We start from the raw sequence: 56,931 nt of genomic DNA on the forward strand, positions 1-56,931 counted from the left end.
GTTAAAGATCATCCAGTCTCTCATCTGTCACTTTAAAGTGTCACACTTGATTTGGACGGGAATTATAGGAGGTTTTACCTTCTTTGTCAAGGGATGAAACATAAATGTAGCTTAAATGTTTGAATTCATGTTTTACTACACGTAAATCTTACTTTTTCGTTCTTTTTATTGGATTATATGTTCTTTTACAAACAATATACCTATCCTTTATTAATAAGATATCAATTTATTTGAAATCTTATACTTAATATCACTATGTATATAAAGGCTATAAAGTAAGGCTATAATAATAAAATTACGCAAATATGTGTTAATTTTTCATTTACATATAAAGTATATACTCTATAGTAAGTTGATTTAAAGATAAACTAAAGAGTTTCATAATAGAATATCAACAATTTAATATTATCAAAAAGGATATATAATGTACAACAGAGATTATTTATCAAATAATTCATCTCAAGATCAAGCACAGGATTCTTCAAAAGAAAGAATGATGAGCTTTTTAAAAGCTACCTATCAACTGTTTGCAGGATCACTTTTAGCAGCAACAGCAGGAGCTTATATAGGACTGGATATCGTTCATTTATTAGTTGCTCCAGTATCATGGATTTTATTTGCAGTAGTTATTGGCCTAGTTTGGTTTGTAATTCCCAGAGTTAAACATACTCCAGGTGTCAACTTAGCTGTATTATTTTTATTTACATTTTTAACAGGTCTAATGATTGCTCCCTTATTAGCTTCAATTTTTGCAATGCCTGCAGGCGCATCAATTGTAGGGCAAGCGTTTTTAATGACATCGGTTGCATTTGGTGGAATTTCAATGTTTGCAATGACTACTAAAAGAGACTTTTCGTCTATGGGACAAATGTTATTCATTGCTTTAATCATTATGATTGTTGCTGGAATCTCAAATATCTTTATTCAATCATCATTATTACAATTAGGAATTGCTAGTGCAGGTGCTTTATTATTTTCTGCATTCATATTATATGATACTCAGCAAATTTTAAAAGGAAACTATGATTCTCCAATTGAAGCTGCTTTAGCTTTATACTTAGATTTTTTAAATCTATTTGTTTCTTTATTGCAAATTCTTGGAATAATGAATTCAAGTGATGACTAAAAAACAGCTCCTCTTGGAGTTGTTTATTTAATGAGTGAACAAGAACTAAGACTAATAGATGCCAACCTAAATCGTTTACGTGAGGGCATTCGTGTTGTAGAAGATATATTCAGATACGCATACAATGACAAAAATACAGCAAAACGATTAAAAGAACTGCGCCATCAATCAAGAATCAATCTTTATAATGAACTACTAGACGCAAGAGATATCAAAAATGATGTTCTTAAAAAAACCACGTCTTCAGAACAAAAAAGAGAAAACCTTAAAAGTATTCTAATAGCCAACTTCAAGCGTGCTCAAGAAAGCGCAAGAGTACTAGAAGAGCTAACAAAACTATTAACTACTAATAAGAGTGAAGTTTTTAAAGCAATACGCTATGAATTATATGACTTAGAAAAAGAAATGAATCATATAACTTTTTAAAGCTTTATTTTTTAAATGCTTTAATATAAATCACTTCAAATTCCAAATAATTTAAATCATACTCTTTATATAAAGATTTGGCTTCTTTAAAAGTTAGTTTGGTCTCTCCACTAACTCCTGACTTTTTTATATAATTAAATAAATCTTTTTTTGAAGAAAATTCTAACTTATAAAGTATTGTTTCAAATTCACAAGAAAAATATTTTGAAAAAGCGTCTTTTATTTTCTCTTCGCTTAAAATGGGTGACTTTTTTTTACTTATGTTTTGAATATGTTTAAAGGTATTCGAGGTAAACAAGACGGCATGTAATTCATTAGTAATACATGCTAACTTTTGAATTATTCTGCCTAAATCCTTTGACCACTGTAGTGCGGAGGATGAAAGTACTAAGTCATAATGTTTATCATCTAAATAAGAAAAGAACTCATTCTCATCAAAATTAAGACACTTAACTATAGTCTTAGTATTTTTAGGATGTAAGTCACACATAGAAGAAGAAAAGTCTAAAGCAGTATAAGAATCAAAGTTCCAAGCAATATTTTTATACACTTGCCCAGAACCACAGCCCAGCTCTAAAATATTTTTTGCTTTATTTTTTACATCCCTAATCATTGCTTTTGCAGCAATTTGCTGAATAATATTATAGTTATTGTATTGTTTAGAGTATTTTGAAAACTCTTTATTAACGGATTTTTTAGACAAAAAGACCTACTTTTGTATTATTTAAATATATTTTTGTGATTTTAACCTTTTTTTAATAAGTTTTTGATAAAATACACTCCATTTTTACATAAGGATAATAGATGACATCTACTCTATTAATTGTACAATTCGTTTTAGCAGCATTCGTTGTAATCGCTGTATTATTACAAAAAAGTTCTAGTATAGGCCTAGGTGCGTATAGTGGAAGTAATAACTCACTATTTGGAGCAAAAGGTCCAGGTGGTTTTTTAACTAAAGTAACAATGGGTTTAGGCCTGTTATTTATTATTAACACCTTAGCACTTGGATACTTTTACAATCAACAGAAACTTGATTCAGTAGTTGATGGAGTTAAAGTTGAATCTTTAATTCCATCTAAAGCAGATGCACCAGCTGCACCTGTAATACCAACACTGCCTTCAAAATAATTTATTTTAAATATAAATAGCTTAGGCTATTTGTATTTAATACTTTTATTCATAACTTAAAATAATAACAGCCCATAACTCCCCTTTGCAAGCATAAACATGCTATAATCCAAAAAATTAGCTCAAAACTCAAATTTAAAATACAGGAAAAAATATGTTAAATGAAATCTATTCAGATACAAAAGAACACATGGAAAAATCTCTTGAAGCCTTAAAAAGAGATTATAAATCACTTAGAACAGGGAAAGTAACTGTTTCAGTATTAGATGGAGTTAAAATTGATTATTATGGAACAATGACTGATTTAAATCAAGTTGGTTCTGTATTAGCAATTGATGCAACTACAATAGCTGTTAATCCTTGGGAAAAAAATCTTTTAGGTGATATTGAAAAAGCTATTCAAAATGCAAACATTGGAGTAAACCCAAACAATGACGGTGAAATTATTAAATTGTTTTTTCCTCCAATGACTGTTGATCAAAGAAAAGTAAGTGCTAAAGGCGCTAAAATTATGACTGATAATGCAAAAATTGCAATCAGAAATATTAGAAAAGCATCTAATGATAAAGTAAAAGTTTTACATAAAGACAAAGAAATTACTGATGATGAACAAAAACGAGCACAAGATGAAATTCAAAAAATAACGGATGCGGCTGTATCTTCTGCTGATAGTACGCTAAGAACTAAAGAACAAGAAATTTTGACGGTATAATGATGAACGTAGCAAATATATACAAAGATTCACAAGCCTTATTAGAGGGTCATTTTAAATTAAGTTCGGGTAATCACTCGCAGTTTTATTTACAAAGTGCAAAAGTTTTAGAAAATCCTAAAACAGCAAAACTATTAGCTGAAGCATTGGCTGAACAAATTATAGCTTCTGGCATTAAAATTGATGCTGTATGTTCTCCTGCTTTAGGCGGAATCATTGCTGGTTTTGCATTAGCAACTGCTTTAGATGTAAGATTTATTTTTGCGGAACGTGTTGATGGGATTATGACTATTAGACGTGGTTTTGAAGTTCAAAAAAATGAAAACTATATCATTTGTGAAGATATTATCACAACAGGTGGTTCTGCACTAGAAGCTGCTAAAGAAGTAGAAAAATCAGGTGGAAATGTTGTTGCTTATGCTGCACTTGCTAATCGTGGTTTTTGTTCAAGAGAAAACAGTGATTTAGAAGCTACATCTTCTTGTAAACTTCCTTTAGATAAACCACTGTTTGCTTTAGAGGATTTTACTTTTGAAATGTACGAAGAAAAAGACTGTCCATTATGTAAAGATGGAAGTACTGCTTATAAACCAGGCTCAAGAGGTAATTAATGCGAAGAAGAGAGATTAATCGCGAAATAAAGCAAAAAGCAAATAAAAAACCCTTAGATATAAGTGTTTTATCTGCACGTCTTTCTTCTCGCTTTAAATCTTTTTTATTAGACAGCTTTTTATTAACCACTCCTATTGTTTACCTTGTAATGTATGTCATTATGGATGGAGGAGACAGTTTCTCTCAAAACAGAGCAATGGGATGGTTGACTATTTTAGCGCTTCATCTTCCGTTAATTGTAATCATGTGGATTGCAAAAAAACAAACCCCTGGACTCAAAGCATATGAACTAGAAGTTTTAGATGATAAAAGCCATTCAAGAATCTCACTATTACAAGCAATCATAAGATATCTTATTACTCTACTTAGTATTATTTCATTCTTTTTACTTTTTGTACCATTTTTTAGAAAAGACAAAAAAACAATACAGGATATTATTTCTAATACTATTATTTTAGAAAAAAAATAAATGCTTTTTTTTAATATATCTGCATTTTACTATTTTTATTTTTCCGCAACTGCTGTTTACGTCATTTTTATGCCTAAAGTTCTTTTAGATGTAGGATACAGCGCAAGTGAAATTGGTATTTTATATGCCCTAGCACCACTTATGAGATTTTTAACTCCCTTTTTATTTTTAAAACTAATTAAACTGGACGCAAAAGTATTTAAAATAGCCCTAGCATGCTCTACGATAGCTACATCATCGTTTTATTTTACTCTTGATAACTTTTATGCTTTTATGTTTACAAATGCTCTGCTTGGCGTATCTTTGAGTTTAATACTTCCTTATATTGAAATTATTGCATTAAAAGATCTTGGTAAAGAAAGATATGGTAAATCTCGTTTATTTGGCTCTATTGGTTTTATGGTAATTGCACTTGTACTTGCTAAGTTTTTATCATCCCCTTTTATTGCTTTACACTTTTTTCTTTTTGCCAATATTGCTACGGTTATATTATCACTAATATTGCTTAAACATGATGTATCACATGACGATGCAGGCTCCAAAAAACCTTTTTCATTTTTTAAATACTGGCCTTTTTGGGTAAGTCTGTTTTTTATGCAAATGAGTTTTGGCTCTTTTTATAACTTTTTTACGATTTATGAAACAGAACATGGAGTTTCTTTAGAAACAGTATCTTATCTTTGGAGTTTTGGAATTCTTTGTGAAATAGTAATGCTGTATTTTCAAGGTCCTCTCTTAAAAAGAAATCTTAAAAATATACTGTTATTTTGTTTATCTTTGACTGTTATAAGATGGATGATTTTATTTTTATTCCCAGAATCTTTATTTCTTACTTATGTAACACAAGGAATGCATGCTTTCTCTTTTGGATTATACCACTCATCCGTAATTATATTTTTGTATACACTCTATGATAATAAAAAACTTGCGCAACAATTTATGTATGGGGTCGCTTATGGTTTAGGTGGTTTTATAGGAGCTTTATTAGCAGGATATTTATACGGAGAGTACTTATTTTTGTCTTCCGCTTTTTTTGCTGCTTGTTCACTGTTCTTTATGTCAAAAGTGAACAAACAAGTTTAAGTTTATTCTATATTCATAATAAGTAAATCAATACTTGGCCCCATGAGATACCATTTTTTCCTCTTCCAAAAATTTTAACGTTAATACTTTTTTATTTTTGAATGGAGATTATTTGTTTTTATATTCTGCTATTTTTCTACTTTAGCTTTCATCTCAGGAGTCAAAAAAGTTATTTAGTTTTAAATCTTTGGCTTCTTTTTCTAAGGAATCAATAACATCTCTTAAGTCTCTAATGGTTTTATTTTGAGAATCAATACGATTATTTGCAACTCTTAAATCTTTTTTCTTATTTTTTACTTCATCTTTTATGTTTATTAAATTTTCTTCTAGTTTTTTATTTTCTTTTGTTAGTACAATAGAAAGATCTGAGGTATTTCGAACTTTCACATTAAAAGATTTAATAAATTTTTCATGATTGTTTTTTAATGTAGTAATTATTTTTTCATAATGGTTGACTTGAGCAACGAGGGTAGCTGATTTCTTTCTCTCAGTTTTTAAAACCACTTCTAAACCAGAGACATTTTCATAACGCTTTAATTTATTTTCTAAAATATTAATGTGATTTACTTTTTCTAGGTGAATCTTTTTATTCACTTGTATGTTCGCAAGAACTCTTTTTTTGAATTCTCTTTTTTCTAACTCATCATTTGTTGTCAAAAATCTAATTGCAATATACTCAATAATATCTTTGCCTAAATCATCATATATAGGTGAAATAGTCGCATTTACATAATAAGTTCTTCCATACTTACTTCTATTTTTTATCTTACCTTGCCATGTTTTACCACTTTGTAAATCTATCCATAACTTTTTAAACAGCTCACTTGGGGTATCTGGATGTCTTATAATATTATGAGACTTACCTATAAGTTCTTCTAATTGGTATTGAGCAATATCACAAAAAATATCATTTGCATAAGTGATATTTCCTCTTAAGTCTGCTTTAGAAACAATTGCTACTTTATTAATTGCATCTAAATATCTTTGACTTTCTTCTTTTTGATGAAAGTTTTTTTGTTTTAAAAAACTTTCTTCATAAACAAAAGATACTCTTTCAAAAAGATATTGAATATTAATAGGTTTTGTTAAACATTCTGTTGTTTTGTGTTGAATTGATTCTAATACATGTTTAAGTTCTGTATGGGCAGTTGAAAAAATAAAAGGAATATCTTTATGTATTAATCTAATTTCTTTTAAGAGTTCAGAGCCAGATAAGATTGAGCTATGAAGATCACTCACAATAACATCTATACTATCTTTATTGGCTTTATAGGTATTTAATCCATCTAAACCATTTGTTTCTGCATAAACTTTTTTAAATAATTTCGCACTTTCATGTACAAGGTTTTTCCTTGTTTCATAATCATCTTCTATATATAAAATTGTTATTTTGTTAAGTAATTCCGTATTTATGGCTGTCATATGCCTATATTACAGTAATTACTTTTAAAGTACAAAAATTATTAAATTATCCTCATAATCATTGTTTTTACATTCTTTTTTTCTTCTATTTCAATAACTTCTAAACCAGGAATATTTAAGTGCATGAATTCACTAAATGACTGTATATTGTTTTTTGAAAGGACATTTAAAAGTATACCCCTATAATGTTTTGCCCAATGAGATATAACTTTTCCATCTTTCAAAAATTTAAAACAAAGTACTTTTTTATTAGTACATTTATAAAACTTCTCATAATAACCTGCTCTTAAATCTATAATTTCATCATCCAAACAAGCATCCAAACTTTTGGAAAAATGCTCTAAATAATGTTTCTCAAGATTAAAACTAGGTAACTTTGCACCCTGTTTAAACTTATAATCAGGAATGATATCTTTGGCTTTGATAGGTCCAAACAAATTTGAGAAGATAATTACATTTTCATCTATATAGTTTTGTGCCTCTTTATTCAAACTCTCATAAGCAATCGCATCAAAAGCAACACCGGTATATCTTAGAATCGCTTTTTTACCTACCTTATGAAGTAGGCTTTCTTTATAGCGTACTACTTCGCTCATCTTTTTAAGTGAAAACCAAGAAGACAATTCTTCATGGCTTAAATTCTCTACATGAGTTTCATATAAATCCAGAACTTCTTTTCTTTTATCAAAATTAGCTTCTAAAAAAAAATTGTTAATGTTAAAACTAGCTTCTTCCCCTCCTGTACTTTTACTCTCTGCTGGGGCTAATAATATATTCATTGTTTTTCCTCATTTAAAAATATTCCATCTTTATATAACCACTGTCCATTTATTTTTTCAAAAGTACTTTTTTCTATAAAAGAAACATCTTGATTATCTTGTTTTAAACTTGCTTTGAATGTTACAAAATCATAACTGTCATTTGAAAGAGTTTCTATAATCTCAAGTTTTAAAAAGCTGGTTTCTTCACAAAATACTTTTATGTCTTTTTCCCATGTTTTTTTGTCATTAGTGTAATCTTTATTTTCAAAATGAGTTGTTTTACAAATATACGTTGGAAGATGTAAAACATAAGCACTAAAACGTGAACGCATGAGTTTTAAAGCAGTAGGAGCAGCACTTCCTTTATGGAAGGGTAAACAGCATTTTTTGTATTTTAAGTTACTGTTACAAGGACATGAAGCATTGATTGATATTTTCAAGGATTATCTTTATTTTTTAAGTATTGTACCTAAGTTGTGAAAAAACAATACTTAGAAAACTAAGTATTATTTTGATTCTTTTTTCATTTTATTTTTCTTTTTCTTTTTAGATTTAGATTTTTTCTTCACATCATTTTTTACATTTGATATGATTTTTTTTCCAAAACCTTTTATGTTTTTTAAATCCATTGCATTATTTAGTGAATTTGTTTTTCTGTACATAAGGATTTGTTCCGCTTTTTTATTGCCAATACCCTTTATGCTCATTAATTCATCTTTATTTGCTGTATTTAAATTTATTGTTGCCAATAAAAAACTTACACTTAAAACCAAACTTGCGAATAATTTAATCATAGAAAGATCCTTTTAAATAATATTAAAAATTATATACTAATATTTCTTAATTTAGTAAGTTTATAAATTATTTATAAACTTGATTTTATTAATAATAAGTGTATAATGTTTGAAATAAAATCAAAGGAACGTAGTGCAAGATATTCCCCTAGAATTAATCACTAGCTTTTTGTCAATTATTGGTTTAATAATGATTTTCAGACAGTATTTCGGATATAAAAAAGTCATTGAAGTTGTTAAAGATTTAGGCAAAATCAAAGAAAACAATAAGTTAAGTCAAGAAAACAAAGATTATATTACGAATAATCTCAAAGAATATCAGGGTAAACTTACTTATCAAATAGCCTTAAACAAGCTTTTATATCCTGTATTCATTATAATTGGAGCCGCTTTTACTATGCTTGTTCCTTTTGATCAAGCAATTATTCATTTTAATGTATTATTTGTAGGCTTTATTTATATTTCTATTCTAAAAATTCACTTAGGTAATATTGTTAAATTCTTAGAAGAGTTAAACGAATAGTTTACCAAGTGATTGGCTCTTTTCCTTCTTTTAATAACAAAGCATTCGTTTTTGAAAAAACCTTTGAGCCAAAAAAACCTCTGTAAGATGACAAAGGAGAAGGATGTACACCTTTAAGAATATGGTGTTTCCTTTCATCAATCAATTTCTCTTTTTTAATAGCATTTGCACCCCATAAAATAAATACTACATTTTTATTATACTGTGATATTTTTTTTATGATTGCATCTGTAAATTGTTCCCATCCCAGTTTATGATGGGATTTTGCTTTACTTTCTTCTACGGTTAAAATAGTATTTAATAAAAATACGCCTTCTTTTGCCCACGGTATTAAATTACCATCAAGACAAGCAGAATCTCTTTTTAAATCGTCTTTTATTTCTTTTAATATATTTTTCATTGAGGGAGGATTTTTAATCTCTTTGGGTGTTGAGAAAGCCAAACCTTGGGCTTGATTTACACCATGATAAGGATCTTGTCCTAGGATAACCACTTTTATATCATCAAGTTTTGTATAAGAAAATGCAGCATAAATGTCATTATATTTGGGGAAAACAACTGTGTTTTTATATTTATTGCGTATTTCTTTTTGAAGCTTAATAAAATATTCTTTTTTTTCTTCGTCTTTAATAATCTTATTCCAAGTCATTTTTATCCTTATAAACCTATTATCTCAAAATTTAGAAAAAGATGCGATTAAAAAAGCATAAATATATTATATTTTGCAAAAATCTGTAATAATACCTAATATTATATTTTTAGGAACGTTTATGCAAGATTTAAAATCAATCAATACAAGTACACTAGCAAATGCATTTTATTTTCTTGCTTGTGTCTTTTTAATTGTTTATTCATTAAGTAAATTATCAGGACTATTATCTTCAATTGCCATTGCTTTTTTAATTTGGTTTTTAATCAATGCTTTTGTTTCCAGTCTTGAAAAACTACGTATATTTCAATACAAATACGCTAAAAAACTGGTTTTACCTTTTGCTGTTATATTTATTTTCTTTTCACTTTTTAAAATCACTACTTTTATTGCTCTTAATATTGCAGACCTTGGTTCAAGTTTAAGTGGTATTGATGAGAGACTTTCTTTACTTATTGCAAACTTATCTTCTAATTTTAGTATAGATATAACACAAGAACTTAATAAAATAATGCAACAAATATCTATTGCTTCTTTAATTAATAAAGCCTTAGGACTTTTTTCTTCTATCTTTTCTAACAGTTTACAGATAATTTTATATGTAATGTTCCTACTATTAGATCAACAATACTTTGATGCAAAACTAAAAGCTTTGTTCCCAAATAAAGATAAAAAAGTAAAAGTAGAAAAAATACTTCATGCAATTGCTGGAAATATAAAAACATATATTTATATCACTACTATTATTAGTTTATGTACAGGAATATTAACCTATTTGATTTGCAGCTTTTTTTCCTTAGAAGGTGCTCCATTATGGGGATTTATTGCTTTTATTCTAAACTTTATTCCTACTATTGGTAGTATCATAGCAGTTTTAATTCCTTCGTTATTTGCTTTAGTTTCATTAAGTGATATCACTTTGGCATTTGCATTAATTCCTTGTTTGGCATTTATACAGTTTTTACTTGGGAATATAATTCAACCTAAACTAATGGGAGATAAACTCAATATTTCTCAGTTTGTTGTGATATTTTCACTGGTTGCTTGGGGCATGATGTGGGGAACCATTGGAATGTTTTTATCTATTCCTTTAATGGTGATATTATCGATTATTCTCTCCCAATTTGATTCAACCAAAAAACTTGCTATTTTAATATCGGCAAATGGAAAAATAAGTACCGATAAAAATAGTCTTTAATCCAGATATATAATAATCTCTACTTATATCTTTTAGGCCAAATACAAGCGAATTATGCTATTTTAATATATAACATAAGAATTTAAGCAGATAAATAATGTTTTAATTCTTATTTGTCAGATACAATAAAAGGCATTATGTGAATTATAAAAATCTATTAGATATGTTTCTTCAAACCTACAATAAAAACAGTGAGAAACTGGCTTTTGTCTACAGAGTGGGAAGTTCTGAATATTCTATTTCCTATAAACAAGTTTTACATGATGTAATTACTCTTTCTCTACTTTTTAAAAAAAATGGAATGAAAAAAGGTGATAAAATAATGTTTGTTTCTGATAACAGATACGAATGGATTATTACCGATTTGGCTGTTATTTCTATTGGAGCAATATTAGTACCAAGAGGAATTGATACCCCTTGTGATGAACTCTCTTTTATTCTAGAAGATGCATGCTGCTCATATTTGATTTTGGAGCATGAAAAAACCTATGCTGAATATAAAGAAATGCTAAAAAAGCACACGTTAAAATCTATTTTTGTAATAGAGAGTATTCACAATAAAGAATACTATTCCTACAAAGAAGAAACAGATAAAATTACAATCTCAAAAGAAAATGAAGAACATTTTTTTAAACAAGTTGATGTTTTAGATGCCCAAGATACTTTTACCATTATTTATACCTCAGGTACCACCGGGAAACCTAAGGGAGTTATGTTAAGTCATAAAAATATGATTTATAATATTGATACTATTCCACATGCTATTCGTTTAGTATCAGATGATGTTTGGTTATCGATCTTACCTTCATGGCATGTATTTGAGAGAGCTGCTGAATACGTCGCTATCTCAAAAGGATGTACGATTATTTATTCTTCTATTAAAACATTTTCTGCTGATTTAGAAAAATACAAACCAACAATGGTAGCAACTGTTCCTAGGTTATGGGAATCTATGTATACAAAAATCAATGCTAAATTGTCACAAGATCCTAAAAAAGCAGCTATTTTCTATAAACTGGTTGATATCTCAAAAACATATAAACACAATATGAGAATCTTAAAAGATGAGCTTCCTGTTTTTGAAAAAGAAAGTTTAACAAGCAGTGTTTTAAAAAAATCACTGGCACTTTCCAAAATTATTTTATTATACCCCTTAAATGTTTTTGCAAAGAAAAAACTTTCTTTGGTACAAAAAAAATTTGGAGGAAGATTAAAACTTGCAATTTCAGGCGGTGGAGCATTACCTTTATATATTGAAGAGTGGATTGATGCTTTGGACATTAGAATTGTTAATTCATACGGTATGACAGAAACTTCTCCTTTAATAGCAGGACGTGGATTAGATTGTAATACCTTTGCAACCTTAGGACCTGCGTTTAAAGGTACGTCTTTACGTATTGTAAATGAACAAGGCATAGAAGTTGATCCTGGGATTGTAGGTTCACTTGAAGTTAAAGGCCCTCAAGTAATGCAGGGTTATTTTAATAATGAAGAAGAAAATAAAAAGAACTTTACAAAAGATGATTACTTAAAAACAGGCGATTTAGGAAAATTTACTATTAAGGGTGAGCTTATTTTAACAGGAAGATTAAAAGAAATAATTGTTCTAGCAAATGGAGAAAATGTTGATCCTTCCAGAATTGAATCTGCAATTTCTATTATGCCTTTTATTAATGACTCTATGTTAATAGGGCAAGATAAAAAAGGTCTTGGTTTATTAATTGTTCCAGATGTTGAAAGTTTAAAAGATTTTATTTTTAAAAAATTTGACAAAGTAATTGAATCAGTAGAACATCTAAAAGAAGATAAGCATATTCTAAACTCTATTAAAAAAGAATTGAATGAACTCTTACATAAAAAACATGGATTTAAAGCTTTTGAAAAACTGCAAAACATTCACTTTTTAGAAAAAGAGTTTAAAATGGGAGAAGAACTCACCAATACGTTAAAGAAAAAAAGACATATTATTGAAGTAAAATACAAAGAACTTATTGATAAGATACTAAAATAATGAATATTGAATTCTTATTTTTACGAAAAGCAATAAAAGATAAGAACTATATTTCTTTTAGCCATAAAGATATGCAGTTTAAGAATGTAAAAGCTATCAAAATTACAGAAGAAACATTGTATACCGATCAAGGCGATTATTGTTTATTAAAAATAAAAAAAGTTAAAATTTTAAAAGAGAGATATTAATGTATAAACCAGTTACATGCGAGTTTTATGATCAATTAAACGTAATAATCCAACGTCAAATTCCCACAACAATCATTTATTTAGAAGAAGAGAACAATTCTCTAGAGCTTAAAATAAAAGACTATATATCGTCTATGACCTTGGAGAATAATGAAGAATTCTTAGTACTTAAGTCTAAACAAAAAATACGTCTTGATTTAGTAATGTACTTAAACGGTAAACGCTACAAAAAAGACGAATAATTTATAGTATTTTATACTTCAATTTGGAAGAATTTTTCTTCCACTTTCTCGTATTTAGCTACTGAACAAGAAATTTTTTGCGCATTTTCATAATCTTTAAATTCATTTATAAAAAGCTTTTGCAATTTTTCAACATTGGTTGTTTTAAATACAAAATAACCTAAGATGTCTTTTTTTCTAGATCTGGCTTGTTCTATACCAAAACTGTCAAATTTCCAATCAACACCTTTTGCAAATAAAAACACTTCTTCTAAGCGTGCTTGTAATTCATTTCTAACCTCGTCATTAAACTCTTTTAAATGAATAAAAAAAGCGACATTTGTATTAGAATCGTCTTGTATTAGTTTTTTTTCTTCTTTTGTGATGGCTTCATTGCTAATGTCTACTATTTTCATGCTAACCCTATTATTTTATTGATTGAATAATATCATAAATTATAAAAGAAAAACTATTTTATATTAAAAATATTTTTATAATTCTGCTCTAATGGTAATTTATTCTTATATTCAATTATCTCACCAATTTCAATTTGAATCTTTAAGTTCTTTGTTCTTTTATTAATCGCTTCTTTTAATATTTCATTTGCATTGGATTTTATATAAACAGGTAAAATATTAAGCCTATTTTTTAGTGCAATTAAGCGAGAGCCTTCTTTAAATTCACCTAAAGGATTTTTGCTTTTATTTCTAGTTCCTTCAGGGAATATATATATTGAACTTCCTTCTTTAACTACTTTTTTTGTTTCTTTGAAAAAAGGACTCATGGAAGCTGCTTCTCTGTCTAATAAAATAGTACAAGCATTTCTAGTAAAAGTTCCAAAGAAAAAAGAATTGTACAGCTCTTTTTTTGAAATCCAGTAACCATTAATATCTGTATCTTCTAGGGCAAGTTGTATAATTAAAGGATCAATAATACTTCTATGATTTGAAATCAGCAAAAACTGTCCCTCTTTTGGTAAGAGTTCTTTGTTAATTATTTCAACAGAAATATTTAATTTGCCCATTAATGTTTTTGCATATTCTAAACGTAAAGACATTTTTTCTTGTGTATCTTTAGTTCTTTTAAGTAAAAAACCGTATTTATTCGTTAGGTATGTTGCATAAAGTGCTATTGATATTTGTTTAAAGTTCATTGTTTTCCTAGTTTTTTCTCTTATGCTATTGTAGCCAAAATCAAAAAAATTGACCATAATTAATCAGATAAAGATTAGATTATCTTAGGGTCAAAAAAGTGCTAATTAAAAAACAAACTATTTGCAAAAAAAGAAGTCTTTTTTAAAAGCTAAAATAATTTAATTAATTTTTTCCCAATTTTTAAATAGTTCTCACTTTTTCCTGTTAAATTCATCATCATAATAGAACCTTGGGTTAAAGCAACACACTCTTGCGCAAAAGAAAGTGAGGTTTCATCATCATATTCAATTTCAAGTATAGCTACAAGGGCATTTTCCCAAGCGTTAAAATATGCAAGTATTTCATCTCTAAACATCTTATTTGAGGAACTTGTTTCTAATGCTAAGTTTCCCAAAAGACATCCGCCTTTGCTTTTTAAAAAATACTCATCCGTTTTTTTTATAAAAAGAGTAATTTTTTCTTTTGAGTTGAGTTTTTTATTATAAGCAACGCTAAATATATTTTTCTCAAAATATTGATGTATATATCTTAATGCTTCTAGGCCAATATCATCTTTAGATTTAAAATGATGATATAAGCTTCCTTTTATTAAACCACAGTTATCAGCTATGTTAGACATAGAGGTATTGTGATAACCTTTTATTTTAAATAGTTTTATTGAATTTTTTAGTATTTCTTCTTTAGATGTTTTTTTAAGTGCCATAATTCCAACCTATCGTTTGTCAAATTTTAGCAAAATGTATTTTTTTTGTCAATAATAATTAATTATTAATTATTATTAACGAGTGCCACTTTTATTCCAAACCCAATAAGTACTGTTCCTACTACTTTTTCTATTATATGTTTGGAAGCTTGAAACTTTTTTAACAAAACAGGATGAGTTAAAGTACAAGAAATGATTCCAAACCAAATAAAATGTGCCAGTGAAATAATCAAACCATAAATCAACTGTAAAAATATTGGAGTATCAAGTGTAACAATTTGTGTGAAAATACTTAAGAAAAATATGGTTGTTTTTGGATTTAGAACATTGGTTATAAATCCAATTTTAAATGCTTTCATATTACTGAGATTAGCTGTTTCATCATTTTTTTCTAAGTCCATCATAGCTTTAGATGTAAATGTTTTCCACCCAATATAGATTAAATAAGCAGCACCTAAATATTTTAAAATTGAAAATAAAACAACTGAACTTGAAATAATTACAGCCAAACCAGCAATTGAATAAGCAACATGAACCCAAATTGCCATGCTAACACCAAGGCTTGAATAAATTCCCGCTTTTCTTGAGTAAAAAATACTGTTTCTTGTTACCATCACAAAATCAGCACCAGGACTAATAGCCATAAAAATAGCAACAACAGTTATTGTTGCTATTTCTTGGAAATAAGGCATTTGGGAAAAAAAATCAATCATAATATTCCTTTTATTTAAGAAGAATAGTATATCACGTATATTTCATATTTTGACTATAATAAGAACTACAAAAAGGAATAAAATGAAAGCAATTATATTTGATTTAGATGGAACCTTATTAGACTCACTAGAAGAAATAGCCTTAAGTATGAATACAATATTAAAAGAATTTAATTATCCTGTTTATGAAATTAATGAATACAAAAGATTTGTAGGAGATGGGCCTTTATCTTTAGTAAAAAGGGTACTTCCTGCAAATACGAAAGAAGAAATAATCCAAACAATAACGCAGGCCCTAAGAGATAAATACGATAAACAAGTAAATCACAGCTCACGTCCTTATGAAGGTATTTATAATTTATTAGAATCTCTTAAAACTACTCCTATCAAATTGGCTATTTTGTCCAATAAACCTCATGACTTAACATGCAGATATATCAAAAGTTTATTTTCCCAATATGAGTTCTTAGAAGTTCATGGTCAAAAAATGGACGTTCCTAAAAAACCCCACCCCCAAGGCGCTCTACATATTGCAAAAAAACTCAATATTGATCCAGAAGAAATATATTTTATTGGAGATACTCCCACAGATATGAACACAGCAAAACATGCCAAGATGAAAAGTATAGGAGTTGCTTGGGGCTTTAGACCTAAAGAAGAACTATTAGAAGCAGGCGCAAATTATATAGTAGAAGATTGCGAAGACTTGTGGAGATTTATACAAGAAAGAGTCTAGTTTCTCTTCTTGTTACTAATTACTGCTATACTCCTTTAAAAAAAGTAAAATATGAATAAACAAGCTCTTGGAATTATTATTTATAATATTATTGTGGTGCTCTCAATTATGTATGCGACACAACCTCTACAGCCGATTTTAGCAGAAGAGTTTCATGTAAGTATGACTCAGTCATCTTTGTTTACTGCTATTATTTTATTATGTTTGGCGATTGCACCTATTTTTTATGGGTATATACTAGAAAGTATCTCTGCTAAAAAAATGCTCATTGTTGCTTCTATTATTTTATTCTTTACGAATCTTGTTTTGGCATTTTCGAGCAGCTATGAAATGTTTTTATTTATGAGATTATGTGAAGGTTTAGTAGTCCCTGCAATACTTACTTCTTCTATGAGTATTTTGGCCAATATTGATAAAAACAATGTGCAGTTTAATATGTCCGTATATGTAGCTTCAACCGTATTTGGCGGTTTAATAGGAAGAGTATTATCTGGTTTTATTGCAAGTGAATTTGGATGGAGAGCAGTATTTTTTAGTCTCAGTTTTGCTTTGTTTATTTCCTTGCTTTTTATTTGGAATCTTAAACTGGATATTTCATCCAAAATGAACAAACCCAAACTAAAAGATATTCTTTTAATTTTAAAAGACAAGCGTTTTGCACTTATTTATTTAACAATGTTTACTGTTTTCTTTGTTTTTGCAGGTTTATTAAATCTACTGCCTTTTAGAATGAAAGACTTGTTTCCCAATATGAATGAAAGCAGCATTGGATTATTGTATTTAGGTTATGGGTCAGGTGTTATTGTTGCTTTATTTTCAAGAAAAATTATTCTTTTCTTTAAATCTTCCATTAGAACTGTACTTGCAGGAGGAGTGTTTTTTACACTTATTAGCATCTTTTTTATCTCTTCTAATCATACTGTGATTTTTATTTTGATGTTTTTATTATGTATAGGAATGTTCACCATTCATACAGTAGCCTCAGGTATGGCAAATTCAATCTTGGAGAAACAAAAAGGCCTTACTTCAGGTATGTACTTAAGTTTTTATTATATTGGAGGCGCTTTAGGTTCTTCTCTTCCTACTCTTATTTATAAATATTATGGTTGGAATACGGTAATATTAATTTTCATACTTTGTTTATTATTTATTTTTACTGTACTTTATAGGAACAGAGCTATTTTTAATAAATAAAAAACAAAACCTTATTATTTCATTTAGGATTTATTATGCATATATCTTTTTTAAGCCTTTTTTTGATTCTTTTTTTCACTGCTTGTTCAAGCAAAATAAATATTAGAAGTATAGAACCCTCAGTTATACAATCTCATAAAATTAAAAATATTCATATTAAACGTTTTTCTAATGACAGTATTAATTTAGAAGAAGAAATAAAAGATCAAATGTTTAAGCTTTCTTTTGAAGGAAAAAAATATTTTAATCTTATCAATAATGAAAGACATGCTGATATTTTAAAAGAACAAGTGTTACAAGACTCAGGTATTATTCAATTAAAAAAAGAAAATCCAGTTTTTACTTTTCAAGAAGCACAATCCATTTTATGGGGGAAAATACTCAAAAAAGAAATAGATGAAAATACCTATTATAAAGAAAAAACAAATTATAACAAATGTGTACAATACCTCAAGAATAAAAAAGGGGAAAGATATTGCTCCCAATACTATGAATATGAAATTTCTTGTCTTGAAAAAAAATATCTTCTTCTTGTTCAAATAGAAATAGCAGAAGTTCTTAATGCCCAGACCTTATATTTAGGTAACTTTTCTGCAACACATTCAACAACAAAGTGTTCGAATAATCCCTATGGGCAAGATTCTAATAGAAAAGTATTTACAAAACTAAAAAAACAAGTTGTTAGTGATTTTATAAAAATAATTGCGCCTTCCTATTCTTATAAATATTTCACGCTCTTAGATTCTCCCTATATTAAATACAGCAGTAAAGAAGAAGATTTACTAGAAGAGGCACTAAGTCTTATTAAAAACAAACAAATAAAAGAAGCAAGTATTTTATTAAAAGAACTTGTTTTATCAACTAACTATAAGTCTTATATTGCTTTATACAATCTGGCTTTAAGTCATGAAGCACTCAATGAATTAGAGCGTTCCCTTGCTTATTATTTAAGAGCAAAAGAACTTATGTTTAATGAAGATAACAAAGAAGAACTTTCTTCTTCTCTAAAAAGAATTAAAGAAAGTATAAAAAATAAAACCTTAGCTACAAAACAACTAAAGTACTAAAATATTAAATCCTGTCTTCTTCTTCAAGAATGAATAAATCAGGATTTTGTGTATTTAACGTTTCTATTATATACGTATTATCTTTTTCTTTTAAAGAGACAAAAGTATCTTTGTTTTCTTTATGTTCTAATAAAAAAGAAGCTTCTTCGTCTAGCACTTTATTTGTAAAACCTAAACTCTCATATTGAGATTTTAAATCTTCTTTTAAATTCGAAAAATTTATTTTAGTATTAAAACTTAAAATAATAGGATTAAAGTCGTTTATTTTTAATGTCATTCTTGAAGAAAAATCTTCTATTTCTTCCTTGTTTTCTTCAAAAATATATTTATAGGTATTAGACAAAGCACTGATTATTAATACATTGGTAAATACTCCTAGTATTGCATTAACACAATAATAAAGAACATCATTAAACGACAGTATATTAGAAACAAGGAAATTCAATCCAAAAGCAAAAACAATAGGTACGATAACAATCGTAATAAAACACAAGACTTTATGTTCACTTGTTTTATCCCAAGATTCTTTAAAGCCCATACTTTTTTCAAGAGCAATAGAAGGAAAAATTAAAGAAACCCTGCTTAGAATAATACACACATATATTAAAACTGCAAAAGGAAGAAATATTAGCAGTAAAGAACTGTTTTGTTCTCCCAAAATATATCCTAAAATCCATGTAGGAATACCAAATAATATTAAACCTATAAAAGCAGAAATTATAACAATTACCATTAACGATAAAGAAGCCTTAAAGTAGTCATACTCTCGTTTTTCAAAAGAAAAAAGACCCCAGGTATTTATCTTTGAATCTTGCAATAATAAGATTCTATGTGTACTAATTGCAATAGTAATACTAACAATCAGAGATAAAATAAAAAAAGGAACAGCTATATATAAATTATGAAAATCCTTGATAAATAAAGCATTTAAAATAATTAATAATAAAGATGGCAATAACAAAGCTCTAAATAAAATGACTCTTTTATTTAAAATAGATGTAATGGTATTTAAAAATATTGTTTTATACATTTGTATTCTTTTTTTTATATTGTTTTTTCTTGTTCATTTTTTTCCTTATATTAATGATAAACTCATTTCATTCCATGTAACACCACCATGAGTTGATGATGATTTCCCTAAATCTTTAAAACCGTACTTTTCGTACATTGTTACCAATTCTTTTTTACAAATAAAGAATATTTCTTCTTTTTGTAAGTTTTTCATATCTTCAATAAACTTTTTCATTAAAAGTGAAACAAAACCTTGTTTTTGATAATCAGGATGTATCACAACAGACATAACAACAATATACTTTCCTTGGCTGTCATGCCCTAACATCTCTTTAAAACTTTCATCAGACAGTTTTACTTCATAGCAGGCCCCAGAATTTATAAAACCAATAATTTCCTTGTCATTCTCTAAAAGCAAAAAACCTTGAGGAAATTTACTTAATCGTTTTAACATATTATTTTTACTTGCGGCTTCTTCTTTTGAATAAGACAAAACCTCAATTTCATAACATCTTTGTAAATCGGGTTCAATAGCATTTCTTAGTTTCACTGTTGACATATTTTTCCCTCCCCGGAATTTTTATTTTATAGTTTATCAAGACTTTGATACAAAGCATTTAAACTTGCTTTTCCGAGCTCTTTTGAACGTTTTGCTGACCAACCTACTTTCTCATTAGGCGTTTGCATAGTATCTTTAAAGGGCATCTCTAGTGTCATTACCAAAGCATTAAAAGCTTCTGCCATATAATTGGTACCTACTGTTGCATTTTCTTTTGCATAAACGTCTTTTTCATAGCCTACTTTTGTTTGAAAATCAGGGCTTGCTTTGCACAGTGATTCTTGGAAAAAATCAAGAGTTTCTTGTCTTTTTTCATTCCATGAAGGTATTCCTTCTGAACCATCTATAAAATTATAAGCAAGTTCTTCATCTCCATGAACATCCATACAAAAATCCATTCCTATTTCTTTCATTTTTGCACGTACTAAAAATACCTCAGGGGATTTTTCCATACTTGCATCCAACCATTCTCTGTTTAAATTTGCTCCCGCTGCATTTGTTCGTAAATTTCCTCTTAAAGAACCATCTGGATTCATATTAGGTACTATATAAAAAACGGCATTTTTCAATAATCCTTTTGAAATTGGGTCTTCTTCATCTAAAAGTGCTTCTAACATTCCGTCCATCCACCATTGGGCCATTGTTTCACCTGGATGCTGTCGTGCAATTAACCAACAAATCTTTTTGTCTTTTCCTTCTGTTCCTATTTTTAGTAAATCCATATCTTGACCATCCAACGTGCGGCCTAAATGAATATATTCACAAAGTGGTGACATTTGAGATTTTGAAATAAGCTCATGATGCATTTCCATAGAATAAGGCGTAAAATAAGCATAATAAACTACGTCATATAAAGGTTTATGTTCTGTACTTAAGGTTTTTCCATCATAAGAACTCTTTACTCTAAACCAATTTTTTCTATCATAAGAAACAACAATATTATAATCACTCCAAGCACTAGAATAAGAAGTCTCACCTGCATTTATTATATTAAGAGTACATGCTTTATTTTTAGCACCACTAAGTTTAAAATAAAACCATTGAAAGAAGTCTGAGTTATTGTCTTTTTTAATCTCTAAATTAATTTCACCTGTATCTTTAATATTAATACACTTTATATTTCCTGCGTCAAAATTATCACTAATAATCATTACTGTCCTTTATTCACTTTTAGCTAAAAAACTTCATCCTAAAGATAAAAATAGCTTTCTTATTTTAAAGAATTATTTTAACACAATTATATTAATAACTGTAACCCAAGTGTAACTATGAAGCTATAAAATACTAAAAAAGGAATTCAATGAAAAATACTCTTCTTACTAGTCTCGTACTAAGTCTTAGCGTTTTTACTGGTTGTGCAAATAGTTATACTTCTCAAGGAACACATGAAAGAATTTCTATAAAAAAAATTGCCTCTTATGAATCAAAAATAAAAGGTGCAAGCGAAATTGTTGCTTATGATATAAAACAACAAAGAGTATTTGTTACCAATGGAAAAAAAAATAGGGTTGATGTTTTAAAATTAACGTTTAAGGACAATAAAAGCTCACTTAACAAAATAGCTTCACTTGATTTAAATCCTTATGGTACTGGTGTTAATTCACTCTCTTATAAAAATGGTCTCTTAGCCGTTGCAGTTGAAAAAACATCTTCTTTTGATTCAAGTAAACACTTACGTGGTTCTGTTGTTATTTTTAATGCACGTTTACAACACCAAAAAACAGTAAGAGCAGGTTATTTACCAGATATGGTGACATTTAATGAAGATGCATCTTTAATTATTGTTGCTAATGAAGCAGAACCTAATAAAGATTATTCTTATGATCCTAAAGGTTCAATTGGAATTATTGATATAAATAATAATTATGAATACACCGATTTAAACTTTTTTAATATTGACATTCCTAAAGATGTAGTGCTTAAAAAGAATACGCAAGCAGGACTTGATTTAGAACCTGAATATATTACCGTTAGCAAAAACAAAGCTTACGTTTCTTTACAAGAGAACAATGCTTTAGCTATTGTTAATTTAGATTCAAAAACAATAGAAAAAATTGTAGCGTTTGGCTTTAAAGATCATTCTTTAGAAGAAAATGCCCTTGATATAGAAGAAGAAGGTAAGATTTTAATTAAAGCCTATAAAAACTTATATGGCATGTATCAACCTGATTCAATTGCTTCTTATATTGTAAATAACAAAACCTATATAGTAAGCGCAAATGAAGGAGATGGAAGAGAATATGGGAAATATACAAATGAAACAAAAATTTCTAAACTCAATTTAACCGATGATTTAAAAAGTATTTATAAAAATGAGAATGATTTAAAAATCAATAATGAAATGGGAGAAGAAAACAATACGTATACTAAACTCTATACCTTTGGAGCCAGATCATTTTCAATTTGGGATGAAAAAGGAAGTTTAGTTTATGACAGTAAAAATGAATTAGCACGTTTAACACAAAAGTTTGAAAAAGATCTTTTTAATCAAAGTAAAGGAAAAATGGATAAACGAAGTGGAAACAAAGGAGTAGAACCTGAAGCTCTTGCACTTGGAAAGATAAATAACAGATATTATGCATTTATTGGCCTTGAGAGACAAAATGCAATTGTTGTTTATGATATTACTAATCCAAGAAATGCTAAATTTGTACAATATCTAAATACAAAAAATGCTGATTTAGCACCAGAAGGAATGACTTTTGTAGCTGCAAAAAACTCTCCTAGTAAAAATGCTCTTTTAATAGTAGGTTTTGAAAACAGTGGTTCAACATCTGTTTTTGAAATAAAATAAATGCCAGCCAAAGAAGTTAATTCTTTGGCAAAAGCATATTTTTACTCTGCTTTATTACTTAATAATGACTTACAAATGACTAATAAAACTTTTCATAAAAATATGTGTAAGAAGGTAACATGATAATATTCTTTTCTTCTCAATTAAATGGATTTTCAAAAAAAATAATTTAACAATAATCTTCTTAAAGTAAAATTAAATTGACTGACAGACTCCTATATATCCATCAACACAGGGAATATTAGGATTCTAGAGCAAAAAAAGGAAATAGGATAATAATTTAAAAAATTTATTAATAATTATTTTACATGAGCTCTTCGCACATTAAGATAAGATTAACATTTTTTATGGAAGTATTGAAGATAGATACTTTTAAGGAGAAGAAATGAATAGATTAATGAAAATTGGTGCAGCACTTATACTAAGTGCTTCTGTATCGTTTGCAGCGTCGCAAGCAGATTTTGATAACGTTCAAGCGCATATTGAAAAAGCCGTTCAGTTTTGTAAAGATAAAGGTGTAAGCACGTGTGTTGCTGAGTTCAACAAAAAAGAAAGTCAATGGGTTACGGGAGATTTATATATCTGGGCAAATGACTTTGAAGGTGTAATTACAGCACATCCAAAAAAACCACTTAAAGGTAAAAATTTATATAAATATAAAGATTTAGCTGGAACACAATTATTCAAAGCTTTTATTGATAAAGTTAAAGCAGATGGAAAAGGTTGGGTTGATTACGTATGGTCTCATCCAAAAACAAACAAACAAACTCCAAAAACATCTTATGTACAAGGAATTGGTGAAAATCAATTAATTGGCGCAGGAATTTACAAATAATCTCACATTTCATGCAAGTTTTGATTTTCAAAACTTGCATTTAAATTTATTTAACTTTAAAATACCAAGTATTTTTAATTTAAGTAAATGGCAAAGAAGGACAGATCATGTTAGGCATCAAAAATTTAAAAATTGGAATAAAAGTAGTTATTGCACCTGCAATTGCAACTATATTTATGGTAGTTATTGCAGTATTTGCAAACAATGCTCTTAGAAGCGACAAAGAAACACTAAAAGAAATCGTAGAAGTAAAATTTGAAACCTATAAAATGAGTTCAAATTTATTAACTGATATTGATATGTATCATAGTATCTTGTATAAATTGTTTTCTTATGCATCCGGAGGATATGCTCAAAGCCAGATTGATGAACAACTGAATATTTTAAGTAAATTACAAAAAACTATAAAAAAAGAAGCTCTTTATATATCTAAATCAAAAATTTTAGATAAAAAATCAAAAAAAGCCTTCGCGGCGGCATTAGATGATTTAAGTAATTATGATACTGCTGTTATAGGCGCATTAGATATGTTAAGTATTGATGTGGGTATGGCTACCCCCATGCTTTCAATTACTGATGAGTTTTTTTTAGCTATTAATATTAAATTAGATGCCATCAAAAAAGCAGCAATGGATGCAAATAAAACCAGTTTTATTAATGCCTTAGAAAAAATTGATAATACCTTGTTAAGTTTAAATACACTGATTATTGTAGCTCTTATTTTATCAATATTTTTTATTATTATAGTTACAAATTCTATTAAAAAACCTCTCTTAGAATTTCAAGAAGGTTTATTGGACTTCTTTAAATACATTAATAAAGAAACACAAGATGCTAAACTCATTGATATTTCCTCAAATGATGAAATAGGAATGATGGCAAAAGCAGTAAATGACAATATTTCTAAAATTAAAGTAGGAATTGAAGAAGACAATGCAATGGTTCAAAGTGCTATTGAAGGTGCAAACAGAGCTAAATTAGGATTTATGGATGCTAGAATAACAGGAGATACTTCCAATCCTTCACTTACTCAATTAAAAGATGTTATTAATGAAATGTTAGAATCAGTTGAAAGTAATATCAACAAAGCAATGGAGGTATTATCGTCTTATTCAAAATACGATTACTGTTCAAGTATTGATTTAAAGGACATGGATGGAGATATTAAAAATCTTTGTTCTGATATTAATTCCTTAGGTAATGCGGTAACAGCGATGTTAGTAGATAATAAAAAGATTGGTTTGGTACTTGCTTCTAGTGCAGAGAACTTATCTACAAATGTTGATACTTTAACCAACTCTGCAAATGAACAAGCAGCTAACTTAGAAGAAACAGCAGCAGCAGTTGAAGAGATTACAGGAAATATGCAAAGCAATGCAAATCATATTGCTCAAATGGATTCTTATGCAAATGAAGTTTCAGCTTCTGTTTCACAAGGGCAAGATTTAGCAAGCAGAACTGTTAAATCAATGGAAGAAATCAATGTACAAACAAATGCTATTGCAGATGCGATTACTGTAATTGATCAAATTGCTTTTCAAACCAATATTTTATCTTTAAATGCAGCAGTTGAAGCAGCAACAGCAGGAGAAGCTGGGAAAGGTTTCGCCGTTGTTGCACAAGAAGTAAGAAACTTAGCAGCAAGATCAGCAGAAGCAGCAAAAGAGATTAAAGACTTAGTTGAAAAAGCAACATCAAAAGCAAATGATGGAAAAAGTATTTCCGCTGATATGATTGAAGGTTATGAAAAATTAAATTCAAATATTCATAATACCCTGGAATTAATTACTACGGTGTCAACATCATCAAAAGAACAATTAACAGCAATGGAACAAATAAACGATGCTATTAATGCACTAGATCAAGCAACACAAAGAAATGCAGCAACTGCTAGTTCTACGAATAAAGTAGCACAAGAAGTAAGTCAAATTTCTGAAAAAGTAGTAGCAAATACCAATGAAAAAGAATTTATTGGTAAATAAATAAAAACCTTCGGGTTTTTATTTTAAGCTACCTCATAAACGCAATAAACTTTTTCTTTTTTATTAATAAAATCAACAAAAACAAACTCTTCTAAACCACACTCAAACGCTACTTCATTGATATAATCAGAATCATTACAATCATCAATAAAAATAAGCTCATAGTCTTTCGAAAAAGGTAAAACAACGCCTTCAAAACCGCATTGTTTTGCAAAAGCAAGTTCTGTGTAATTTAAATTGCTTAGTTCATTGATTTTATGTGAGTAATTCATATTCGACTCTTTTATATAAGATAAAAGAGAATATCAAATGTAAGTAACAAGAGGGTTACAAATAGAAGTATAAAATAAGTAGGGTTTAATCCAGTAAGGTAAGTACCACATTTGATAACTTATGTAAGCGTTGATTGTCTTTTTCTAAACGTGCTACTACTCTTATTCCAGAGAACAAAACATAAATCATATAACTCAAACTTTTAATGTCTTTGTTTTGAGATATCTCCCCTGATTTTTGTCCTTTTTTTAAGCACTCTAAAAACATAGCTTCAAAATTATCTTTATTCATTAAAAGGGCTGTATTTATACTGTCATCTTCACATGATAATTCAGTAGTTGTATTAACAACAAAACAACCATTATTATTATCATTAAAAGAATCATCAATAAAAACTTGAAAAAGTTTTTTTAAAGCTGTTTTGACACTTTTTTCGCTTTGAAGAAATTCACGTGTTATTTTAATATTTTGATTGCAGTATAAAGCAAGAGCTTGTTCAAAAAGATTCTTTTTACCACCAAAAGTATCGTACAAACTTCCTCTATTAATCCCAAGAGCATTTACTAAGTCTTGAATAGAAGTTGCATGATACCCTTTATTCCAAAATAAAAGCATGGCTTTTTCTAAAACATCATCTTTGTCAAACAATTTAACTCTTGGCATTATTTTCTCCATCATTATCTTTGCTTATTATAGCAAAGATACAATTATCCCCGAATATTTTTTTAAGATAAAAGAGGATTAATATTCATTCCACCATCAATATTAATTTCAGAACCTGTAATAAATGAAGCATTATCAGAAGCTAGAAAAGTAACTAAATGTGCGATATCTTCTACTTGTCCAAAACGTTTTAAGGGAATTCTATTCATCATTGCTCCAGCTAATGCATTTAAATCTGCTTCTGCTAAACCTGTTTTACCAAAAATAGGAGTTTGGGTAGGCCCTGGATTAATAGCATTTACTCTGATTTTTCTAGGTGCTAGTTCTGTTGCTGCTGTTCTTGTATAAGAATTCATTGCAGCTTTTGAAGCTCCATAAATAGCAGTATTAGGCATTCCAGTGTAAGCATTAATGGAAGACAGATTAATAACAGATGCGCCATCATTTAAAATTGGAATAAACTTCTCTACTGTAAAAACAGCTCCCTTAAAATTAATATCCATAAGATCATCATAAACCCCTTCAGAAATACTTCCAACAGCTTCAGGAGTGAAAATTCCCGCATTTACAAACAAGATATCAATCTTTCCAACTTCAGCTTCTACTTGGCTTACTAAAGCATCAATAGATTTCAAATCTCTTACATCTGAAACTATTCCCTTAACACCCAATTCTTTAGCTGCATCATTTACTCTTTGTTCATCACGCCCTGTAATTATTACCTTAGCACCATTTGCTAATAAATCTTTTGCCGCCGCATATCCAATTCCACTATTACCACCTGTTACTACTGCTACTTTTCCTAATACTTTATTCATTTTAATTCCTTTTTATTTGGAATGTTCGTTCCAATAAAGAATTCTATCATAAAAGAACGTACATTCCAAATAGATTTAAAGTAATTATTTAAAATATTCGCTTTATAATTAAAAATTAACTCTTCTTTTCCTATAAAATAGGAGGATAATCAAAATAAAAGAATTTGATAATTTATAATTCTTTGTTTTTTAATACCAAGATACAGGATAAGACTTCTTTTTATGAAGATTGATATAAAACAAAGCTACAAAAACTAAGATAAGAGAACCAAAGAAAGAAGGAAAAAACAAATAATCCCAAGAAGAGCCTAAGAGAAATACAATAATGGGGTTAGAACCAGCAGGAGGATGAACTGTTCTTGTTAGAAGCATTAAAAAAATAGCTGTACAAAGAGCTAAAGACATAACCCACCACATATCACCTAAAAAGTGTAAAAACAATAAAGCAGTTAAGGTAGAAATAAAATGTCCGCCTATTACATTCCTAGGTTGAGAGAAAGGACTTTTTTCATAAGCAAAAATTAAAACACAAGAGGCGCCAAAAGAACCCATAACAAGTAAACTCTCATAAGACTTAGTAAGATAAGACAAAAACAACATAGCTATTAATGCCCCAAGAGATGAAAACAAAACATCAAATAAATCAATTTTACTTTTAATGGAAGGTCCCTTCCCTCCTAACTTAGATAAATAATTCATAATACTCCTTTTTTAAAACGTACGTTTGGTTAAGTATATATTATTTTAGGCATTAAGTCAACTTGTTTATATGGATAAGTGAAATATAGGAAGTTTAATACTTTTGAAATAAAATTAGATATTGTGAAATTGTGTAAAATTCTTGTATAATAAAATAAATAAGTGAAAGGATAAAGTATGAATAATCAGGTTTTAGAAAAATTAAAACAATTAAAACCAAGAATTAAAAATGAAGGTTTTGAACTAATAGGTGTTTTTGGATCTTTCGCTAGAAATGAAGAAAAACCTACAAGTGATATAGACATACTTTATCAAATAAAAGATACTAAAGAGTATTTAAAAAAATACTCAGGATGGAATAGTATCACCCATATTATAGAAATCAAAGAACTCTTAAAAAAAGAATTAAACAGAAATATTGATTTTGTAGACAAGTCTTCTTTAGACTCTATTGCAAGAAAATATATTAAAAAAGATTTGATATATGTCTAAAGCTAGAATAGAGACTATTTTAAAATACATAGATGATATAGAATATATTGTTTCAAACTATGACGGTGTGGTAAATACCTTAGATGATCGAATTGGTAAACATTCCCTTTTAATGTGTCTTATGCAAATTGGAGAAAATTTAAACAAATTAGACTCTTCAAATAAAATTATACAAGAAGCAACACAAGGTGCTTATGCTGTTAGAAACTTTATCACACATGATTATGAGGGAATTAATTTAGCACTGATTGAAAATATCGTTAGAAACCTACTTAAACCTCTAAGCGTTGAACTTTTGAAAGAATTTAAATAAAAAGTAATCTTATATGACAGGATTATTTAAAATAAGCTCAGCCGTTAAATTCTCTAAAGATGAAACAGATTTATTTTTTTGTAAAACATCTTTCAATTCTATTGCAGAGTTTTTAAATTCCCCATAAAAAATATTTTCTTTCTTCTTTTTAAAATGTAGATTAATCGATTCAAGAATATCTTTATTCTTTTTATTAGTAGGAAATAAAGTCTTCATTATTTGCCTCTCACTTTAAAACATTCTACTGTCTTGTAAAATAAGACCATATTTTTCAATGTTCTCATTATACTTTTCAATAGCTTTTTTATTGGCTTCTTCCCAAGACTTTATTTTAATTCTTTTATCTTTTATAGAAATAAAAGTAGCTTTCTTTTTCATAGCTATCCTTAATAAGCTAAACAGAAGTAAGAAATATTACTTCTGCCCCTTTGGCTCTAAAGAGTACATTCTTTTTATCCGCTTCAATCATAAAGTCCTGTTTTTCATGAAGCAATAATGCTTCTTTTGAAGCCCACTTTTCAAGAATAACAAACTTATTCTCAGCACCTTTCACAGCTTTGAGTTCATACTGTAAACACCCAACTTCTTCCAATACCAAAGAAGAAATAGAAGAAAAAGCATCAATCTGTTCTTGCCTACGTCCAGCTTTGACTTCGATGTTTATGATTAGCGATATTATTTCATTCATATAAAACCCTTTAAAAAGTGTAATGTTATACATTATTATAGAAAAAAGAAACTTAAATGTAAAAGTAGTTTTAGACAGATAGTTATTCTTTTAATATTCCCAATGGATATTTATTAAGAAAACTCTAGGTATTTTGCTTATCTAGAATATTTATGTTAAAATTAAAAGAAGAAAAGAGGTTAAGATGCATACAATTACTCTAAATATAGAAGATAATGCTTTCAAAAAATTTATGAATACTATGAAGCAGTTTAGTAAAGATGAAATACATATTGAAGATTTAGATAATGCTATTACTCAATATCCTAATATTTCTTTTGAAGATGCAGAAAAAAAAGTCCTTAATGCAGTAAAAAACATATCAAGAAATGAAGGTCTTTCAGAAGAAGAAGTATTTAACAACATTCTAGGTAAATGAAATATAAAATTTTAATTGAACCAAGTGCAGTCAAAGACTTAAATTCAATTTATAATTTTATAGAAAAAAATGATTCAAAAACAAAAGCTAAAAACTTTCTTTCAAAACTACAAAAACAAATCAAAACACTAAATCAAATGCCACAAATATATAGAGATTCTTATTATTTAAAAGATGGGAAAACAAAAGACCTAATTTATAAGGGTTATACTATTTGTTATCATATAAACAGCAATAGGGTACATATTCTTTCAGTATTTAGACAAAAAAATTATTAAGAAATATTTTATCTCACTCTTTAACATACCGTCAAAGTGGAGATTCATACTCTGCGGTTTTAAGTTATAATAAGTTAAACAGAAGTAAGAAATATTACTTCTGTCCTCCTTTTCTTTAATTCAATTGCATCAGATAAAAGGATAAGAAAGATATTTAGAAAATAAGAAAAAAATTTTTCTTAAAGAATAATATATCTTTTTACAGAATTTTTTTGAATTCATCATTTTCAAATGGCTCAAAGTTTTTAGGCCATCTAGTTTTTAGTTTGCATAATAATTTCATTTGTACAGGCGCATCAAAATTAACTTTTTCTACAGAAATATTAACTTCTGTTGCTCCATTTAATTCAAGTAACTTATTGAAATCGCTAACGAAAAAAGAAGGGCAATATCCCAATAACTCAACAGGATCTTCATTTGTTCTTAATCCCAGAGCCAAAGAGTCAGATTCATTTTGAATATCTTTAAATATTAGTAATTTATCATTAACTTTTAATTCTAGTAGTCTTTTAACGTAATGTTTTGCAATATGACTAACTCCATGTGAAAAGAAAAGAACTTCATAGTTACCATATAGATCTTTTTCAGGATATGGAAAAAGTTGTAAGTTATCAGTAGCACGAATTCCTCTGCTTCGAGATAACTCTTTTAAGTCATGTGAATCATTTTTATCTATATTAAGCCAACTAATAAAGTCCTCATATTCTGGTCTAGTTTTTGAAAGTAACCTGTTTTTAAAAAGTGGAAATAATTCTTCAGACACGTAAGTTTTATTTAATTCATTCATTTGACTAAAAGCTATAAAATCATTATCCTTAGCTCCATTTGTATAGTTAAAATAAAATTTTTCATCTTTATGTTCTAATATACCAACCGAAACCCATGTTCTATTCACAGGATTTCTCCATGATAAAACTAGTTTATTTTCCATTTTTAGATTCCTCAATTAATTTTATTAATCTTTTTTTATTAACTCTAAGCATTTCCATTGCAAATTTGACCGATATTTCACTTATTAATTCATTTGGTACTTTAGAAAATATTTCTTCCATTTCACAAATATTAAAATTACTCAATTTTTTCAACCAATATAATGCAGCTTTTTTATTATGTAAAGAGCAAAAAATAAATGCATCATATGTACTAAGTTTTTTCCCAGTTTTCTTGAGGTAAAAAGGTGTTTTTGCTCTATTTACAAAATTATCAACTTTAAACCCATTATCTGAAGATATAAGTCTATTCTTTTTTCGTTCTTCGGGTTCTCTACATCCTAATCCAGATGCATGATCATAAGTAGGTGTCAAATATACTTTTTTATTATCTACAACTAATCCCCAGTTTTCATGGTGCCTATCTGGATTAGATATTAGACAATCTAACATTATATAACCAACAAAAACATCAAAGGCAGAGTTCATTTCTGAACTCTCGTAATTAATTGGTACATCTATAATATCAGTTTTCAATACTGCCAAAACTGTACTTAAATTATACTCTTTTAACCCATATTTCTTGTGGCTATCATAATCAATATCTTTTAACACACCCGCTAATAATTCATTTCCTAAAACTAATCTTCCTGATGAAGGAACAAAATTCTCTGTAATTGTTCCTTTCATTTCTTCATATTCTGAAAATTCATATTTTGCATGAGGAATATCAAGTTTTATACAAAGTTCGCTAACTACTACCTCTACCCAGTTTTCGCCGGTATTTTTCCTTCCTTCTTTAAATAACTTTTTAATTTTGTTATCATAAAACCAGAATTTTGCTTTTGTACCTAATTGCTCGAGAGAATCTTTTTCTCCAGTTAGAATTCTTTTAATTTTGAATTTTTTCATTAAATATTAGTCCATTGTTTAATGAACTTATATTAGCATAAAATCGCAAAATAATTATACACTTTCTACTTTAACCCTAATTTTCAAATAATGCTTAGAAATTAGACAATTTTGTTCAAGTTCAAGGCGGAGCGAAAATTAGCCTAGGAGCTTACGTCCGTAAGTGACTAGGTTAATTTTTGTGACAACGCAGAAATTGGGCAAAAGTGGCTGATTTATGAGCGTTATTTAGAGATACTAACTCCAGCGGCATAACCACTGGCCCACGCAAACTGTAAATTAAACCCACCCCTATTTCCTACAATATCTAACACTTCTCCTGCAAAATACAAACCTTTTACTTTTTTACTCTCATATGTTTTATTATCTACCTCAGCAGTGCGAACGCCTCCACCACTAACCTCAGCATGTTTAAAACCTTGAGTGTCGGTAATTTTTAATTTCCATGAGTTCAATTGATAAGCTAAAGACTTTATTTGTTTGTTATTAATATCTGCGGCTTTTGCTTCGTGGGATATTTTGCATATATCTAATAATACTGTTGGTATTTTATTGCTTAACATTCCTATTAATAAATCACTTACTTTTTGTTCTGGAAGGGCTTTAAATAAGTTTTGTATTTGATTGGCTAAATCGTTTCTGTTAATTTTTGAAAAAAAGTTAATTGATATTTTTACATCTTGGTATAAACTAAGAGCTTGAGCTGCTAATTGAGAGATATCCAATATTGCAAAACCTGATACTCCATACTTAGTAAATAACACATCTCCATATATCTCTTGTTCAAGCTGTCCATCTATATACAAAGATACCAAACATTCTTTTTTAACGCCTTGCATTCTATTGTGATAATCTACTTGGCTTTGTAAACCTACTAATGAAGGATAGGTAATATTACAAGAGTGATCAAAAGCATTTGCAAAGTCTATTCCACTTTCATTGGCTTGTAACTGAGGGGCTGCTCCTAGTCCATTACATACTAAGACTTTATCATAGTTCTTATATTCATTGTTTTCACATTTTAGGGTAAATGTATTATTGTTTTTTTGAATGCTTGTAATTAGTGTTGATGTATATACATTAATACCTAAGGATTCAACACTTAGTATTAATAAATTAACAACAGACTTTGCTTCATTGGATAAAGGATAGACTTTATTCGTTTCTTTGATATCTAATAATAAACCAATACTCTTACAAAAGTTCTCAAAAGCTTTAAAATCAAATACTTTAAGCGCATGCTCTACAAAAGAGGTATCTTCTCCTATATAGTTAGAAGCACTTACTTGTGTATTGGATATATTACAACGCCCATTCCCACTTGCTAAAATCTTTTTGCCTATGGCTTTGTTTGCATCAAATATATCTATATGCAAGTCTTTGTTTAATCTTTTAGAAGTAATAGCAGCAACAATACCAGCTGCGCCTCCCCCTACAATAGCTATTCTCAAATATACCCTTTAATCTTTATAAAATACAGCCAAACAAATTGTTGATTCGCTTGTACTTGTATACTTCACTCTGTGTTTTTCTTTTGTTTTTATATTATAGTAATCGCCTGTATTTAATAATACTTCTTTATTCTCAAACTCTAATACCATATTACCTTCTAAAATAATAATAAATTCATTTTCTTCTTGCTCATACCAAAAGCCTTCAACAGATACTTGTCCATTGGAAACAATTCGCTCAATTCTCACAGAATCATGTTTTAGGATGTTTAAAAATTCTTCATTTTTTACATCAATTTTAATATTTGCAAATATATTATTCATTTTATGCCCTTATACTCTCTTATTATAACATTTTACTTTTTAGAAAAAATGTTATATACTTTATTCTTCTATCTTTTTATCTATAAAAGACAATATCTATATCATACCTAATTACTATAGTATGTAAATTTAACAATTTAAATCCTCCTATTATTTTATAAAAAATAGTTTTGCGTAAAAAATAAATACCCCTTTATATGCCTCATTAAGGCGATAAAAGAAAGAAAATCTCATTATTATTTTAAATAATAGTTTTAAAGAATATTAAATATTAGAACTTAATTATTCAATCATGATTAAAATACTTGACTTACTTTTAAAAATACTCTATACTTCTTTCATAAAATTAAAAAAAGGAGATACAATATGCAAAAAGAAACTATTGCATTACATGCTGGATATGATAAAAAAGAAGGTTATGGTTCAATGTCTGTACCTATTGCACAAACTACGGCTTATGCATTTAGAGATGCGGAACATGCGGCAAATTTATTTGCGCTAAAAGAACTAGGACCTATTTATACACGATTAAATAATCCAACTACTGATGTACTAGAGCAAAGATATGCACAACTAGAAGGTGGTGCTGGTGCTTTATGTGTTTCATCTGGTCAAAGTGCAATTTTTTATGCCATTATTAATGTGGCTGTTGCTGGTGACAATATTGTTATCTCTGATAAATTATATGGTGGTGCGGTTACTTTATTAACACATACTATTAAACGTTTTGGAATAGAAGCTCGAATTTTTAGCAGTGATGATGCAAGTGATTTAGAAGCATTAATTGATGATAAAACAAAAGCTATCTTTTTTGAATCCTTATCAAATCCTCAAATTGCTGTTGCTGATATTGAAAAGATTGTAAGTATTGCACAAAAAAAAGGTGTTCTATCTATTTGTGATAATACCGTTGCAACGGCTGCTTTATTTAATCCTCTAGCATGGGGAGTAGATGTAGTTGTTCACTCAACGTCTAAATATACATCTGGCGCTGGAACAGTTATTGGTGGAATTATTATTGAAAGAGACAACTTAGCACAGTTTTTTAAAGACAATGCAAGCAGATATCCTGATTTCACACAACCTGATCCTTCTTATCATGGTTTGGTTTATGTAGATGTTCCTTTACCTAACTTCACGTTAAGAGCAAGATTAGCACTTGCACGAGATATAGGGGCCGTTCAATCTCCACATAATTCTTGGTTGTTAATTCAAAGTTTAGAAACACTTTTATTAAGAGTAGAGAAACACTCTTCAAATGCACTTGAAGTAGCACAATTTTTAGAAACACATGAAAAAGTTTTAAAAGTATCTTACCCAGGATTAAAATCAAATGCTTATCATGCGAAAGCAAACAAATACTTTAAAGATGGACAATCTTCTGGTTTGATTTCTTTTGAAGTTTCTTCTTTTGAAGAAGCAAAAAGAGTTATTGATGCAGCTAAATTGTTTTCAGTAGTAGTAAACATTGGAGACAGTAAATCGTTAATTGTTCACCCAGCTTCAACAACTCACTCACAAATGAGTGAAGAAGAATTATTAAAAGCAGGAATCAATCCTGTAACAGTAAGACTTTCTATTGGTTTAGAAAATACTATTGATTTAATTGCTGATTTAGATCAAGCATTAAGTTAGGATTATAAGATGCCATTAATTTCATCAAAAGGAGTGTATGGTTTAACCGCCATGCATGAATTGTCAAAAAATAAAAAAGATACACCTATGCAAATTAGAGAAATATCTGCAAATGCAAGTATTCCTCAAAATTATCTTGAGCAACTTTTAAGTAAGTTACGAAGAGCAGAATTAGTAAGCTCAGTAAGAGGATCAAAAGGTGGTTATCGTTTGGCAAAAAAAGCAAATGAGATTAAAGTATTGGATATTCTGTTAGTATTAGAAGATGATTTAAGAATAGCAGATAATAAATGCAGTAATCCCGCGCTTGATATTTTCTTTACAGAAGTAAAAGAAAAAACACAAAGCTTGTTTTCTCTGAGTTTAGATGAGTTAGATCAATATTTAGATAAATATAATGAAAATCTTCATTATTCAATATAAAAACACACAAAGGTAATAAAATGAAATATGCAAATAATGTTACAGGTTTAATTGGAAATACACCTCTTGTTAAGTTACAAAAAGCAAGTACAAATGGTACAACTGTTTTAGGAAAATGTGAATTTATGAATCCTACTCATTCTGTTAAAGATAGAATTGGTTTGAATATGATTCAAACAGCTCTTGATAATGGTGATATTCAAAAAGATACCACTATTATTGAACCAACATCTGGAAATACTGGAATCGCTTTAGCATCAGTTTGTGCTGCATTTGGTCTTAAATTAATTCTTACTATGCCTTCATCAATGAGTATTGAGAGAAGAAAATTATTAAAAGCCTTAGGTGCTGAACTTGTATTAACTGAACCTGCAAAAGGAATGAAAGGTGCGGTTGATGCTGCTAAAGAATTAGCAAACGAAACTCCTAACTCTTTTGTACCACAACAATTTGCAAATCCTGCAAATCCAGAAATTCATAGACTTACAACTGCAAAAGAAATTTTAGCAGATACAGATGGGAAAATTGATATTTTAATTTCTGCTATTGGTACAGGTGGTTCTATTACAGGAATTGCGGAAGTATTAAAAGCACACAATAAAGATATTAAAATTATTGCTATTGAACCAGAAGCTTCTCCTATATTATCAGGTGGAAAACCAGGTCCTCATAAAATTCAAGGAATTGGAGCAGGTTTCATTCCAGAAGTTTTAGATACAAAAATTTATGATGAAGTAATTCAAGTTTCAAATGAAGATTCAATTTTAACTTCAAGAGCCCTAGCAAAAGAAGAAGGTTTATTAGTAGGTATTTCTTCAGGAGCAAATGCTTTTGTTGCACAACAAGTAGCTGCAAGAAGTGAAAATGCTGGAAAAGTTATTGTAACTATTTTATGTGATACAGGTGAGCGTTACTTAACTACAGGTTTATATGATGTTGATGAGGAATAATCCTTATCAACATATAAGAAGGGTAATGAATGCAAGACAAAGCGTATAGATCTATAGTTAAAACTATCTCTTGGCGAACCGTAGGAACACTTGATACTGTCATCATCTCATATTTTATAACAGGGGATTTAAAAATGGCAGCATCTATTGGTTCTATTGAGCTTTTTACAAAAATGATTTTATATTATTACCATGAGAGGTTATGGAATAAAATTTCTTTTGGAAAAAAACCAACAAACAACGATTATCAGATTTAGGAATACTATGAATATTGCACAATTAAATAAAAAATTTAGCACTTCGACTCCACAAGAAGTATTAGAATATTTTTTAAAAGAGTATGAACAAGATGCCGCTTTGTCTTCAAGTTTTGGAGCAGAAGACCAAGTACTTACCCATATGATGTTAGATATAAATAAAGAAGCCAATATCTTTACTTTAGATACAGGGCGTTTACATCCAGAGACTTATGCAGTTATGGATGCAACAAACCTAAAATATGGAACAAAAGTACATGTGTTTTTTCCAAAACACGAAGAAGTTCAAGAACTGTATTCCTCTCAAGGAATTAATGGTTTTTATGAATCCATTGAGAAAAGAAAAAGCTGCTGTTTTACAAGAAAAATTGAACCCTTACAAAGAGCACTTAAACCTCTTAAGGTTTGGATTACAGGATTAAGAGCCTCTCAAAGTGTTACTAGAGAGAGTTTAAATATTATTGAGTTTGATGAAACAAATGATGTTATAAAAGTAAATCCTTTATTATTATGGGATGAAGAACAAGTATGGAATTATATTAAAGAAAATAAAGTTCCATATAATAAATTACACGATAAAGGTTTTCCTTCTATTGGTTGTGCTCCTTGTACAAGAGCTGTAGCAAAAGGCGCAGATGTACGAAGTGGAAGATGGTGGTGGGAAAACCCCGAACACAAAGAGTGTGGTTTACATGTTAAATAAAAATACTACAAGTTAAAAGTTAGGAAAATAAGAATGATAAATACCGAAAGATTAACACATTTAAAACAATTAGAAGCAGAATCTTTACATATTATGAGAGAAGTAGTAGCAGAATTTGATAACCCTGCAATGCTTTACTCAGTTGGAAAAGATTCAGCAGTAATGTTGCATTTAGCTCAAAAAGCATTTTATCCTGCAAAACTTCCTTTTCCTTTAGTGCATGTTGATACTACATGGAAATTCAAAGAAATGATTGAATTTAGAGATCAAATGCAGAAAAAACTTGGGTTTGAACTATTGGTTCATAAAAATCAAGATGGAATAGATCAAGGAATTGGCCCTTTTACTCATGGCTCTGCTGTACATACAGATATTATGAAAACAGCCGGTTTAAAACAAGCTTTAAACAAATGGAAATTTGATGCTGTTTTTGGAGGCGCTAGAAGAGACGAAGAAAAATCTCGTGCAAAAGAGAGAATTTATTCGTTCAGAGATGAAAAACACAGATGGGATCCTAAAAACCAAAGACCTGAATTATGGAATATTTATAATTCACGTGTTAAAAAAGGGGAGTCTATTCGAGTTTTTCCATTATCTAACTGGACAGAATTAGATATCTGGCAATATATTTACTTAGAAGGTATTCCTATTGTTCCTTTATATTTTGCAAAAAAACGTCCGGTTGTTATGCGTGATGGTGTGAAAATAATGGTTGATGATGACAGATTACCTCTAAAAGAGGGTGAAGTTCCAAAAATGGAATCGGTACGATTTAGAACACTTGGATGTTATCCTTTAACAGGGGCTGTTGAGTCAACTGCATCAACTTTGCCAGAGATTATTCAAGAAATGTTATTAACAAAAACGAGCGAGCGCCAAGGAAGAGTTATTGATAATGATTCTGCTGGTTCGATGGAGAAGAAAAAAATAGAGGGGTACTTTTAAGATGTCAATTCAAGAAGATAAAATAGCAAAAGATATAGAAAGTTATTTAAAAGAACACGAAAACAAACAATTATTGAGGTTCATAACTTGTGGAAGTGTTGATGATGGAAAATCTACTTTAATTGGAAGATTATTACACGATTCAAAAATGATTTTTGAAGATCAATTAGCAGCTATTAAAAAAGATTCTATTAAATCAGGGACTACTGATGGTGAATTTGATTTGGCTTTATTGGTTGATGGTTTACAAAGCGAGCGTGAGCAAGGTATTACTATTGATGTAGCTTATAGATATTTTGCAACCGATAAAAGAAAATTTATCATAGCAGATACCCCAGGTCATGAACAATATACTAGAAATATGGCAACAGGTGCTTCAACAGCAGATCTTGCAATTATTTTAATTGATGCAAGATATGGGGTTCAAACACAAACAAGACGTCATAGTTTTATTACTAAACTTTTAGGAATCAAACATTTAATTATTGCAATTAATAAAATGGATTTGGTTGATTTTAAAGAAGACAGATACAATGAAATTGTTGCAGATTATGAAGAGTTTGCCGATGAAATTGGATTAACTTCTGATATTACTATGATTCCATTATCTGCTTTAAACGGCGATAATGTTGTAAATGTAAGTGAAAAATCTCCTTGGTACAAGGGTGATACTTTAATGCATACGCTTGAACATTTAGAGATTTCAAGTGACAGAGATTTAACACACTTTAGAATGCCTGTTCAATATGTAAACAGACCGAATCTAAACTTTAGAGGTTTTTGTGGAACTATTGCTGCTGGTATTATTTCTGTTGGTGATGCAATTACTGTTTTACCTTCAGGAAAAAGCTCAACAGTTAAAGAAATTGTTACTTATGATGGCAACCTTCCTTATGCTTATGCACAACAAGCTATTACGATTACATTAAACGATGAAATAGATATTTCACGTGGTGATATTTTAGTAAAAAGTGATGAACAAGCAGATATGGGAACAGACTTTGATGTTAATCTTGTTTGGATGGATGATAAACCTTTAATTAAAGGAACCTCTTATTATATTAAAAGAGCTGCAACTGTAACAACAGGAACTATTGACTCTTTTTATCATAAAACCAATGTTAATACAATGGAGCAAGAACCATGCAATACATTAAATTTAAATGAAATAGCACATGCAAAACTATCTTTAAATCAAACCATTGCATATGATGCATACGATCATATTAAAGCAATGGGTTCTTTTGTTATTATTGATAGAATTACTAATAATACTGTAGGTGCTGGGATGATTGTTAAAAAATCAGAAGAAACTACAAAAACAAGTATTAATGAGCACTCAGAATTTGAGATTGAATTTAATGCCCTAGTTCGAAAACACTTTCCTCATTGGGAAGCTAAAGAAGTTTTATAATTTCAAAAAATAACTTTTTACTCTCATAACTAATGAGAGTAATAAGTCCTTAATAATAAATTCCACTCTTTTCCAATATCTATAAAAACTTTTTATTTTCTTGTATAATATAATTAAATTATCTTATCTTTATTGATTAAATATACGGTCATGCACAATAAAATATTTAGCTTATCTTTATATTAAGAAAAAGAAATTTTTACTAAATATTATTTATTTCAAGATAAAATTATAAAGTGAAAAATTATCCAAATACTTTGACAAATAAATAGAAGTTCATAAGTTCTAGAAGAGATTTATTGTACAATGTCAAAAATACATTTCTAGAAATAAGAAGATTAAATGGAAAAACTTTATCGACCCTTTATACATGAAAATACAAAAACACTTGATTTTGTAAGATACAATACTATTGGGAAACATAAAAAACTGTATTTCGATTACACCGCTTCTGGTTTAGGTTTTAGACAAATTGAAAACAGAATGCATGATGTACTTGAAACCTATGCAAATACTCATTCAAAAGAAGCATCCATGGCTTCAAGAACCAATGATTATTATTTAGAAGCCCTAGAATCTTTGCATCGATCTCTTGGCGTATCTAAGGATTTTTCTATTATTCCAACAGGAAATGGGGCAACAGCTGCTATTAAAAAATTTCAAGAATTACTTGGGATTTATATTCCTCCAGCAACAACAAAAAGATTTAAAATCACTGTTAATAAATCTAAACTTCCTTTGGTTCTTGTAGGACCTTATGAACATCATTCAAATGAAGTTACCTACAGAGAAGCCTTATGTGAAGTACAAAGAATACCCTTAAGTAAAGATGGTTTAATCAACTTGGTTTTATTAGAAGATATTTTAAAAGACAATAGAAACAGAGAAATAATTGGGGCTTTTTGTACCGCTTCTAATGTAACAGGTATTATTACTCCTTACGAAGAAATATCTAAAATTTTGAGAAGATACAAAGCCCTTGTAGTTTTTGATGCAGCTGCATCCTCTTCTTATATGAATATCCCTTGTGAACTTTATGATGTAATGTTCTTATCTCCTCATAAATTATTAGGGGGGCCTGGTTCTTGTGGTTTGTTAATTGCGCGAAATACAATTATTGATACAGAGATTCCTCCTACTTTTGCAGGGGGAGGAACAGTTACTTATGTTAATAAAAAAAATCAATGGTTTGATCAAGATATTGTCACAAGAGAAACAGCTGGAACACCTGGGATTCTTCAATTAATTAAAGCTTCTTTATCCTATCAACTAAGAAATGAAATTGGTTTTGATTTTATTTCTTTAAAAAAAGAAAAACTGTACTCGTATTTTATAACTGAACTTCAAAAAATCCCTATGTGTACTATTTATGGAAACTTAGAGACTAAAAATATTGGGATTGTATCTTTTAATATAGGTATTATTGATCCTTATGAACTCTGCGATGCTTTGTCCACTCACTCAGGAGTACAAACAAGAGCAGGATGTTCTTGCGCAGGGCCTTATGGTCATGATCTGCTTGGATTAAAAGATCAAATTGAATTAGGGGAGAGACCGGGATGGTTAAGAATATCTCTTCATTATTCGCAAAAAATAGAAGAAATTGATACCCTTCTAGCTTCACTTACAACGTGTATAAAGAATTTTAGAGAATAAATTCTTTTGTTAATCAATGATTAAAGAAGCTAGTTTATAATTACGTATGCATTTTTTAATATTTATAAGCGTTTTTTTAAGCGCACAAGCTTTATTTTCTTATTACATTCAAAAACGTTTGGTTAATAAACTAGACCTACATTCAAAATACAAAAAAATCTTTCGCTATTTTTTAATACTTAACTTTTTTTCTATAGTCTTTTATATGGGTGCAAGATATTATCCTATGATACCTAACTGGTTATACTTCATATTATCCCTAAGCATAGGTCTTACTTTTGTTCTGTTTTCTTTGACTTTTATTTATGATCTGCTTTCTTTTGCTCTTAAAAAAACACCTATGCAAACAAGCAGAAGAAACTTTTTCAAAAAATCTTTAGATGTTTCTACCATTGTTATAGGAACCACTTTGACTGCTAAATCTATGTACAATGCAAAACATTATATTGTAGAAGAAATAGATGTAAAAATTAAAGACCTAAAAAAAGAATATACAATAGTACAATTAAGTGATGTACATATTGGGGGTTTAATTGATCAAGCTTTTATTAAAACTTTGGTTAAAAAAGTCAATAGTTTAAATGCTGATATTGTTGTTATTACGGGAGATTTAGTAGATACATCCTTAAAATATGCTCAAAGTTCTTTGGATGAATTGCAATATTTAAAAAGTAAATACGGTGTATATTTCATCTCTGGAAACCATGAGTTTTATCACAATATTGATGCTATCTTATTTTCACTTGAAAATCTAGGAATAAAAGTACTAGACAATGAACATGTTTATATTGGAGAAAAAAATCAAGGTTTTAATCTGGCTGGAGTTCATGATGTTTATGGCTATAAATATGGAGCCTATCAACCCGATATCAAAAAAGCTCTCCAAGGGAAGAAAAACTCTCCCACTGTTCTTTTGGCACATCAACCCAGATTTATAGAAGAAGTTCCTTCAAGTGTAGATTTGGTACTCTCAGGCCATACACATGGAGGACAAATTATACCTTTTAATTTTTTGGTTTCATTGGTGCAACCTTATGTAAGAGGTCTTCATCAACATAATCTTAGTACTCAAATTTATGTAAACAAAGGTACAGGATTTTGGGGACCTCCTATGCGTTTAGGGGCAAGCTCAGAAATCACACATTTTCATCTTAAAAAAGCCTAAGTCCTTGATTTAACTCAAGGTAAAATATCCAAAAAACTGTAATACTTAATAAAAAGAATAAAGTATGGAAAACACTAAATTTGACAGTGAAATACAAACCTTAAGTAAATTTGTTCATATGTACTGCCAAGGCAATAAACATAAAAACCGCTTTTCTAGAGAAGTGGAATTAGATTATAAAAATAAAAGCTATTTTTATAACCTTAATTTATGTGAAGACTGTTATAAAACAATCTCTTACTCTTTTGTGAAACTTCAAAAATGCCCTCATGAGATTAAACCACGATGCAGACACTGTTCCAAACCTTGTTATAATACGCTTAAGTGGAATGAACTTAGCACTATTATGCGCTATTCTGGAATCAGACTGGGACTTACAAAATTAAAAAATAAAGTTAGGAATTTTTTTAGCTCTTAAGTTTTACTTTGTTCATAAGCAAGAATAATTCTTTTTCTATTCTCTCCCCATTTGTATCCACCAAGAGCTGCGCTTTTAGTAAGAACTCTGTGGCAAGGAATTAATAAAGCAATATGATTAGAAGCAATAGCTGAAGCAACCGCTCGTACGGCTTTTGTTTTTCCAATATTTAAAGCAATATCACTATAAGAAAGAATACATGAACTTGGAATACTAAGCAAGGCTTTCCAGACATTTATTTGAAAATTTGTTCCTTGAACATAAACATCCATTTTTTCTTTTTTTAAAAAAATCTTCTCTAAATAAACTTGTGCTTCTTCATTATTCAAAATAAGTTTTGCATTTTTCCATGTTTTTTCTAATCTTATTAACAATTCATTCTCATTATTATCACAAAATTCTAAAGCACAGATTCCTTTTTTTGTATACGCTAAAAGAGCTTTACCATAAGAACAATAAGCATATCCATAATATACATCTAAGTTTTCACCTGCTTGTTTATATTCATTAGGCGTAACGCCTACAAAATTAACAAAGAGTTCATGTAATCGACTAGAGCTTGATAAACCAAGCTCCAAACTTGTTTCGAATAAAGATTTAGATTCTAATAATTGCACTTTTGCATATTCCAAAGTAGTACTTTGCAAAAATTGCTTAGGAGTAATGCCTGCATATTCTTTAAAAAGTCTGGCAAAATGAAACTTACTCAAACCTATATTTGAAGCTACATCTTCTATTAAAGGTTGGTATTTATAATTTTTTTCATAATAATCAATAGCTTTTTTTATTTGCTCGTAATGTTCATAGTTTTTTATTTCACTCTTAGCCATAATCATCCTTATCAGTTGTCCCATACAAATTATATATTAACTTATCTGGATATATTTTAGTATAAATACCTAATTTGAGCAATCCGTTTCTTGCTAAATAAACTTAGTAGATAGGTTCATAAGAATTTTTTATAAACTTACTGCGTAAAATGAAGCTAAAACTGTTGTTATTTCTATTGTTATTACTATGATGTAATCTTTCATATTTTCTCCTTATTATAGGAGAAAATATTCTCCTATTTATTTTTTATTTTAATTTTTATTATTTGTTTTAAAGTAATATTCTTCATCATAAGTCTTTTTTAAAGACTCAAATAATATGAATAATATTCCTCATCTCTCTCATACTCTAAACTTTCATATAAAGCTTGTGCATTCTTATTGTTCTTATGTGTTTGTAAAAATATACCTTTTGAAGCATCTTCTTGTACCATCTCTTTTGCTTTTTGCATCAGTGCTTTGGCATATCCCCTTTTCCTATAATTTTCATCTACAAATAAATCATTGAGAATCCAGGACCTTTTTGCGGATACTGAAGAAAAACTGGGGTAAAGCTGTGTAAAAGCCAAGGCTTTATTCTCTTCATCAAAAATACAGAAGATTACAGACTCATTGTTTTGTACTCTTTGTTTTAAAAATTCTTCCGCTAAAGGTAAATCACTCTTTTGTCCATAAAAAACTCTGTAGGCATTAAAAACTTTTGCGACTTCTTTAACTTCGTTCAAACTTACTTTTTTAATATTAATTGACATTTTAAATCCTAGGTTTTAATTTTTTGGCATAAAAAAAAGGATGTGCTAAGAAGCACATCCTTTTTAAAATTATTAAATAATTTTAGTTAGAGAACTTCTTCGTTTTAGCTGTTCTTTTTCTCATATTAGCATCTAATTCTCTTTTTCTAACTCTAATAGAAATAGGAGTAACTTCAACTAATTCATCATCTTCAATCCACTCTAGTGCATTTTCTAGACCCATAACTTTTGGTGGAACTAACTTAATAGCTTCATCAGCACCTGATGATCTAACATTTGATTGTTGTTTGGCTTTAATAGGGTTAATATCTAAATCATTCCCTTTAGCATGTTGACCAACAACCATACCTGAGTAAACTTTATCTTGAGGTTTAATAAACATAACCCCTCTGTCTTGTAAGTTAAAGATTGAATACCCAACAGCTTCTCCAGCTTCCATAGAAACTAAAGCACCGTATTTTCTAGATTCAACAAAACCTGAATGAGGTCTGAAATCTAAGAAAGAGTGATTCATTACACCTTCACCTTTAGTATCAGTTAAGAACTCAGTTCTAATACCAATAAGTCCACGTGCAGGAATTTCGAATTCTAATCGTGTATAACCAGATCCCATTGGAACCATGTTTGTCATATTCGCTTTTCTTTTACCTAGTTTTTCAATAATTGTTCCTGTAAATTCATCAGGTGTATCAATTACTAAATGCTCAAATGGCTCCATTTTAACGCCATCTACAACTTTAATAATAACTTCTGGTCGTCCAATACAAAATTCGAAACCTTCTCTTCTCATATTTTCAGCTAAGATACAAATTTGTAACTCACCTCTACCATTTACTTTAAATTTACCCTCACCAATTTGCTCATAATTCATAGCAATATTAGTATTCATTTCAGAAGCTAATCTCTCATCAATTTTATTAGATGTAATAAATTTACCTTCAGTTCCAGCTAGTGGAGAATCATTTACTTGGAAAGTAATAGATAAAGTAGGCTCTTCAATATGCATAGGGTCTAAAGGCATTGGGTTTAAAGGATCACAAAGTGAATCTCCAACATCAATTGTTTCAAAACCAGCAACAGCGATAATATCACCCGTACCAGCTTTATCAATATCAAATCTCTCAATACCTTTAAATCCGATAAGTTTAGAAACTCTACCTTTAACTTTTTCACCATCAGCTTTAACTAAAAGAATAGTTTCACCCATAGAAATTGTTCCATTAAAGATTCTAGCAATTCCGATTTTTCCAATAAAGTTATCATAATCAAGTGTAAATACTTGTAATTGAAGACCATTATCATCAGATCCTGTTGGTTTTGGAACTTCTTTTAAAATCATGTCAAATAAAGGAGTTAAATCTTTATTTTCATCTTCTAAAGCAATTTTCGCATAACCATCTCTTGCAGCTGCATAAATAACTGGGAATTCTAACTGTTCTTCAGTAGCACCCATTTGGTCAAACAGGTCAAATACTTCATCAACAACTTTATCAGCATCAGAACCTGGTTTATCAATTTTATTTACAACTAAAATTGGTCTGTGTCCTAAAGATAAGGCTTTTTTAACAACAAACTTAGTTTGAGGCATAACACCTTCTTGAGCATCTACTAATAAAAGTACACAGTCAACCATTTTAAGAACACGTTCAACTTCTCCACCAAAGTCAGCATGGCCTGGAGTATCAATAATGTTAATTCTTACACCTTTGTAATCAACAGCAGTATTTTTAGAAAGAATAGTAATTCCTCTTTCTTTTTCAATATCATTACTATCCATTACTCGTTCACCTACGTCTTGGTGAGCCGTAAACGTCCCTGATTGTTTTAATAATTCATCTACTAATGTAGTTTTACCGTGATCAACGTGTGCAATTACAGCAATATTTCTAATATCTCTCATTTAAACTCTTTATGGTAATATTTTGCGCGAGTATACTAAATACAAGCTTAAATTAAGCATAATTTTATAATTATTCCTATTAATTTGTCATTAATCATGTAAATTATTATTAATTATCAAAATAAACCTTATTTGTTAATACAATATTTAGGAAAGTAAAATTAAAATATGTTTATAAAAACAAAGGAGGATAAAATGAATTACGATTTAATCTTAAAAGAAATACAAGAAGAAATACAGCCCTTATATAATAAAGGTAAAGTAGCATCTTATATTCCTGCTCTTAAAAATATAAATCCAAAACAGTTTGCTATGAGTATTCAGCTTTTTGATGGAACAAGTTTTCATATTGGAAATTACAATCAAAAATTTTCTATTCAAAGTATCTCAAAAGTATTTACTTTTACCCTTGCTTTGCATTTGTACGGAAAAGAGCTTTATAAAAATGTAGGACACGAGCCTTCAGGAGATCCTTTTAACTCTCTGGTTCAACTAGAATATGAAAATGGAATTCCAAGAAACCCTTTTATTAATGCAGGGGCATTGGTAACTACTGATTTATTAATTAATAAATACAAGGAAAAAACTTTTACCAAAGTCCTAGCTTTTATTCAAGAAATATCAAATAATAAAAATATTGTTTATGATAAAGAAGTAGCTGCTTCAGAAGAACAAACAGGGTATATGAATTTTGCACTTTTAAATATGATGAAAAGTTATAAAAATATTTCAAACGATATTAAGGAAGTAGCCCAAACCTATTTTAAACACTGCTCTATTTCAATGAGTACAAATGAACTCAGTCGCGCTATGCTTTTTTTAGCAAATCACGGAACAGACCCTCTTTCAAAAAAAGAATTTGTTACCCAATCCCAAGCCAAAAGAATTAATTCTTTGATGTTAACTTGTGGTCATTATGATGCTTCAGGGGATTTTGCTTTTAAAGTAGGACTTCCAGGAAAAAGTGGGGTAGGAGGAGGAATAGTTGCAATCATTCCAAATCTTATGGCTATTTCTGTGTATTCTCCAGAGCTTAATAAAAATGGAAACTCTTTAATAGGAACAAAAGCCCTAGAGTTGTTTACAACAAAAACGGGTCTATCGATTTTTTAAAGGCAAAAAATGAAAACATATATCTGGTCTCTTCCCACAAGAGTATTTCACTCTTGTTTGGTTCTTTTTATTGTAATCACTTATATAAGTGGAGACGATGATTATTTAAAAATTCATTCGGTGTTTGGTTATGGTATTGGGGTATTAATATTATTTAGATTATTATGGGGGAAAATTGGCCCTAAGTATTCAAACTTTAAAGATTTTAATCTTTCATTCAAAGAAGCACTTAATTATTCAAAAGATATTTTATTAAAAAAAGATACAAAGATTTATGCAGGTCATAATCCAGCAGCGTCTTTTGTTTTGTATTTTTTATTAATAACAATTGGTATTGTGGTATTAACAGGCCTTTTAGCTCTTGGAGAAGAACCCAATAAAGGTTATTTCAAATTCTTAAACACTTCTATTTTTGAAGATATTCACGAAATAATAGCAAACTTAATGCTTATCCTTATAGCTGTTCATATATCTGGCGTATTATTAGACAGATTCTTACATAAAGAACATGGTACTTTACAATCCATTGTTTTTGGGTATAAAAATATAAGTGGTGAAAGTGTAGTCTTAAGTTTTAAACAAAAGATTGTTTCATTTCTATTTTTTTGTTTGATGCTCTTTATTATGTATTTAACTGCAACAGATTTTGATCATTTGTTTTGATAGAGTTTTGGACGTTTATTTAGGGCTTAAAATTAAAAAATAAAGAGCAAAAAAAGCTCTTTATTTTAAAGTAAAAATTCTGTTCTTAGAATTTCATTGTAACAGAAGCATGTATTGTTCTTCTATCCCCTAAAAATTGTTTATTAACCCAATATTCTTTATCCGCAACATTATTAATATTTACTCTAAAAGTCAATGGTTTTTTCGTATCTTTAGTAGTATATTTGGCACCTATATTAACTAAGGTATATGAAGGCATTTTATCTGTATTCTCTTTATTCCCATAAAAACTTCCTGTGTAATTTATTCCTGTATTTAAAGAAATATCTTTTCTGGTAAAAGGAGTATATTCTAAATATACTTTGGCAAATTCATTAGCTACATCATCAGGGCGTTTTCCTTCATATTCTGGGTTTTGTTTATTTTCTTTTATTTTTGCATCTAGAAGCGTAAATCCACCTACTGCAGTTAAATTATCAGTAACTTTGCCTGTAAATGTAAACTCTAGACCTTGATGTACTTGTCTTCCATCTTGAACAAAAACAGGTGCATTGGCATTTGTAGAATCATAATACTCTAAACCTTTATCAATTTGAAATAATGCCAAGGTATAAAACATATTATTATTCGAATACTTTGCCCCCAGCTCAATTTGATTGCTTTTTAAGGGATCCATTGAATCTCCAGCATTTACAACTGCTGCTGAATTATGCGTATCCTTAGCAATTCCTCCTAGTTCTACACCTTCCATATAACTAGTATATAAACTTAAGTCCTCAAAAGGTTTATATACAAAAGAGATTGAAGGAGTTAAAGTACTCTCTTCATAGTTTTTGTCTTTGTATTGAAGATTTAAATAACTAACACCCACAAGCATAGACCATTTAGAATTAAACGTAATACTATCCCCAAAAGTAAGATTCTTACTTTTCATAAAATACTGCTTAGTATCCACAGATAATACTTTTGACGCAACAGGTACAGCAACATTTGTAGGTGAAGATAAAGATAACCCGCTTAAGTTCACAGTAGAGTTTGTATCATCCATATTATGAGTTGTCCAATGACTCTGGCTTGCTTGAACTCCTATGGTAGCCTGATGATTAACACTTCCTATATCAAAATCAACATCTACATACGCGTAAGCTCCTTTTCCATAAAGGTCATCTTCACTTGTATCATTTATTACTTCTTGCGAATACGTTCCGTTTGTTTGAATTGTATTGTCAGCAGAAAAACCACTTCTTGTTACTTTTTCTTGCATATATGCCGCTCTAAATTTGACAGAATCAGAGATATCCCACAATAAATTTGTACTATATCGTCTTACTTCGCTTTCTTGATAAGACCATTCTTGGCCCCAAATTTTATTAGAATCAATAGAAGATGCATCTGGTCTCGTAGCTCCACTTGCAATATTCCAATACGCTTGCCTTCCATCTAATCTATAATAACTATCAGATATAAGCCCTTGTAACAATACATTATCCGTAAGCTGATAATCTAATGTAAGATTAAATATGTTCTTTTTTAAGTTTTGATTTTTGACATGGGTTTCTCCATCTTGAGTAACAATATTTAATCTGTATGCAAATCTTCCTGCCTCATCTATAGGTGAGCTTAAATCTACGTGAGCATAAGGACCTTTTCCTCCCGCATTACCAAGTTTTACACTATATTGAGCAGTAGAACTTGGTCTTTTAGCTATAAAGTTTCTAATTCCACCTACAGGAGAGGGTCCATATAAAAACCCAGATGAGCCAGTAATTGTTTCTAATCTTTCATACTCTTCTACATTAGTATTATGTGTCCATTGCCATTTCTCTCTTCTCATTCCATCAAATGCCGAAGCAGAAGAAGAAAAACCTCGTAAAAAAACATATCCATTATTATTTTGTTGTTCACTCCAATTCATCTGCATAACTGGATTTATGCTATACAATTGATCTATTGATGTCGCATTCAAATTTTCCATATAATCTTTTGACATGACATTTAAGGAATAGGGAGTATCTTGTAAACTTTTTCCTTTCCATAAACCTACATCTGAACTTTTATATACTAAATACCCATCTTTACTTGTACCTAAATCAGAACTTTCTACAACTTCTACATCCTCTAAAGTAGAACTAGAAGAATTATTTATTTTCATCTTTTTGATGATTATAAGATCATTTTTAATTTCTGCTTTTAAATTAAAATCTTTTAGTATTTTATTTAAGGCTTTTAATCCACCTTCAATATTTTCTATACTTTTGCTTCTTTTTCCTTCTACAAACTTACTATCAACAACATAAGGTAAGTTTAAATCAGAAGTGATTAGTTTAATCACTTCTTTTAGAGGCATTGCCTCAAGTGTATAGTTTTTCGCAAGAAGATTAGATGAGATGAGCAATACTAAACTTGGTGCTATTAAGAAATTTTTTAATAATTTCATTCTTTCATTTCCTTTTAATAATGATTTTGAGAATTGTTCTCTACACATAGGACGTAAAAATTATACGAATAGGACCTAAAATGAAAAAGAATTTTACTATTTAATAAATTATTTCTTTTTATTAATACTAATAATATTCTTTTCTTCATTGATAATAAGGGGATGAATAGAAGAGATTGCTTCAAAAAACTTATTGGGTTTATCAAGGAAAAACTTTCCTGTAATAGCTAAAGAAGCTATTTTATCATCCACTTCTATTTTTTTTGTAATATATCTTGACAGTTCATTTACTGCCTCTTTTATACTTATATTATCAAAGAATATTTTATTATTTCTCCATAAAGCGATGTTATCTAAAGCTACTTTTTTAAGCGCTGTAACTTTTCCTAAAGAATTAACCGTAATTTCATCGCCTTTTGTCAAAAGAGAGAGTATACGTGGCGCTTTATTTTCATTGTAAACATAAGATACTTTTACTTTTCCAGAAGAAACACGAACTATGGTGCGTTTATCTAACTTTTTAACTTCAAAACTTGTACCCAATACCTGTATTTGCGTTGATCCTGATGTAATAATAAAAGGTCTCTTTACATCTCTATTTATATTAAAAAATACTTGTCCTTGCAGAAGTTCAACTCTTCGCTCGCTTACATAAAAACTAATATTTATTTTAGTTTTAGCATCAAGGGAGAGAAGAGAATCATCTGGTAAAAGTACTTCTTTAATGGGTTTTGTTTCACTTATTAAAGTATTAATATAAGAAGGAGAATAATACTCATTTACTTTAAAAGCCCCTACACAAATAGCCAAAATAAAAACAGCTGCACTTGCATAATATTTTAAGTTTCCAAAGATTTTTGATCTTTTTGCTGTTAGTAGAACCTCTTGTTCTAAATTGTTAAGGTATTCATCGTCAAAAGAAGCACAAATATTTTCAATTTTAGTGATTGAATCATAGTTTTTTTTATGTTCAATATCAGCGTTTATCCATCTTAAGAAAAGTTTTTCTTGGCTTAGAGATAAACCTTCTTTATTACATGAGTACCAATATGATGCTTCATTCTCTAGTTTTTCATTTTTAATCATACAATTCCCACTCATCTAAATCTATTTGTTCTTTCACTTTTGTTATGCCTCTTGTTATATGTTTTTGAACAGCATTAACACTAATTCCCATGATTTCTGATATTTTTTTTCGTGAGTAACCTTTCATTATATGTAAAACAAAAGCTTGTTTACTTCGTAGAGGTAGGTTTTCTATTATGGTTTTGATATCATCTTCTCTTGAATTAATTAAAGCTATTTCTTCAGGCTGTTCTTTTTTGGGGATAAAGTGTTCTGCTTCTTCGAAGATTACTTTTGGAAGTTTTTCTCTTTTTCGTACCTTATCAACAACAAGATTTCTAGCTACTTTATACAAAAAAGCCCGCTCGTTTTTTATCTGCATTGTTTTAGACTTTTCAAGAGTCTTCAAATAGGTTTCTTGTATGATGTCTGTTGATTTTTCCTTGTCACCTATCATTCTTTGAACATAGTAAACAAGTTCATTATAGTACTTTGTCATAGCTCCCAATTCTTTTTTGATAGATATTATCAAAAAGAAACTTAGAAACATCTATAGTAAAATAATTTAAAAAATAACTTATTTTATGTCATATTCCTACTAATAAGACGCAAGAATATCATGAATAGGACAAAGAAAAAAAAGAATTCATAAATTTAGTAAAAAAGTCTTTTTTTATTCGATATTGGCATTACTTTTTCTTATTTCATTGATTATTTTTTCTGTATTTTTAAAAGAGAAATAAATTGCAAGTAAAAATAAAATCAAACATATTGTAAAAAGAAATATTGTTAGATTACCCCAAATATTCGTATTATTCTTAGCTTGTGACAATTGTGTTGTCAAAGTCATTGAAGATGTTTGCATTGTTTCCATACCATTAACTTGACTCTCTTGGTTTTTTGAAAAACCTTCTTTAGGACTAATTCCTACTTGGATAAGTACATGATCAGGCCCACCATCCAAAACAATTTGGTAAGCTTCATTAGGAATACTTATTGTAAGTTCACTCTCATAAGGCAATCTTTTTTTATATAATATTTCTCCTGTACTAAGAGATTCAAACCTTATCATAGCTCCTGCTGCTTTATCACCTGTATTATAAGCCCCTACAATTGTAAGTGTATTGTCTTCATTATCGAGTACTTCCATTATTAAGTTATGTGAAAAGCCAAGTGTGCAAAATAAACTTAAAACTATTAATATTTTCTTCATTTTTTTCCTTTATAGTATTCTAGTCCAAAATTTTTGGGCCTCTTCTCTCGAGCTTGGTAGTTTTACACTTACATAAAATAAGATAAGAGCAAAAATAAAAAGTCCTATATCCACTCCTAAAATATTCCCCATGTTTTCATTCCATAATCTTACAGGTGAAAAACCACTAGAATAAAAATGAAGAAAAGGAGAAATAACAAAAAAAACTGCTGCTATTTTTAAAAACTGTTTCGCTGTTTCATAAGAATTTATCTTATAACACGCCCAAGTATAAGTAGCTATCCAAAAAACAGCAAACATTCCTTTTTGTAAAAGAAACCTGTCTTGCATATCAAAAGGTAAGATCCATTGAAGAACAAAGAGTAAACCCGTTGCAGGAATAACTCCTATCATAACAGCTAGGGATAATTTTCCCATACCTTGATAAACAGGAATATCTTTAGGAAAAACTTTGGCTTTTTTCTCTAACCACAATAACACGCCAAAACCTAAAGCAAAAGCAGAAATAAGCATTATAAAAACAACAAAAAACCTTGTAAAAGTATCCACTCCAAATAATTTATGAAGAAACATCATACTGTCATAAATAAGTCCAGACCAATGTTTATCCATTACTTTATTTTGAGATATTAAACTTCCATCAATCCCTTTTAGTGTGACACTAGGATCATTTGATATTCCGTTTAAAAAAGGCATATAAGGATTATAACCTTCGAGTTTAGCTTGGGCACTTGAATCTTTCCAGTTAATCAAAATTATTTTATTAAAATTAATATCAGGATTAATCTCTTGTGCTCTTTTTATAAGTTCATTCATTTTTAACATAGGCACAATATCGTTCTTTTTTTCAATTCTAGGCAAAGCAGGAAATAAAACAGGATCAGTTAATTTCCACTCTTGAAAAGTCTCACCTTTGGAAACAACGTAAGTCATAGGCATAGACATAGTCCAACCTATATTCATCAATGCCCCAGTTAAAGTAATAATAATAAAAGGAGGGAAAACCCAAGTAAATATTTTTCTGTGCCATTTTGAAAATCTACTTTGGGCATTTTTACCTGTATTATTAAACTTTTTTACAATAACAAGAACAAGCCCACCTACAACTAAAAATAATCCAGCAACCGCAACAAAACCAAAAAGCCAATAGCCAAAGTCTTTTAAAGGTCGTCCATAATGCATATGATTTAAAAACCTTGCAAGTTGAGACTGTTTGCCTTCGTTTTTCACTTCTTCATTGGTATTGGGATTAAAGATTCTTCTTTGTGTAAAAGGAGCATATATTGTAAGTGAGGGGTTTCCTCTGTAACCAGGAAGCCTTATTTGAACCCCATTTATCATAGGATAGTCAGGATCAGCCAAAACAGGGTCAATCATAGCCGAGTAGTTTATATTTCTAATATCTGGCATTGCATAATGTTTTGAAGGTTTTTCCCAAGCTGATATATATGGAAGTACAATAGCAAATATTCCAAAAAAAACAGATATATACATAAATAAAGAGAAAGTAATCCCTACAACTACATGTACTCTTAAAAGTCTTTGATTATTTTGTCTGCTTGCTTCTTTTTGTATTGATTGATTCATTCAAAAGCCTTAAAGATTATAAAAAATAACTAATAATATTGAAAATATAAAAGAGGGAACAAAAACTCTCATCAAAGCAATCCATTTAGTAAGAGCTATGCTTATCCATAAAGAACACATAGCCCAAACAATAGTATGAAAAACTATTGGTACAGTTAGACTTTCACCAACCGTTCCAGGAAGTAAAAAAACCAATAAAGTCATAGCCAAATAAGAAAGAAAGCAGCCACCAAAAATAGAACATATTGTTCTAAATAAACCTATTTTACGGCCATTATTTTCTATTTTTGATAGTTCTTTATATAAAGCATAATATTTATTCACGTTTTTCCTTTAAAAAGTAATGAACTTCCATAATATAAGACGGATTAGGTGATAAAAACGGACAGGTTTTCAAAAAAACTTTGAGATTTTTTGTTTTCTAAATAAAAAATAAGAATTCTCAAAGTCTTTTTAAATAACGCTCATTTATGTAGCGTTATTTATATAAAATTTTATTAGAACGTATAGTTTAGTTTCATAGTTATATTTCTAGGGTCACCATATCGGTATCTTGCACCATAAAAAATATTAGAATAATATTCTTTATCAAATAAATTGTTTACATTTACTTGAAGTGATAAATCATCTTTTAAGTCATATTTTCCCATGATATTTACTAAGTAATATGATTCTTGATAGATTCTTTCATTTTTACTCGTTGAAGGATTTTTAGCTGTTTCATAAAATTTACTTTGCCAGTTTATTCCAGCACCTAAACTTAATTTATTTACAGTATATTTAGTAGAAAGTGTTATTTGCGTTTTTGCTTCATTTGTAACTATAACTTTACCCTCTTCATCTTTTGCAGAATAATGTGATAAACCAAAATCTACATTCCAGTTATCATTTATTTCTCCGGATACTTCAATTTCAATACCTTTAGAAACAACCCCCTCAGCTAATTTATAGGCTTGATCACTTGTACTTAAGACAACATTTGAACCATCTTTAACAGCTAATTTATCTTGCTCAATTCTGAATAAACTTATAGCACTGTTTAATGAGTCATCAAAAAATGAACTTTTTAATCCTACTTCATAAGAATTTCCTTCTTTAGGATCTAAAGCGTCACCATTTACATCCTTGTTCTTTGTTTGAGGTTTAAAAATATTTGTATAACTTGTATAAACAGAGTGCTGTTCATTTAAATCATATACTAGGCCTGCAAAAGGAGTTATATTATTTTGAAAAGTAAAATATTCATTATCTTCATTGTATTTCCAAGTAGATACTCTTGTTCCTAAAATTAACTTTAAATCATCTGCTAAAGAAAATTTAGCAACCGAATAAATACCTAATTGTTCTGTTTCATTAGCGTACGTACCATCAGGAGTGTATGTGGGAGTAGTTGTGGTACTGTTCCAATTGTATACACTGCTAGTTAAAGGATTTCCACCTATATACCACTCTCCTTTTGTTTTATCTCTGCTA

At 29.1% G+C, this 56,931-nt stretch carries 68 protein-coding genes (1 of these 68 only partly in view); 34 read left to right on the forward strand and 34 right to left on the reverse strand.

Going from position 1 to position 56,931, the window contains the following annotated elements:
* Positions 1-424 precede the first annotated feature (424 nt).
* Together HRT41_09390 and HRT41_09395 are read left to right on the forward strand one after the other, a co-directional pair.
* Positions 425-1,126 carry a Bax inhibitor-1/YccA family protein gene (locus HRT41_09390; GenBank protein ID NQY24236.1) on the forward strand — a complete coding sequence of 234 codons (702 nt, stop codon included), beginning with the start codon at positions 425-427 and terminating at the stop codon, positions 1,124-1,126.
* A gap of 30 nt (positions 1,127-1,156) precedes the next feature.
* Entirely contained in the window at positions 1,157-1,552 is a 396-nt protein-coding gene (locus HRT41_09395) for a thiamine-phosphate pyrophosphorylase (GenBank protein NQY24237.1), read from the forward strand.
* Positions 1,553-1,556: 4 nt separating this feature from the next.
* Here HRT41_09395 and HRT41_09400 read toward each other — a convergent pair whose 3' ends face one another.
* The gene (locus HRT41_09400; GenBank protein NQY24238.1) at positions 1,557-2,165 is read right to left on the reverse strand and encodes a methyltransferase; all 609 of its coding nucleotides are present in this window, start codon (positions 2,163-2,165) and stop codon (positions 1,557-1,559) included.
* A gap of 191 nt (positions 2,166-2,356) precedes the next feature.
* Between HRT41_09400 and secG the strand changes: the two genes are divergently transcribed.
* The 5 genes from secG (at position 2,357) to HRT41_09425 (ending at position 5,559) form a co-directional block, all read left to right on the forward strand.
* On the forward strand, positions 2,357-2,683 hold the full coding sequence (gene secG, locus HRT41_09405; protein ID NQY24239.1) for a preprotein translocase subunit SecG: 327 nt from the start codon (positions 2,357-2,359) through the stop codon (positions 2,681-2,683).
* Between the two features lie 154 nt (positions 2,684-2,837).
* On the forward strand, positions 2,838-3,395 hold the full coding sequence (gene frr, locus HRT41_09410; protein ID NQY24240.1) for a ribosome recycling factor: 558 nt from the start codon (positions 2,838-2,840) through the stop codon (positions 3,393-3,395).
* A 2-nt stretch (positions 3,396-3,397) separates the two neighbouring features.
* Positions 3,398-4,006, forward strand: coding sequence for an orotate phosphoribosyltransferase (locus HRT41_09415; GenBank protein NQY24241.1), 609 nt, complete (start codon positions 3,398-3,400; stop codon positions 4,004-4,006).
* Positions 4,006-4,476: an RDD family protein gene (locus tag HRT41_09420; GenBank protein ID NQY24242.1), complete on the forward strand. Its 471-nt coding sequence runs from the start codon at positions 4,006-4,008 to the stop codon at positions 4,474-4,476. Before HRT41_09415 ends, HRT41_09420 begins: the two co-directional genes overlap by 1 nt.
* Positions 4,477-5,559 (forward strand): MFS transporter, encoded by a 1,083-nt coding sequence (locus HRT41_09425; GenBank protein NQY24243.1) that lies wholly within the window; start codon positions 4,477-4,479, stop codon positions 5,557-5,559.
* A 153-nt stretch (positions 5,560-5,712) separates the two neighbouring features.
* On the opposite strand, the gene HRT41_09430 is transcribed toward HRT41_09425, so the two are convergent.
* From HRT41_09430 to HRT41_09445, 4 genes are all read right to left on the reverse strand, one after another.
* On the reverse strand, positions 5,713-6,981 hold the full coding sequence (locus HRT41_09430; GenBank protein NQY24244.1) for a response regulator: 1,269 nt from the start codon (positions 6,979-6,981) through the stop codon (positions 5,713-5,715).
* 41 nt (positions 6,982-7,022) lie between these two features.
* Positions 7,023-7,760 (reverse strand): YaaA family protein, encoded by a 738-nt coding sequence (locus HRT41_09435; protein ID NQY24245.1) that lies wholly within the window; start codon positions 7,758-7,760, stop codon positions 7,023-7,025.
* A complete protein-coding gene (locus HRT41_09440; GenBank protein NQY24246.1) occupies positions 7,757-8,182 on the reverse strand; it encodes an SEC-C domain-containing protein in 426 nt (141 codons plus the stop codon). Before HRT41_09440 ends, HRT41_09435 begins: the two co-directional genes overlap by 4 nt.
* Before the next feature lie 66 nt (positions 8,183-8,248).
* Complete coding sequence (locus tag HRT41_09445; protein ID NQY24247.1) at positions 8,249-8,536, reverse strand: helix-hairpin-helix domain-containing protein; 288 nt, start codon at positions 8,534-8,536, stop codon at positions 8,249-8,251.
* Between the two features lie 133 nt (positions 8,537-8,669).
* Between HRT41_09445 and HRT41_09450 the strand changes: the two genes are divergently transcribed.
* Complete coding sequence (locus tag HRT41_09450) at positions 8,670-9,059, forward strand: hypothetical protein (protein ID NQY24248.1); 390 nt, start codon at positions 8,670-8,672, stop codon at positions 9,057-9,059.
* A 1-nt stretch (position 9,060) separates the two neighbouring features.
* Here HRT41_09450 and HRT41_09455 read toward each other — a convergent pair whose 3' ends face one another.
* Positions 9,061-9,708, reverse strand: a complete 648-nt coding sequence (locus HRT41_09455; GenBank protein NQY24249.1) for a uracil-DNA glycosylase — start codon at positions 9,706-9,708, stop codon at positions 9,061-9,063.
* 121 nt (positions 9,709-9,829) lie between these two features.
* Between HRT41_09455 and HRT41_09460 the strand changes: the two genes are divergently transcribed.
* The 4 genes from HRT41_09460 to HRT41_09475 all read left to right on the forward strand — a co-directional run bounded on the left by HRT41_09460 (position 9,830) and on the right by HRT41_09475 (position 13,347).
* Positions 9,830-10,906 (forward strand): AI-2E family transporter, encoded by a 1,077-nt coding sequence (locus tag HRT41_09460; protein ID NQY24250.1) that lies wholly within the window; start codon positions 9,830-9,832, stop codon positions 10,904-10,906.
* A gap of 163 nt (positions 10,907-11,069) precedes the next feature.
* Complete coding sequence (locus HRT41_09465; protein NQY24251.1) at positions 11,070-12,917, forward strand: AMP-binding protein; 1,848 nt, start codon at positions 11,070-11,072, stop codon at positions 12,915-12,917.
* Entirely contained in the window at positions 12,917-13,105 is a 189-nt protein-coding gene (locus HRT41_09470; protein ID NQY24252.1) for a hypothetical protein, read from the forward strand. The genes HRT41_09465 and HRT41_09470 overlap by 1 nt, the downstream gene beginning before the upstream one ends.
* Complete coding sequence (locus HRT41_09475; GenBank protein NQY24253.1) at positions 13,105-13,347, forward strand: transcriptional antiterminator Rof; 243 nt, start codon at positions 13,105-13,107, stop codon at positions 13,345-13,347. The genes HRT41_09470 and HRT41_09475 overlap by 1 nt, the downstream gene beginning before the upstream one ends.
* Positions 13,348-13,358: 11 nt before the next feature.
* On the opposite strand, the gene HRT41_09480 is transcribed toward HRT41_09475, so the two are convergent.
* The 4 genes from HRT41_09480 to HRT41_09495 all read right to left on the reverse strand — a co-directional run bounded on the left by HRT41_09480 (position 13,359) and on the right by HRT41_09495 (position 15,875).
* Entirely contained in the window at positions 13,359-13,742 is a 384-nt protein-coding gene (locus HRT41_09480; protein ID NQY24254.1) for a hypothetical protein, read from the reverse strand.
* A gap of 53 nt (positions 13,743-13,795) precedes the next feature.
* Entirely contained in the window at positions 13,796-14,479 is a 684-nt protein-coding gene (locus HRT41_09485) for a 1-acyl-sn-glycerol-3-phosphate acyltransferase (GenBank protein ID NQY24255.1), read from the reverse strand.
* 149 nt (positions 14,480-14,628) lie between these two features.
* Positions 14,629-15,183 (reverse strand): TetR/AcrR family transcriptional regulator, encoded by a 555-nt coding sequence (locus HRT41_09490; GenBank protein NQY24256.1) that lies wholly within the window; start codon positions 15,181-15,183, stop codon positions 14,629-14,631.
* Positions 15,184-15,248: 65 nt separating this feature from the next.
* Positions 15,249-15,875, reverse strand: coding sequence for a LysE family transporter (locus tag HRT41_09495; GenBank protein ID NQY24257.1), 627 nt, complete (start codon positions 15,873-15,875; stop codon positions 15,249-15,251).
* A gap of 103 nt (positions 15,876-15,978) precedes the next feature.
* On the opposite strand from HRT41_09495, the gene HRT41_09500 reads away from it, so the two are divergent.
* The 3 genes from HRT41_09500 to HRT41_09510 are packed head-to-tail and all read left to right on the forward strand — an operon-like array spanning position 15,979 to position 18,893.
* A complete protein-coding gene (locus HRT41_09500) occupies positions 15,979-16,632 on the forward strand; it encodes an HAD family hydrolase (GenBank protein ID NQY24258.1) in 654 nt (217 codons plus the stop codon).
* 51 nt (positions 16,633-16,683) lie between these two features.
* Positions 16,684-17,826 carry an MFS transporter gene (locus tag HRT41_09505; GenBank protein NQY24259.1) on the forward strand — a complete coding sequence of 381 codons (1,143 nt, stop codon included), beginning with the start codon at positions 16,684-16,686 and terminating at the stop codon, positions 17,824-17,826.
* A gap of 35 nt (positions 17,827-17,861) precedes the next feature.
* Positions 17,862-18,893: a tetratricopeptide repeat protein gene (locus tag HRT41_09510; GenBank protein ID NQY24260.1), complete on the forward strand. Its 1,032-nt coding sequence runs from the start codon at positions 17,862-17,864 to the stop codon at positions 18,891-18,893.
* Positions 18,894-18,897: 4 nt separating this feature from the next.
* Here the strand turns inward: HRT41_09510 and HRT41_09515 are convergent, their stop codons facing one another.
* Genes HRT41_09515 through HRT41_09525 form a run of 3 tightly spaced genes read right to left on the reverse strand, consistent with a single transcriptional unit; the run spans position 18,898 to position 21,614 of the window.
* Positions 18,898-19,923, reverse strand: a complete 1,026-nt coding sequence (locus HRT41_09515; protein ID NQY24261.1) for a hypothetical protein — start codon at positions 19,921-19,923, stop codon at positions 18,898-18,900.
* A 45-nt stretch (positions 19,924-19,968) separates the two neighbouring features.
* A complete protein-coding gene (locus HRT41_09520; protein NQY24262.1) occupies positions 19,969-20,463 on the reverse strand; it encodes a GNAT family N-acetyltransferase in 495 nt (164 codons plus the stop codon).
* A gap of 26 nt (positions 20,464-20,489) precedes the next feature.
* Positions 20,490-21,614 carry a carboxypeptidase family protein gene (locus HRT41_09525; protein ID NQY24263.1) on the reverse strand — a complete coding sequence of 375 codons (1,125 nt, stop codon included), beginning with the start codon at positions 21,612-21,614 and terminating at the stop codon, positions 20,490-20,492.
* A 149-nt stretch (positions 21,615-21,763) separates the two neighbouring features.
* Between HRT41_09525 and HRT41_09530 the strand changes: the two genes are divergently transcribed.
* The 3 genes from HRT41_09530 (at position 21,764) to HRT41_09540 (ending at position 26,074) form a co-directional block, all read left to right on the forward strand.
* The gene (locus HRT41_09530) at positions 21,764-23,257 is read left to right on the forward strand and encodes an alkaline phosphatase (GenBank protein ID NQY24264.1); all 1,494 of its coding nucleotides are present in this window, start codon (positions 21,764-21,766) and stop codon (positions 23,255-23,257) included.
* A gap of 385 nt (positions 23,258-23,642) precedes the next feature.
* Positions 23,643-24,092, forward strand: coding sequence for a cache domain-containing protein (locus HRT41_09535; protein ID NQY24265.1), 450 nt, complete (start codon positions 23,643-23,645; stop codon positions 24,090-24,092).
* A 107-nt stretch (positions 24,093-24,199) separates the two neighbouring features.
* Complete coding sequence (locus HRT41_09540; GenBank protein NQY24266.1) at positions 24,200-26,074, forward strand: methyl-accepting chemotaxis protein; 1,875 nt, start codon at positions 24,200-24,202, stop codon at positions 26,072-26,074.
* 23 nt (positions 26,075-26,097) lie between these two features.
* Here the strand turns inward: HRT41_09540 and HRT41_09545 are convergent, their stop codons facing one another.
* The 4 genes from HRT41_09545 to HRT41_09560 all read right to left on the reverse strand — a co-directional run bounded on the left by HRT41_09545 (position 26,098) and on the right by HRT41_09560 (position 28,527).
* Entirely contained in the window at positions 26,098-26,346 is a 249-nt protein-coding gene (locus tag HRT41_09545) for a hypothetical protein (GenBank protein NQY24267.1), read from the reverse strand.
* 85 nt (positions 26,347-26,431) lie between these two features.
* Positions 26,432-27,025, reverse strand: a complete 594-nt coding sequence (locus HRT41_09550; GenBank protein ID NQY24268.1) for a TetR/AcrR family transcriptional regulator — start codon at positions 27,023-27,025, stop codon at positions 26,432-26,434.
* 47 nt (positions 27,026-27,072) lie between these two features.
* Complete coding sequence (locus tag HRT41_09555; GenBank protein NQY24269.1) at positions 27,073-27,828, reverse strand: SDR family oxidoreductase; 756 nt, start codon at positions 27,826-27,828, stop codon at positions 27,073-27,075.
* Between the two features lie 189 nt (positions 27,829-28,017).
* Positions 28,018-28,527 (reverse strand): HPP family protein, encoded by a 510-nt coding sequence (locus HRT41_09560; GenBank protein ID NQY24270.1) that lies wholly within the window; start codon positions 28,525-28,527, stop codon positions 28,018-28,020.
* A 177-nt stretch (positions 28,528-28,704) separates the two neighbouring features.
* On the opposite strand from HRT41_09560, the gene HRT41_09565 reads away from it, so the two are divergent.
* Positions 28,705-29,019 (forward strand): nucleotidyltransferase domain-containing protein, encoded by a 315-nt coding sequence (locus tag HRT41_09565; GenBank protein ID NQY24271.1) that lies wholly within the window; start codon positions 28,705-28,707, stop codon positions 29,017-29,019.
* Positions 29,012-29,332, forward strand: coding sequence for a DUF86 domain-containing protein (locus HRT41_09570; protein NQY24272.1), 321 nt, complete (start codon positions 29,012-29,014; stop codon positions 29,330-29,332). The genes HRT41_09565 and HRT41_09570 overlap by 8 nt, the downstream gene beginning before the upstream one ends.
* A 9-nt stretch (positions 29,333-29,341) precedes the next feature.
* Here HRT41_09570 and HRT41_09575 read toward each other — a convergent pair whose 3' ends face one another.
* The 3 genes from HRT41_09575 to HRT41_09585 are packed head-to-tail and all read right to left on the reverse strand — an operon-like array spanning position 29,342 to position 30,020.
* Positions 29,342-29,548 (reverse strand): hypothetical protein, encoded by a 207-nt coding sequence (locus HRT41_09575; GenBank protein NQY24273.1) that lies wholly within the window; start codon positions 29,546-29,548, stop codon positions 29,342-29,344.
* Between the two features lie 15 nt (positions 29,549-29,563).
* On the reverse strand, positions 29,564-29,710 hold the full coding sequence (locus HRT41_09580) for a type II toxin-antitoxin system CcdA family antitoxin (GenBank protein NQY24274.1): 147 nt from the start codon (positions 29,708-29,710) through the stop codon (positions 29,564-29,566).
* Between the two features lie 16 nt (positions 29,711-29,726).
* Positions 29,727-30,020: an antibiotic biosynthesis monooxygenase gene (locus HRT41_09585; protein NQY24275.1), complete on the reverse strand. Its 294-nt coding sequence runs from the start codon at positions 30,018-30,020 to the stop codon at positions 29,727-29,729.
* A 184-nt stretch (positions 30,021-30,204) separates the two neighbouring features.
* On the opposite strand from HRT41_09585, the gene HRT41_09590 reads away from it, so the two are divergent.
* Positions 30,205-30,438 (forward strand): hypothetical protein, encoded by a 234-nt coding sequence (locus HRT41_09590; protein NQY24276.1) that lies wholly within the window; start codon positions 30,205-30,207, stop codon positions 30,436-30,438.
* Positions 30,435-30,716: a type II toxin-antitoxin system RelE/ParE family toxin gene (locus HRT41_09595; protein ID NQY24277.1), complete on the forward strand. Its 282-nt coding sequence runs from the start codon at positions 30,435-30,437 to the stop codon at positions 30,714-30,716. Before HRT41_09590 ends, HRT41_09595 begins: the two co-directional genes overlap by 4 nt.
* Positions 30,717-30,915: 199 nt before the next feature.
* Here the strand turns inward: HRT41_09595 and HRT41_09600 are convergent, their stop codons facing one another.
* The 4 genes from HRT41_09600 to HRT41_09615 form a co-directional block, all read right to left on the reverse strand.
* Positions 30,916-31,647 carry a restriction endonuclease gene (locus HRT41_09600; GenBank protein ID NQY24278.1) on the reverse strand — a complete coding sequence of 244 codons (732 nt, stop codon included), beginning with the start codon at positions 31,645-31,647 and terminating at the stop codon, positions 30,916-30,918.
* Positions 31,637-32,557: a phosphatidylinositol kinase gene (locus HRT41_09605; protein ID NQY24279.1), complete on the reverse strand. Its 921-nt coding sequence runs from the start codon at positions 32,555-32,557 to the stop codon at positions 31,637-31,639. The genes HRT41_09600 and HRT41_09605 overlap by 11 nt, the downstream gene beginning before the upstream one ends.
* Before the next feature lie 224 nt (positions 32,558-32,781).
* The gene (locus HRT41_09610; protein ID NQY24280.1) at positions 32,782-34,008 is read right to left on the reverse strand and encodes an NAD(P)/FAD-dependent oxidoreductase; all 1,227 of its coding nucleotides are present in this window, start codon (positions 34,006-34,008) and stop codon (positions 32,782-32,784) included.
* A gap of 9 nt (positions 34,009-34,017) precedes the next feature.
* The gene (locus HRT41_09615) at positions 34,018-34,332 is read right to left on the reverse strand and encodes a cupin domain-containing protein (protein NQY24281.1); all 315 of its coding nucleotides are present in this window, start codon (positions 34,330-34,332) and stop codon (positions 34,018-34,020) included.
* A gap of 366 nt (positions 34,333-34,698) precedes the next feature.
* Between HRT41_09615 and HRT41_09620 the strand changes: the two genes are divergently transcribed.
* The 10 genes from HRT41_09620 (at position 34,699) to HRT41_09665 (ending at position 43,898) form a co-directional block, all read left to right on the forward strand.
* On the forward strand, positions 34,699-35,967 hold the full coding sequence (locus HRT41_09620; protein NQY24282.1) for an O-acetylhomoserine aminocarboxypropyltransferase/cysteine synthase: 1,269 nt from the start codon (positions 34,699-34,701) through the stop codon (positions 35,965-35,967).
* A 9-nt stretch (positions 35,968-35,976) separates the two neighbouring features.
* Positions 35,977-36,390, forward strand: coding sequence for an Rrf2 family transcriptional regulator (locus HRT41_09625; protein NQY24283.1), 414 nt, complete (start codon positions 35,977-35,979; stop codon positions 36,388-36,390).
* Positions 36,391-36,410: 20 nt separating this feature from the next.
* Entirely contained in the window at positions 36,411-37,340 is a 930-nt protein-coding gene (gene cysK, locus HRT41_09630; protein NQY24284.1) for a cysteine synthase A, read from the forward strand.
* A 29-nt stretch (positions 37,341-37,369) separates the two neighbouring features.
* Positions 37,370-37,597 (forward strand): DUF2061 domain-containing protein, encoded by a 228-nt coding sequence (locus tag HRT41_09635; GenBank protein ID NQY24285.1) that lies wholly within the window; start codon positions 37,370-37,372, stop codon positions 37,595-37,597.
* Between the two features lie 7 nt (positions 37,598-37,604).
* Entirely contained in the window at positions 37,605-38,300 is a 696-nt protein-coding gene (locus HRT41_09640) for a phosphoadenylyl-sulfate reductase (GenBank protein NQY24286.1), read from the forward strand.
* A 33-nt stretch (positions 38,301-38,333) separates the two neighbouring features.
* A complete protein-coding gene (cysD, locus tag HRT41_09645; protein ID NQY24287.1) occupies positions 38,334-39,245 on the forward strand; it encodes a sulfate adenylyltransferase subunit CysD in 912 nt (303 codons plus the stop codon).
* Between the two features lies 1 nt (position 39,246).
* Positions 39,247-40,659, forward strand: a complete 1,413-nt coding sequence (gene cysN / locus HRT41_09650; GenBank protein NQY24288.1) for a sulfate adenylyltransferase subunit CysN — start codon at positions 39,247-39,249, stop codon at positions 40,657-40,659.
* A gap of 342 nt (positions 40,660-41,001) precedes the next feature.
* Entirely contained in the window at positions 41,002-42,315 is a 1,314-nt protein-coding gene (locus HRT41_09655) for an aminotransferase class V-fold PLP-dependent enzyme (protein ID NQY24289.1), read from the forward strand.
* A 46-nt stretch (positions 42,316-42,361) separates the two neighbouring features.
* Complete coding sequence (locus HRT41_09660; GenBank protein NQY24290.1) at positions 42,362-43,480, forward strand: metallophosphoesterase; 1,119 nt, start codon at positions 42,362-42,364, stop codon at positions 43,478-43,480.
* A gap of 64 nt (positions 43,481-43,544) precedes the next feature.
* Positions 43,545-43,898 carry a nitrous oxide-stimulated promoter family protein gene (locus HRT41_09665; GenBank protein ID NQY24291.1) on the forward strand — a complete coding sequence of 118 codons (354 nt, stop codon included), beginning with the start codon at positions 43,545-43,547 and terminating at the stop codon, positions 43,896-43,898.
* Here the strand turns inward: HRT41_09665 and HRT41_09670 are convergent.
* The 3 genes from HRT41_09670 to typA form a co-directional block, all read right to left on the reverse strand.
* Positions 43,895-44,728 carry a methylated-DNA--[protein]-cysteine S-methyltransferase gene (locus HRT41_09670; protein NQY24292.1) on the reverse strand — a complete coding sequence of 278 codons (834 nt, stop codon included), beginning with the start codon at positions 44,726-44,728 and terminating at the stop codon, positions 43,895-43,897. The two genes, HRT41_09665 and HRT41_09670, sit on opposite strands and share 4 nt — an antisense overlap.
* Positions 44,729-45,030: 302 nt before the next feature.
* On the reverse strand, positions 45,031-45,480 hold the full coding sequence (locus HRT41_09675) for a GNAT family N-acetyltransferase (GenBank protein ID NQY24293.1): 450 nt from the start codon (positions 45,478-45,480) through the stop codon (positions 45,031-45,033).
* 82 nt (positions 45,481-45,562) lie between these two features.
* On the reverse strand, positions 45,563-47,380 hold the full coding sequence (gene typA / locus HRT41_09680; GenBank protein NQY24294.1) for a translational GTPase TypA: 1,818 nt from the start codon (positions 47,378-47,380) through the stop codon (positions 45,563-45,565).
* A gap of 195 nt (positions 47,381-47,575) precedes the next feature.
* Between typA and HRT41_09685 the strand changes: the two genes are divergently transcribed.
* Together HRT41_09685 and HRT41_09690 are read left to right on the forward strand one after the other, a co-directional pair.
* Entirely contained in the window at positions 47,576-48,493 is a 918-nt protein-coding gene (locus HRT41_09685; GenBank protein ID NQY24295.1) for a glutaminase, read from the forward strand.
* Between the two features lie 9 nt (positions 48,494-48,502).
* A complete protein-coding gene (locus tag HRT41_09690; protein NQY24296.1) occupies positions 48,503-49,156 on the forward strand; it encodes a cytochrome b/b6 domain-containing protein in 654 nt (217 codons plus the stop codon).
* Positions 49,157-49,241: 85 nt separating this feature from the next.
* Here HRT41_09690 and HRT41_09695 read toward each other — a convergent pair whose 3' ends face one another.
* The 7 genes from HRT41_09695 to HRT41_09725 form a co-directional block, all read right to left on the reverse strand.
* Complete coding sequence (locus HRT41_09695; protein NQY24297.1) at positions 49,242-51,593, reverse strand: TonB-dependent siderophore receptor; 2,352 nt, start codon at positions 51,591-51,593, stop codon at positions 49,242-49,244.
* 108 nt (positions 51,594-51,701) lie between these two features.
* Positions 51,702-52,679 (reverse strand): FecR domain-containing protein, encoded by a 978-nt coding sequence (locus HRT41_09700; protein ID NQY24298.1) that lies wholly within the window; start codon positions 52,677-52,679, stop codon positions 51,702-51,704.
* On the reverse strand, positions 52,672-53,157 hold the full coding sequence (locus tag HRT41_09705) for a sigma-70 family RNA polymerase sigma factor (protein NQY24299.1): 486 nt from the start codon (positions 53,155-53,157) through the stop codon (positions 52,672-52,674). The genes HRT41_09700 and HRT41_09705 overlap by 8 nt, the downstream gene beginning before the upstream one ends.
* A 174-nt stretch (positions 53,158-53,331) precedes the next feature.
* Positions 53,332-53,871: a hypothetical protein gene (locus HRT41_09710; GenBank protein ID NQY24300.1), complete on the reverse strand. Its 540-nt coding sequence runs from the start codon at positions 53,869-53,871 to the stop codon at positions 53,332-53,334.
* Between the two features lie 9 nt (positions 53,872-53,880).
* Positions 53,881-55,458, reverse strand: a complete 1,578-nt coding sequence (locus HRT41_09715) for a PepSY domain-containing protein (protein ID NQY24301.1) — start codon at positions 55,456-55,458, stop codon at positions 53,881-53,883.
* 9 nt (positions 55,459-55,467) lie between these two features.
* Positions 55,468-55,782, reverse strand: a complete 315-nt coding sequence (locus HRT41_09720; protein ID NQY24302.1) for a hypothetical protein — start codon at positions 55,780-55,782, stop codon at positions 55,468-55,470.
* Positions 55,783-55,955: 173 nt separating this feature from the next.
* A protein-coding gene (locus tag HRT41_09725; GenBank protein ID NQY24303.1) for a TonB-dependent siderophore receptor crosses the window boundary here: on the reverse strand, positions 55,956-56,931 show its 3' end. Its footprint extends 1,361 nt past the window's final position; the window shows 976 of its 2,337 coding nt (coding positions 1,362-2,337); its start codon lies off the right edge, out of view; its stop codon occupies positions 55,956-55,958.

The organism is Campylobacteraceae bacterium (genome assembly GCA_013215945.1).
Taxonomy (GTDB): domain Bacteria; phylum Campylobacterota; class Campylobacteria; order Campylobacterales; family Arcobacteraceae; genus NORP36.

Excerpts from the sequence above, each read along its gene's own strand:
- HRT41_09390 (NQY24236.1), top strand. The coding sequence starts at position 425 with ATGTACAACAGAGATTATTTATCAAATAATTCATCTCAAGATCAAGCA.
- HRT41_09395 (NQY24237.1), top strand. The coding sequence starts at position 1,157 with ATGAGTGAACAAGAACTAAGACTAATAGATGCCAACCTAAATCGTTTA.
- HRT41_09400 (NQY24238.1), bottom strand. The coding sequence starts at position 2,165 with ATGATTAGGGATGTAAAAAATAAAGCAAAAAATATTTTAGAGCTGGGC.
- secG (NQY24239.1), top strand. The coding sequence starts at position 2,357 with ATGACATCTACTCTATTAATTGTACAATTCGTTTTAGCAGCATTCGTT.
- frr (NQY24240.1), top strand. The coding sequence starts at position 2,838 with ATGTTAAATGAAATCTATTCAGATACAAAAGAACACATGGAAAAATCT.
- HRT41_09415 (NQY24241.1), top strand. The coding sequence starts at position 3,398 with ATGAACGTAGCAAATATATACAAAGATTCACAAGCCTTATTAGAGGGT.
- HRT41_09420 (NQY24242.1), top strand. The coding sequence starts at position 4,006 with ATGCGAAGAAGAGAGATTAATCGCGAAATAAAGCAAAAAGCAAATAAA.
- HRT41_09425 (NQY24243.1), top strand. The coding sequence starts at position 4,477 with ATGCTTTTTTTTAATATATCTGCATTTTACTATTTTTATTTTTCCGCA.
- HRT41_09430 (NQY24244.1), bottom strand. The coding sequence starts at position 6,981 with ATGACAGCCATAAATACGGAATTACTTAACAAAATAACAATTTTATAT.
- HRT41_09435 (NQY24245.1), bottom strand. The coding sequence starts at position 7,760 with ATGAATATATTATTAGCCCCAGCAGAGAGTAAAAGTACAGGAGGGGAA.
- HRT41_09445 (NQY24247.1), bottom strand. The coding sequence starts at position 8,536 with ATGATTAAATTATTCGCAAGTTTGGTTTTAAGTGTAAGTTTTTTATTG.
- HRT41_09455 (NQY24249.1), bottom strand. The coding sequence starts at position 9,708 with ATGACTTGGAATAAGATTATTAAAGACGAAGAAAAAAAAGAATATTTT.
- HRT41_09460 (NQY24250.1), top strand. The coding sequence starts at position 9,830 with ATGCAAGATTTAAAATCAATCAATACAAGTACACTAGCAAATGCATTT.
- HRT41_09465 (NQY24251.1), top strand. The coding sequence starts at position 11,070 with ATGTTTCTTCAAACCTACAATAAAAACAGTGAGAAACTGGCTTTTGTC.
- HRT41_09470 (NQY24252.1), top strand. The coding sequence starts at position 12,917 with ATGAATATTGAATTCTTATTTTTACGAAAAGCAATAAAAGATAAGAAC.
- HRT41_09475 (NQY24253.1), top strand. The coding sequence starts at position 13,105 with ATGTATAAACCAGTTACATGCGAGTTTTATGATCAATTAAACGTAATA.
- HRT41_09480 (NQY24254.1), bottom strand. The coding sequence starts at position 13,742 with ATGAAAATAGTAGACATTAGCAATGAAGCCATCACAAAAGAAGAAAAA.
- HRT41_09485 (NQY24255.1), bottom strand. The coding sequence starts at position 14,479 with ATGAACTTTAAACAAATATCAATAGCACTTTATGCAACATACCTAACG.
- HRT41_09490 (NQY24256.1), bottom strand. The coding sequence starts at position 15,183 with ATGGCACTTAAAAAAACATCTAAAGAAGAAATACTAAAAAATTCAATA.
- HRT41_09495 (NQY24257.1), bottom strand. The coding sequence starts at position 15,875 with ATGCCTTATTTCCAAGAAATAGCAACAATAACTGTTGTTGCTATTTTT.
- HRT41_09500 (NQY24258.1), top strand. The coding sequence starts at position 15,979 with ATGAAAGCAATTATATTTGATTTAGATGGAACCTTATTAGACTCACTA.
- HRT41_09505 (NQY24259.1), top strand. The coding sequence starts at position 16,684 with ATGAATAAACAAGCTCTTGGAATTATTATTTATAATATTATTGTGGTG.
- HRT41_09510 (NQY24260.1), top strand. The coding sequence starts at position 17,862 with ATGCATATATCTTTTTTAAGCCTTTTTTTGATTCTTTTTTTCACTGCT.
- HRT41_09515 (NQY24261.1), bottom strand. The coding sequence starts at position 19,923 with ATGTATAAAACAATATTTTTAAATACCATTACATCTATTTTAAATAAA.
- HRT41_09520 (NQY24262.1), bottom strand. The coding sequence starts at position 20,463 with ATGTCAACAGTGAAACTAAGAAATGCTATTGAACCCGATTTACAAAGA.
- HRT41_09525 (NQY24263.1), bottom strand. The coding sequence starts at position 21,614 with ATGATTATTAGTGATAATTTTGACGCAGGAAATATAAAGTGTATTAAT.
- HRT41_09530 (NQY24264.1), top strand. The coding sequence starts at position 21,764 with ATGAAAAATACTCTTCTTACTAGTCTCGTACTAAGTCTTAGCGTTTTT.
- HRT41_09535 (NQY24265.1), top strand. The coding sequence starts at position 23,643 with ATGAATAGATTAATGAAAATTGGTGCAGCACTTATACTAAGTGCTTCT.
- HRT41_09540 (NQY24266.1), top strand. The coding sequence starts at position 24,200 with ATGTTAGGCATCAAAAATTTAAAAATTGGAATAAAAGTAGTTATTGCA.
- HRT41_09545 (NQY24267.1), bottom strand. The coding sequence starts at position 26,346 with ATGAATTACTCACATAAAATCAATGAACTAAGCAATTTAAATTACACA.
- HRT41_09550 (NQY24268.1), bottom strand. The coding sequence starts at position 27,025 with ATGATGGAGAAAATAATGCCAAGAGTTAAATTGTTTGACAAAGATGAT.
- HRT41_09555 (NQY24269.1), bottom strand. The coding sequence starts at position 27,828 with ATGAATAAAGTATTAGGAAAAGTAGCAGTAGTAACAGGTGGTAATAGT.
- HRT41_09560 (NQY24270.1), bottom strand. The coding sequence starts at position 28,527 with ATGAATTATTTATCTAAGTTAGGAGGGAAGGGACCTTCCATTAAAAGT.
- HRT41_09565 (NQY24271.1), top strand. The coding sequence starts at position 28,705 with ATGAATAATCAGGTTTTAGAAAAATTAAAACAATTAAAACCAAGAATT.
- HRT41_09570 (NQY24272.1), top strand. The coding sequence starts at position 29,012 with ATGTCTAAAGCTAGAATAGAGACTATTTTAAAATACATAGATGATATA.
- HRT41_09575 (NQY24273.1), bottom strand. The coding sequence starts at position 29,548 with ATGAAGACTTTATTTCCTACTAATAAAAAGAATAAAGATATTCTTGAA.
- HRT41_09580 (NQY24274.1), bottom strand. The coding sequence starts at position 29,710 with ATGAAAAAGAAAGCTACTTTTATTTCTATAAAAGATAAAAGAATTAAA.
- HRT41_09585 (NQY24275.1), bottom strand. The coding sequence starts at position 30,020 with ATGAATGAAATAATATCGCTAATCATAAACATCGAAGTCAAAGCTGGA.
- HRT41_09590 (NQY24276.1), top strand. The coding sequence starts at position 30,205 with ATGCATACAATTACTCTAAATATAGAAGATAATGCTTTCAAAAAATTT.
- HRT41_09595 (NQY24277.1), top strand. The coding sequence starts at position 30,435 with ATGAAATATAAAATTTTAATTGAACCAAGTGCAGTCAAAGACTTAAAT.
- HRT41_09600 (NQY24278.1), bottom strand. The coding sequence starts at position 31,647 with ATGGAAAATAAACTAGTTTTATCATGGAGAAATCCTGTGAATAGAACA.
- HRT41_09605 (NQY24279.1), bottom strand. The coding sequence starts at position 32,557 with ATGAAAAAATTCAAAATTAAAAGAATTCTAACTGGAGAAAAAGATTCT.
- HRT41_09615 (NQY24281.1), bottom strand. The coding sequence starts at position 34,332 with ATGAATAATATATTTGCAAATATTAAAATTGATGTAAAAAATGAAGAA.
- HRT41_09620 (NQY24282.1), top strand. The coding sequence starts at position 34,699 with ATGCAAAAAGAAACTATTGCATTACATGCTGGATATGATAAAAAAGAA.
- HRT41_09625 (NQY24283.1), top strand. The coding sequence starts at position 35,977 with ATGCCATTAATTTCATCAAAAGGAGTGTATGGTTTAACCGCCATGCAT.
- cysK (NQY24284.1), top strand. The coding sequence starts at position 36,411 with ATGAAATATGCAAATAATGTTACAGGTTTAATTGGAAATACACCTCTT.
- HRT41_09635 (NQY24285.1), top strand. The coding sequence starts at position 37,370 with ATGCAAGACAAAGCGTATAGATCTATAGTTAAAACTATCTCTTGGCGA.
- HRT41_09640 (NQY24286.1), top strand. The coding sequence starts at position 37,605 with ATGAATATTGCACAATTAAATAAAAAATTTAGCACTTCGACTCCACAA.
- cysD (NQY24287.1), top strand. The coding sequence starts at position 38,334 with ATGATAAATACCGAAAGATTAACACATTTAAAACAATTAGAAGCAGAA.
- cysN (NQY24288.1), top strand. The coding sequence starts at position 39,247 with ATGTCAATTCAAGAAGATAAAATAGCAAAAGATATAGAAAGTTATTTA.
- HRT41_09655 (NQY24289.1), top strand. The coding sequence starts at position 41,002 with ATGGAAAAACTTTATCGACCCTTTATACATGAAAATACAAAAACACTT.
- HRT41_09660 (NQY24290.1), top strand. The coding sequence starts at position 42,362 with ATGCATTTTTTAATATTTATAAGCGTTTTTTTAAGCGCACAAGCTTTA.
- HRT41_09665 (NQY24291.1), top strand. The coding sequence starts at position 43,545 with ATGGAAAACACTAAATTTGACAGTGAAATACAAACCTTAAGTAAATTT.
- HRT41_09670 (NQY24292.1), bottom strand. The coding sequence starts at position 44,728 with ATGGCTAAGAGTGAAATAAAAAACTATGAACATTACGAGCAAATAAAA.
- HRT41_09675 (NQY24293.1), bottom strand. The coding sequence starts at position 45,480 with ATGTCAATTAATATTAAAAAAGTAAGTTTGAACGAAGTTAAAGAAGTC.
- typA (NQY24294.1), bottom strand. The coding sequence starts at position 47,380 with ATGAGAGATATTAGAAATATTGCTGTAATTGCACACGTTGATCACGGT.
- HRT41_09685 (NQY24295.1), top strand. The coding sequence starts at position 47,576 with ATGAATTACGATTTAATCTTAAAAGAAATACAAGAAGAAATACAGCCC.
- HRT41_09690 (NQY24296.1), top strand. The coding sequence starts at position 48,503 with ATGAAAACATATATCTGGTCTCTTCCCACAAGAGTATTTCACTCTTGT.
- HRT41_09695 (NQY24297.1), bottom strand. The coding sequence starts at position 51,593 with ATGAAATTATTAAAAAATTTCTTAATAGCACCAAGTTTAGTATTGCTC.
- HRT41_09700 (NQY24298.1), bottom strand. The coding sequence starts at position 52,679 with ATGATTAAAAATGAAAAACTAGAGAATGAAGCATCATATTGGTACTCA.
- HRT41_09705 (NQY24299.1), bottom strand. The coding sequence starts at position 53,157 with ATGACAAAGTACTATAATGAACTTGTTTACTATGTTCAAAGAATGATA.
- HRT41_09710 (NQY24300.1), bottom strand. The coding sequence starts at position 53,871 with ATGAAGAAAATATTAATAGTTTTAAGTTTATTTTGCACACTTGGCTTT.
- HRT41_09715 (NQY24301.1), bottom strand. The coding sequence starts at position 55,458 with ATGAATCAATCAATACAAAAAGAAGCAAGCAGACAAAATAATCAAAGA.